This window comes from Streptomyces scopuliridis RB72 (assembly GCF_000718095.1).
Taxonomy (GTDB): domain Bacteria; phylum Actinomycetota; class Actinomycetes; order Streptomycetales; family Streptomycetaceae; genus Streptomyces; species Streptomyces scopuliridis.
On sequence record NZ_JOEI01000037.1, the window covers coordinates 1 to 57,671 of the forward strand.

Here is a 57,671-nt window from a genome sequence, read left to right on the forward strand (position 1 = left end):
GGCGGTCGTGGTGGCCGTCCTCGCTCTGGTGGCGGGAGGCGTCCTCTGGCTGTTCCAGGACGAGTTGTTCCATCCGTTCGGGGACGCCCGAGCCTGCGAGGGCAGCGACACGATGCTGCCGGGGGTGATCTCGGCCGGGGGTGTGCCGATCCCGGCCGACGCCTCGGACATCCACTACGTCACCGAAAACGGCAGCGCCCAAGTCTCCTTCCTGAGTGATCAGATGCCGGACTACCTGCACCGCGCGGGAATCGTCCCGGAGGGAAAGTCCCTGTTCGACAAGACCTACGGCGTCGCGTACGCCCTCGGCGAGGGCGACGGTGAGCTCCCCGAGGGGCTGTGCGGCCCGGCCCTCAAGGGACCCGCGTGGAGCTATGACAGCACGGGCCCGGGCTCGAACGTCAGCATCCTGGTCGAACGTTCCCCCATCGACAACAGCGCCTTCCCCGCCCCGGCCCGCGTCATCGCCTCCTTCCACATCCGCTGAGCGAGAGAGGCCAGGCGGCGCGGCGGGCGACATGCACTTCCGTGCGCCCGGCCCGTAAAGGCGACGACTTCGAGGCAGTCCGAGGCCCTGCCTGTCGGCATATCGCAGCCCGGCTCCGCTGACTTCTCGGCCCCGCCGCGGCCTCTTGGCATCATCTCGACATGGCCCCTGCTCTTCCCCGCACCGTCCGAGCCGTCGACACCAACCTGCTCCTCGACTTGGAACAGGAGGCCGCCACATGCAACTTCAGCCAGCGACTCCCGGTCGACTGGCTCCGGGAACACCTCGCCGCAGACACGGCGTCCAAGAGGGACGACGATGCGGCATGGCAGGCGGTGGTAAGCGGGCGATTGAGGACGATACGCTGGTGTGGGGATCACCCCGCGCCCGCGGGGGTGGCCCTGGTCGTGCGCGCAGAGGGCGCCGCCCCGCTCGTACGCCGCGGCCGCCAGCGGTACCCGCAGCCGCGACCTCTTTCAGATGGGTACCGACCGTACGCCGGGGAAGTGGCAACCTTTCGCTGTCCCCACTGATGGATCCGGGTCAGAGCTGGACGTCGGGCCGGTGCTGCGGGCCGCGGGGGCCGTAGTCGACCTCCGCCATTCCGTGGCCGGAGTCGAGGACGAGCTGCGGGGCGTCGTACTTGTCCATGACCGCCTCGATGAAGATCATGCTGTCGTGCGGGGCAGCCAGCGCCTCCTTCAGTTCGGCCGGCGTCCTCACGACGAACGTCCGGGCGGTCGTCCCCGGGTGCAGGACTTTCGGCAGCTCGGCGTAGGCCCAGTTGGCGATGTCGTTGAAGTGCCCCTGCTTGCCGCAGATGGTGCGCTCGACCGTGTAGCCGCCATTGTTGATGAGGAAGATGACGGGCTTGAGGTCGTGCCGGAGGATCGTCGACACCTCCTGCGCCGTGAGCTGGAAGGCCCCATCGCCCACGAAGAGCAGGTGCCGCCGCTCCGGCGCGGCCAGGAGCGTGCCGAGGACCGATCCCACGCTGTAGCCGATCGAGCCCCAGACGGGCTGGGTGACGATGGAGCACTTCGGCGGCAGCTGCAGCCCCCAGCAGCCCGCCTCGGAGGTGCCGTCCTCGGCGATGAGCACGTCGCCCTCGCGGATGAAGCCCTGGATCATGCTCCAGTACGCCGCCTGGGTGAGCGGGCCGGGCATCACGGCCGCGCTCGGCTCCTGCGGCATCTCGGCCTGTCGAAAGAAACCCGAGGTCCTGGCGGGGGCCCTGTCGACGACCCGGCGGAGCAGTTCCTTCAGGTAGACGGCCTGGTAGTTGTCCGAGCCGATGTCCACGGCGTCACCGCGGGCGTCGATCCGTCCGGCGGGCAGCGCGTCGCTGAAACCACCGGACGTCGTGTCCACCCGCCGTACGCCGATCGCCAGCAGGCAGTCGCTGTTCTCCACCATCTCGCGGATCTCGGACTTGCTGCCCGCTCCCGCGTAGAGGCCGAGGAAGTACGGGCTGGTCTCGTCGATGAGCCCCTTGCCGGTGTTGACGGCGGCGATCGGCAGCCGCATCCTGCCCGCAAGCTCCAAGAGCTCGCCGGTCACATCGAAGCGGTCGGCGTCGATGTCGACAAGGATCACGGGCGAGCGCGCGCTGGTGAGCCGGGCGACGATCGCGTCGGCGCACGTGCTCAGCCGTTCGGGATCGCTCAGTGGCATGGCGAGCTGCAGCGGCTCCGGCGGGACCTCGACATCCAGGTAGGCGATGTCGGAGGGCAGTTCCATGTAGACCGGGAGCTTGCGCCGCCAGGCGGTGAGGATGAGCCGGTCGATCTCCGTCACGGCGTTCTCCGGCGTCAGCCTGGCCTGTGCCGCCGTGATCTGGGTGTAGCCCCGCATGACGTCGTCGTACTCGGTGTCGCCCGAGGTGTGGTGCATCAGCTGCTTCCGGTCCAGCGCCTTCAGCGGAAGCGACCCGCAGACGCAGACGACGGGAACGTGCTCACTGTAGGCGCCGGCGACACCGTTGATGGCGCTCCAGGCGCCGACGCCGTGGGTCACCACGAGCCCCGAGATGCCGTGGAGCCGCGCATACCCGTCGGCCGCGTAGGCGGCGTTCAGCTCGTTGCAGTTGCCGACCCATGTGAACTCGTTGCGGTCCTCCATCTGCAGCAGGAACTCAAGGTTGTAGTCGCCGGCCACTCCGAACAGGTGCGAGATGCCCGCCTCCTGCAGGCGGCGCAGCAGGAAGTCGCCGATGGTCATGGTCGAACGCGCGGTCGTGGTCGTCATGTCATTCCCTGTCTCGTGGCTTCCTGAGCACCTCGTGCCTCTCCCAGGCAAACCCGCTGGGAGGGCCCCCGCGACCGGAGGCAGCCGCCGGAGTGACCAGGTAGGGCGCGCGCCGCCGCCCCGGGTCGGAGACGGTACGTGCGTCAGGCCCGGCCGCCAGGTCCGGTCGGTCGGGCCTGGCGGCCGGGCTGGTAGGCCGGCCTTGTCGGCCGGGCCCCGAACCCCTCATGCGGGGCCGGACAATTCGCCGTACAGGTGATCGGCGAGCGCGTCGGCCGTCGGTTTCTCGAACAGCAGACTCGCCGGGAGGTCGAGCCCGGTGAGCCGGTTGAGCCGGGTACGGACCTCGATCACCGCCAGCGAGTCGAAGCCGAGCTCGACGAACGGCTTGTCGCCGGGAAACCCGGCCGGGTCCGGCCGGCCGAGCACGGCGGAGAGTTCGCCGCGCAGCAGTTCGCGGAGCTCCGGCTTCGACATCCGTGCGGGCCAGCTCTGCCGGGCCGGCGGCAGTTGTTCGCGCACCGGGCCGCCGACGATCGGCGGCGGGGTTGTCGCGTCCGGGTCGAACCGGACCGGCACCAGGACCGGTTCGGCCGAGCCGATCGCGGCGTCGAACAGCGCCAGCCCCTGCTCCGCGTCGAGACCGGCGATGCCGGACATGTGGATGCGGCGCCGGGCGAGGTCGGAGATCTGGTCGCCGAGACCGTTGCCCAGTTCCCACAACCCCCACGCCAGCGACACCGCCGGCAGACCGAGCGCACGGCGATGACACGCCAGGGCGTCCAGGAACCTGTTGGCCGCGCCGTAGTTGGCCTGTCCGGCCTTGCCGAAGAGGCCCGCGACGGAGGAGAAGAGCACGAACGCCGACAGCGGAAGGTGTCCGGTGGCCTCGTGCAGCACCCAGGCCGCATCGGCTTTCGGCCGCAGCACGGTGTCCACGCCGGCCGGCGTCTGGGCGCCGAGCACGCCGTCGTCGAGCACGGCCGCCGTATGCACGACCGCCGTCAACGGCGGGTCGCACGCCGCGATCAACTCCTCCACCACGGTACGGTCGGCCACATCGCCGGCGAGGATGCGCACGGCGGCGCCCAGCTCGGACAGCTCCTTCCGCAAACGCTCCGCGTCCGGCGCGGCCGGGCCGCGCCGGCTCACCAGCAGGAGATGCCGGATGCCGTGCGCGAGGACCAGGTGCCGGGCCGTCAGGGCACCGAGCGCGCCGGTTCCGCCCGTGATCAGTACGGTCCCGGCCGGGTCGATCGGCCGGGTGTCGCTCGGCGCCGCCGGTGTGATCCGCAGCGCGTGCGGTACGCCGTCCCGGATGGCGAGCTGCGGCTCAAGGCTGCCGCCCACGAGTTCCCGTACGCGGCCCACCGGCAGATCGGCGTCCAGGTCGACCAGAGTGATCCGTTCCGGGTGTTCGGCGGCGGCGGCGCTCACCAGGCCGTAGGCGGCCGCCGACGCGAGGTCCGGATCGGGGGTGGTGGCGTTCCTGGTGACGACGACGAGGCGGCCGGAACGGCCCTGCCAGTCGTGCAGAGCGTCCAGCGCACGGGTCGTCAGCGAACGGATCCCGGCGCCCATGTCGCCCGTGCCTTCGTCTCCGTGGTCTCCGTCGTTGACGATCTCGACGAACGTCGTCTCGCCGGTGGCCGTCTCGCGGGCGGCCGGTACCGGAATCCATCGTGGCCGGAACAGCATGGTGTCCTGCGGCGCCATCGGCCTGGTGAACATCGATGCCACCGTCGCGACCGGCTCGCCGGCGTGATCGAAGACGTCGACGCCGATGGTGTCGGACGCGGTGCGCACACACCGGATTCGCGCGGCCCTCCGGCCCGGAGTGTGCAGCTCGACACCGTTCCACACGAAGGGCACCGACGTCCCGCCGGCCGGGCCCTCCGCCAGCGCCGCCGCGTGCACGGCCGCGTCCAGCAATACGGGATGCAGCCCGAACCTGCCGTCAACGCCGTCAGGAAGGCCGACCTCGGCGAACACCTCGTCGCCCCGGCGCCACAGGGCGGTCACCGCGCGGAACGCCGGCCCGTACCCGAAGGTGTCGTAACGGTCCGCCAACTCGATCCGCTCGGCGCCGGCGGGTGGCCACTTGGCGCCGTACCGCTCAGGGGCCGGACCGCGCGCGGCCCGCAGCCGGCCCGACGCGTGCCGTGTCCACGGGTCGGCCGATCGCCGCCTGGCGTAGATGTCGATCCGCTGTCCGTCGACGACCACCTGGAGCTGGACGTCTTCGGCCGTCAGCCGCAGCGGGGCCTCGATCGTCAGCTCATCGACGCCGGCCCCCGCCCCGGCCTGCAACGCGATCTCGACGAACACGGTCGCCGGCACCACGACCGAGTCGCCGACGGCGTGGTCCGCCAGCCACCCATGGGCCCGGACGCCGATCGAGCCGCCGTGCACGATCCGGGGCGAATCGGGTGCGACGAGGGCGGGGCCGAGCAGCGCGTGGTCGGGGCCGCCGCCGGCCGGCCGCGGCGGATCGAGCCAGTAACGCCTGCGCTGGAAGGGATAGGTGGGCAGCGGGAACAGCCGGGCGCCGCTGTCCGCGTACACGGATCGCCAGTCGACGGAGATCCCGGCCGTGTGCAGGGCGCCGACCGCGCTCAGCAGCGTGCTGCCCTCGTCGTGTCCGGCGCGCGTCGCCGGGACCGCGGGAAGCACGGCCGCCGCCGCACGGCTGAGCACGGCGTCGGGACCGACTTCAAGACAGGTGGTCACACCGGACTCGACGAGGGCGGACAGCGCGTCGGCGAACCGTACGGTGTGCCTCGCGTGCCGCACCCAGTACTCGGCTGAGTCCATCTCGTCGGAGGGTCCCCCGGTCAGCCCGGAGACCACCGGAATCGCGGGGCGGTGGTACACCAGGCTCTCGGCGACCGCGCGGAACCTGTCGAGCACCGGTTCCATCAGGGGTGAGTGGAACGCGTGGCTGACGCGCAGCCGGGTGGCGCGGCCGAACCGGCGGCCGATGGCGGTCGTCGCGGCCTCTTCCCCGGACACCACGACGGAATGCGTGCCGTTGACCGCCGCGATCGACACGCGGTCGGCGACTTCGGTCACCAGGGGAGCGACCTCGGCCTCGGTGGCCGCCACCGCGATCATGACGCCACCGGCCGGCAGCTCCGCCATCAGCCGCCCGCGGGCGCCGACGAGCGTCGCGGCGTCCTCCAGCGACAGCACACCGGCGATGTGCGCGGCGGCGATCTCGCCGACCGAGTGCCCGACGACCACGTCCGGCCGTACACCCCAGGACTCCAGCAGCCGGCAGAGCGCGACCTCGAACGCGAACAGGGCCGTCTGCGCGCTGTCGGTGCGATCCAGTGCCGCCCCGGTGAAAGCGGCCTCGCGGACCCGGCCGTCGAGCGCCTGGCACACTCGGTCGAAAGCCTCGGCGAATACGGGAAAACGCTGGGCGAGTTCCCTGCCCATGCCCGCTCGTTGCGCACCCTGACCGCTGAACAGGAACGCGACGCGCGCGTCGGCGGGCGCGGTCGCCCCCTCGCGTTCGCCGCCGGCCAGCGCGCGCAGGGCCGCCCGGTCGCCCGCGGCGACCATGGCCCGGTGGTCGAGGGCCGCCCGGCCCACCGCCAGCGTGTAGCCGACATCGATGTCGTCCGGCACATCCAGCAGCGCGGTCGCGACGGCACGCAGCGCGGCGCCGTCGGCGGCACTGAGCAGCCACGGCACGGCGGGCAACCCGCCCCGTGTGACCGGGTTCCCGGGCGGAGCCTCCTCGATGATCACGTGCGCGTTGGTGCCGCCGATCCCGAACGAGGACACGCCCGCCCGCCGCGGCCGGCCGGTCGCGGGCCATGGCCGGGCCGTCGTGAGGAGCGACACCTCGCCGGCCGACCAGTCGATACGCGGGCTCGGGGTGTCCGCGTACAGCGAGCGCGGCAACCGCCCGTGCCGTATCGACTCGACCATCTTGATCACGCCGGCCAGACCGGCCGCTGCCTGGGTGTGCCCGAGGTTGGACTTCACCGAGCCGAGCCACAGCGGCCGGTCCCGGTCCCGGCCCTGACCGTAGGTCGCGAGCAGGGCCGCCGCCTCGATCGGATCGCCCAGCGGCGTCGCCGTCCCGTGCCCTTCGACCGCGTCGACGTCCCCGGTGGACAGGCCGGCGTCCACGAGCGCCGATGTGATCAGCTCGCGCTGTGCGGGTCCACTGGGTGCGGTGAGCCCGTTGGACGCGCCGTCGGAGTTCACCGCCGAACCCCGCAGTACCGCCAGCACCGGGTGCCCGTGCCGACGGGCGTCACCGAGCCGTTCCAGCAGTACCGTCCCGACCCCCTCCGACCAGGCCGTCCCGTCGGCGTCCGCCGCGTACGACCGGCAGCGGCCGTCCGGCGACAGGCCCCGCTGCCTGCTGAACGCCAGGAACGTCCTCGGCGTCGACATCACCGTCGCGCCACCGGCCAGTGCGAGGTCGCACTCGCCCGTACGCAGTGCCTTCGCCGCCCAGTGCAGGGCGACCAACGACGACGAGCACGCCGTGTCGACCGTAACGGCGGGACCGGTGAGCCCGAACGTGTAGGAGATCCGCCCGGACGCGACGGCGTGCGACGACCCGATGCCCAGACGCCCCTCCAGCTCATGTGTGTCAAACCGGCTCGCGTAGTCCTCGTTCATCACGCCGATGAACACGCCTGTGGCGCTGCCGCGCAGCGTCGTGGCATCGATACCCGCACGTTCGAACAGCTCCCACGACGTCTCCAGCAGCAGCCGCTGCTGCGGGTCGGTGGCGAGCGCCTCGCGCGGCGAAACCCGGAACATCCCGGCGTCGAATTCGGCCGCGTCGTAGAGAAAGCCGCCGCGCCGGGTGGTGGAGCCGCCGATCCGGTCCGGATCGGGGTCGTACATTCCGGTCAGGTCCCAGCCCCGGTCGGCCGGGAAGTCGCCGGTCGCGTCGACACCGTCGGAGACCAGCCGCCAGAGATCCTCCGGCGACCGGACACCGCCCGGATACCGGCACGCCATCGCCACGATGGCGATCGGCTCGGGCGCGGGCCGCCGCGCGGCCGACGGCTCGGGGGCAGACGAGGGTACGGTCGCGGAGACCGCCCCGGTGGCCCTGATCCGCGTCAGTTCGCCGAGCAGGTCGCCGGGAGTGGGGAAGTCGTAGATGAGCGAGTGCGGCAGGGCGATGCCGGTCAGCGCGGCGATCCTGTGCCGTAACTGCACGCCGCCCAGAGACGACAGGCCCAGCTCCGTGAAAGCACGATCACGCCACCGGCCGCCGCTCTCCGCGCCGCCGTCGCTTTCCCCACTGCCGCACAGGGCGGCGGTTTCGGTACGTACCAGCTCTTCCAGCGCCGCCGGGCTCAGCTCGGGCGGCTCCGCGATCCGCTCCGCCATGGCCCTGCGCAGGGGTTTCCCCGAGGACGTACGGGGGATCGCGGCGAGCCGCCGGAATTCCACCGGCACCTTGAACACCGAAAGCTGGCGCAGGCACAGCCGGCGCAGCTCCTCGGGATCGAAGCCATCCGCTTCCGGTACGACGAACGCCACCGGGATCTCGCCGACCAGGTCGTCGGGCCGCCCGACGACCAGTACGTCGCGCACCCCCGGCGCTGCCGCGATCACGGTTTCCACCTCAAGCGGGTGCACATTCTGGCCGCCGCAGACGATCACATCGTCGATACGGCCGGCGATCGTGAGCCGGCCGTCGTCGATCCGGCCCGCGTCGCCTGTCCGGTACCAGCCGTCGTCGACCGAAGTGGCGGGCTGCCCGTGGTAACCCGACATGAGTCCTGGGGTGCGTACCAGGACCTCCCCGTCCGCGATGCGGATCTCGACTCCGTGCACGGGCGTCAGGCCGGTCTCACCCGGCAGTTGGACGGCGATCTTGCCACTGGTCTCGGTGGCTCCGTAGCAGTCCAGCAGCGGAGTGCCGAACAGGTCCATGACCGCGGCGCGCGTCGCCTCGGTGCAGGGCGCGCCCGCCGTGACGCACAGCCGGGGCGGAGCGGCCACGCTCCGCGTTTCGTGTCCGAGCTGAAGATAGGTGGCCGGCACACCGGCGAGGACGCACCCGGGATACTCGGCGAACAACGGGGCCAGGCCGCCGTCGACGATCCGGGTGTGCGCGCCGATCGCCACCGTACCGACGAACGCCAGCGACATCCCATAACAGTGGTGCAGGGGCAACGGCCAGAGGATCGTGTCCCGTTCGGACAGCCCGAGCATCGGGACGTAGCACGCGGCCGCCGACCACAGCATCGCGCGCTGCGTGGTCAGCACTCCCTTTTGCGGACCCGTCGTGCCCGAGGTGTAGAGCAGCCAGGCCGGTTCGTCCAGGCCGAGGTCGTCGGCCGGCGAACCGGGCACCGTGACCGGCCCGTCCTCGACGATCAACACGCGCAGCTGCGGCCGTCCCTCGCACAGCCGTCGCGCCGTCGCCGCGTGCCGGGCTTCGGTGATGAACAACGTCGCGCCGGAGTCGTCGACGTAGTAGGAGAGTTCCGCCTCGGTCGAGCGCACGCTCACCGGCACACCGACCGCGCCCGACCGCAGCACCGCCAAGCAGTATTCGGCAAAGTCGACGCGACTGCCGATATGAATCACCACCCGGTCACCCCGAGCCACCCCGAGCCCCATGGCGAGCGCACCGCTGACGGAGAGCAGATTCCCGTACGTCACGGTGCGGCGACTGTCGGAGAAAGCCGGACGGTCGGTCGCGTGCTCGGACAGCGACACCACCAGCGGCTTGATCAACTCTTCCCGGACGAACGACACCAAAGCATCCTTCCCGTATGCGGGGCACGGTCACCCCATTCTTCGGCACACCGCCGTTCGCGTCGGCATCTCCCCGGGCCCGGATTCGCCTCACATGGCGTTTCACGTCGGGAAAGCGGCGAATTCGAGGACGAGTCGCCCCCGCAGACCGCCCTTCCGCAACCGCTACCGCTACCGGGGCCTGGCGATTCCTGCTCCCTGGGACGCCATGGGATGAGGACAAGCATCACGAGGCCCTCAGGGTCAGCGGCAGAGTTCCATGATGGTGTCATCGAAGTCGGGGAACTCCCGTGTGGCCTGCTCGATCACGGCAGCTGCCGGGGCACGGTGGTCCAGCGCGAACTGTTCCGCGATGGCGGTCAGTTTGGGACTGGTGCGTGGAAGCCAGTCGGGCTCGTAGGAGGTGGCTGCCTCCCACGGTCCGAAGCCGGCGGCCAGCAGCCACAGGAAGGCGCCCAGGTTGCGTGCGATGACACTGGTCTCTCCTTCGGAGCCGAGGAAGACGACAGGCTGCTCGACCAGTGCTCGGCCTGGGCGGACCAGCCAGAACGCGGCGTATCCGCCGGTGCCGTCCTGGCCGAACACGCGGAACTCGTCGCCGTTCAGCTCACCGTTGCCAGTCCATGCTCGGAACCAGTCGGTTGTCTCATCGGCGGACAGGAAGGCCGCGAAGGGTTCGAAGTCGACGCCGTCCTCGCCGCTGCAGTCGAGTCTGACCACCATGGCAGCGGCGAGGGCGGCAGGAAACTGGCGGTCTTCGCTCGACATCATGCGAACAGATTATCGACTGGTCGTCTCTTGGTGGCACTGCGCCGAAGCGGTAGCCGCGCTTCGAGACGCACACACTCGGTTCTGACCTTGAACAAGGATGTATGACATCGCCGGGGGAGACGGCATGAACATCGCCACCACGGCCCCGATGAACACGGGGCACCACACCGAAGGACCACTCGGCATGGTCAACAGCCACGCCCTGGCCAGATATGCCGACCGAACCTCTCGGATCGCCACTGGCAAGGCCACCGCGATATGCCCCGGCGGAGTCCTGACCGCTTCTGCCGCAGTCATCCTCCGGGCCGACCGATGGTGACGCCGAGCCGCGGGTGCCGGTGCTGGGTTCCGCACCTGCACAACGGGCGTGTCTGCCATATCGCCCGGGGTGGCCGGCGCCACGCGTTCAGCTCCGCCCGCGCGATTGTCCGGCAGTCCAACACGTCCTCGGCCACGCCGAGTTCGGCCAGGTCCACGGGTTTCATCGGGATGTCATCGTCCGCCGCTACGGTCGTCCCGTGACCTTGGCCGACCGCGTACCGCATCGGACAGCGGACGCGCAGGCCAACTACATGGGGAGCATTGAATGCGAACAAGAAGGATCGCGGCCGCGTTAGCCGGTCTGTTGCTGACAGTGGGGCTTTCAGCGGCACAGGGGGCCACAGCGCAAGCGGCAGCTCCGTGCGAGGGCACCTACACGATCGTTGTCGGGGGCACGGGCAGCTCGTGGAACAACGACGGCTTCTACGGCAACATCCAGCAGCACGTCGGGTACCCCACCCAAATTCCCAACGGTGCGAGCGCCCGGGCAGGCGTCAATGAGCTGAACCGGCTGGTCCGCGACCAACGTGCCGCGTGCCCGGGCCAGCACGTCAAGATGGGCGGGTACTCCCTGGGTGCTGCGGTGGTGCACATCTGGGTCACCGAGAACTGGCAGACGTTCGACAACGTCAACGCCATTCTCATCGCGGACCCCAAGCGCCAGGGCCCTCCCGGTGCCAATGGCGGAGCCGTGCCGTTCGGTGGCATCGTCGGCGCTCCGCTCGCCGGTGCTGACAGGTTCTTCGGCAACGTGCCCGTCAAGTCGATCTGCCACTGGGACTACGTCTGCGACGAGTCCGCCGGCATTTGGACCTACCCGGACAACCACGTCAAGAACTACCCCGAAGACTTCAACATGGATCACCACAACGACAGCGCCAGCGAGCAGTGGTACAACGGCGTCTGGTATCCCTGGTAAGAACGGAAGTTCGTCGGCTGGGTGCGTAGCCGAATTCCTTCACCGTCTGTCAATGGCCGAGAAAAACCGGCTACTGACAGACGGTGATGTGTTTGTGCCGCTCGGGGACAACGTGAGAGTGCGTCATGGAAGTTTCATCGCTCCTTTCTCACGTGCCCGTGTCCACCCGAGGAGTGGACAGTGGGGGAGCGGAGGAACGCGCGATGGCGCGCGAGCGGAGATCGGGCGAGAGGGCGGCGGTCGGGGCCACGGTGACGGTGGTGGCGTTGACAGCGATGGTGACCGCGGCTCAGGTGTAGACCGCAGCCGCCGACAAGGGCCCGGACAAACTGATGTTCCAGTACACCGAGTATGGCGTTCCATACATCATCGCCTCCGACTGGGAGGGTTCAGAAGGGGCTACGGCTACGCGGCGGCCACGGACAACATCTGCAGGAGAAGGTCGAATCGGGCGAGCTGAAGGTCAAGGACGGGAGCCGCATCGGACGCCTACCCGCCGAGAGGCAACAGAAGGAAGCGGCGGTTGCCCTTAACCGGGTTAAGACCCCGCGTAAAGCGAGGACAGCGCAAGCAGCGGCAGACGATTCCGCAGCTTCGTCCGCTGCTCCGATTCCAGCGCAGGGCATCGAGGCAGCGGTGCGAGACGCGGACGAGGGGAGCTTTAACCCGGTTAAGAGCGAGACCACGGTTGAGTCCCCCGTAGGAGTGCCGGCCCTTCCCTGGGACAACCCTCTCTGGTTCGACCAACAGCTTCGCAAACACATGTCACGCGAAGACCGGGACAAGCTGGTTTGGCTGCTCCAGGCGGATGAAGAGTGAAGGGGAGCACTCACCGTTCTTAACCCGGTTAAGAGCCATTGAGCCCCAAAACGCAAAAGCGGCCCCTGCCCCCGGAGTTCCGGGGGCAGGGGCCGCTTCGTGGTCTGTCCGGCGTGAAGGACGCCGTCAACACGACGATGTTGATCGCGGACGGCGGCTACCGGGCACCGGCCTGGAAAGAGGAACACAACACCTCCCACCGCAAGGCCCGCGCCCGTGTCGAGCACGCCTTCGCCCGCAGCCAGGAGGGAAGCAGGCACTCAGCCACACCGTGCGCGCGTCACGAAAGGTGAGCCGGAACAACAACCTTGTGGATAAAGCCAAGAGGACGATCGTGGGGGCTCCGAATCGCGGCGGCGACTGTCGTGTCTGGCGGTCGTGGTGGCCGTCCTCGCTCTGGTGGCGGGAGGCGTCCTCTGGCTGTTCCAGGACGAGTTGTTCCATCCGTTCGGGGACGCCCGAGCCTGCGAGAGGACGAAGAGGCGGACAATCGCGACCCGAGTGGGCTCGCCTGCTTCGCGCCGGGCATTGATCTGAACCGCCCCGGGTTCGGTAGAGATCTCAGATTGTGATTGTGACCTGGGGCTTCGTGAGTTCTGTGTAGTAGGTGGCTTCGTATTTGACCGGTGGGACGTGGCCTATCTCACCGTGGAGTCTGCGGTGGTTGTACCAATCGACGTATTCAGCGGTGGCGAATCCCGCCGTAAACGAACGGGCCCTCCAGATAACGCTCCAAGGCGAAATAGGGTCGACGAGGTATGCGGACGCGGCGGCCGGCGTAGGAGAAGATCTCAAGACCGTCCTGCAGGGGCCCGAGAACGGTCCCTTGTGCGTGCCCCCGGATCTGCACGTCACGGCCGGGTTTTCCACGCAGTGCGGCCACGACGTTGCGCGCGACCAATGCGGGGCCTCCGTTGCGGGCCGAACCACGCAGGGAATCGCTGGCTGCTACGTCGCCCACGGCCCAGATGCGGTCGTGATCGGGCGTTCGCAGGTCTGCGCCCACGCGGACGTATCCGTGCGGGTCGAGTAGGTCCTCGGGCAGCCATGCGGTGTTCGGGCGGGCCCGGCCGACTGCCCAGAGGACGAGTCCCGCCTCGGCGGGGGGCTGGCCGGTGACGAAGGTAACGGGCCCCGCCGCCGGTGACAGATCGGCCGGCAGCTCTGCACGGTGACCTGGGTACAGATGAACGCGGAGCCGTTCGAGCCGCGCCCTCACCGCGTTCCAGACGTCGGGATGATGGCTGGTGAGGGCACGATCTCCGGGGAAATACAGGTCGATCCGTGCGGCGGGAAACGCCTCGGCGAGCTGCGCGGCGCTGCCCACCGCTGTCGCCCCTCCACCGACGATAGCGATGGAATCAGCGGCGGCGAACCGGGCGTGCATGTCGCGCAGCCCCTTGTCGATCTCACTCTGGTCCTGCAGCTCGGGCTGACGCCAGAACCCATTACTCACGCCTGTGGCGAGCACAAGCGCGTCGTACGGTTCGCGTGTCGTAGTGCCGTCAGCCGACCTCACGGTGACCGTACGGGCGTCCGTATCAAGGCCGGTCAGCGAGCCATGCACCAAGCGCGCGCGGTCCAGGACCCGAAAGCGGTCGTAGGAGATGTTGAACCGAGTCACCCACTCTTCGGGCCGGGCCAGTCGCCACCCCAGACTCTGTCCACTGATCAGGCCCGGCTTGCTGGAGACACCCACCACGTCGACGAGGCGTCGATGCCGGACCAGGTTGATGGCGGCCAAAAGTCCGGCATCGCCCATCCCCGCCACTACGACGCGGGCGCGCGACGCCTGATCCAAGCGCAACATGGCCGAAGACTAGCAAGCCATGGATCATGCCCTCAATCAGGGACGCCAACCCCCGGCACCAAGCGCCGCCACGAAGTCGGGCCGACGGGAGGCGACCCTTGCCGTTAATCTGCCGCGAATATGCCTGTGTCAAAGAGTGACGCACTCCGCGCCCGCCTGAGCGGTGGAAGCTGGTCGAAGCGGAGCGAGGTAGTGCGTGTCCGCGGCGTCCAGGGCCGGACGTCCGGCTCCGGTGACCACGGCGTGCTCGCCGAGCGGCGAAGCCTCCACGCAGGTGGTGTGCGGAGCCAGTTCACCAAGGCGGCAGCGTACCGAGAGGATCAAGCCCTGTCAGCGGCTGCGACACCCCAAGTTAAGGCTCGGTAGTTCAGAGAAGAACTCACCCCGGCCCAGCGGGCCGAGCGCGGCGACTACGTCGGCTGCATCGCGGGCGCGCTCTCCTTCGCCGAATACCGCGACGGGCTGTCGGAGGCCGGATTCACGGACGTTGAGTTCACCCGGACCACGCAGTCGCCGACGGCATGCACTCCGCCATCGTCCGGGCCATGAAGCCCAACACCGCCCAGCCCGGCGCGGTGACCGCAGCCACGCCGACGGCCGGCTGCGACTGCCGGAGCTGACCCACCCCAGACCAGGAACCCGTAAGCCCGCTCCCTCGATTTGGGGTTCTTTCCGGAGGTCGCGGGACTGCCCGCGGCACCGGTCCGCCGGGCACGGGCGGGCCGGTGCGCCACTGTTACTCCTGGAGCTTCTCCCTGATTGCCCTCAGGGCGGCGGACACGTGCTCCTCGGTGCTCGTCTTGTCGAGGCCGAGCCCGCTGAGCACGCCCTCTCCGTCCTCCTGTTCCAGCAGCGCCAGCAACAGGTGCTCCGTGCCGATGTAGTTGTGGCCCAGCCGCAGTGCCTCGCGGAAGGTGAGCTCAAGGGCCTTCTTCGCCCGGGCGTCGAAGGGCACGAGGTCGGGTACGGGCTCACCGGAAGGCTCCGGCAGTGCCTCGGCCACGGCCTCCCCGACCGTCTCCAGCCGTACGCCCTGAGCGACGAGCACCTGTGCGGCCAGCCCCTCCGGGTCGTCGAGCAGGCCGAGCGCGAGATGCCCTGTGCCGATCTGCGTGTGACCACCTTCGCGGGCCTTGTTCTGGGACGCGACGACAGCGCTCCTGGCCCGCGGCGTGAACCTGCCGAAGTCCTGGTTCGCGTCGGGTGCCGGCTCGTCCTTCGTCACGAACCGCTTCTGGGCGGCCTGCCGCGTGACACCCATGGACTTGCCGATCTCGGTCCATGAGGCGCCGGAGCGGCGGGCCTGGTCGACGAAGTGGCCGATGAGGTGGTCGGCCACTTCGCCGAGATGGTCAGCGGCGACGACAGCGCTCTGGAGCTGATCGAGAGCGTCGCCGTGCACCTTCTTGATCGCCTCGATGAGGTCGTCGAGGCGGACGGGATTGTTTACCTGAGTCGGTTCCACCATGAGGCAACCCTAGGTTGACAGTCGATTGGGTGTCAACCCATGGTTGACGATCCTGGTGGGGGTTCGCCGTAGGCGGTCAGGGTGCGCATGAAGGGCCGGCCGGTCTGGTCGTTGTGCCAGATCGCGCTGGTCGGCGTGAGGATGCGCCGCAGGACGCGGACCATGATCCAACCCCGGCGTGCGTCCGCGGTGCGGCCTTCGACCGGTTCGTCTTCGCGGTCACCGCGACTGCGGTTCATCTTCGTCCCCGCCCTGCGGCCCCGGCCACCCGGGAAGTTGCCTTCCGCGCGCGCCCGCCGCATCTCAAGCGTCGACTACCGGAACATCGTGGCGACCACGACCCTGCGCAGCCGGCCGGCGCGAGGGAAGGGGCGCCGCCCTCCGGCGCGTTGCCCAAGGCGCGCTGAGCGCAAGAGGCCATCATGGCGGTCACCAGCCGTAGCGGTAGCCGCGGGCAAGCCTTCCACCCCGTAGGGCCAGGCGAATGGCCCCTTCCGGCGGGGCGCGATCAGAAACCGTCCACGGCGACAACGGCTTCGGCGAAGGCCTCGGGCGCCTCCTGCGGGACGTTGTGGCCGACCTTCAGCGTCCGATGCGCGTATTTTCCCGAGAACTTGTCACGGTAGGACGCGCCGTTTCCGGGGGGCGTAAACGGATCGTATTCACCATCAATGGTGATCGTGGGGACCCCGATGACCGGGGCCTTGGCGAGCCGCTTTTCGAGACCGTCATATTGGGGGTCGCCTTTTGCCAGGCTCAGCCGCCAGCGGTAGTTGTCGATCACGATTGCCGCGTAGTCCGGATTGTCGAAGGCCTGCGCGGTGCGATCGTACGTCGCCTCGTCGAAGTCCCATGTCGGGGAGTTGAACTTCCAGACGAGCCGCCCCAGATCGTGCCGGTATTCATCGAGTCCGAGCACGCCCCTTTCGGTGGCGAAGTAGTACTGATACCACCAGGCCCACTCGTCCTTCGGCGGCAACGGCCGCTTGTTGGCCTCACGGTTGGTGATCAGATAGCCGGTCACGGAGACCAGGGCCTTGCAGCGTTCCGGCCAGAGCGCCGCGATGATGTCGGCCGTCCGTGATCCCCAGTCATAACCGGCGAGGATCGCCTTCTCGATCTTGAGGGCGTCCATCAGATCGAGGATGTCGACGGCGAACACCGACTGCTGGGCGTTCCGGAACGTCGTACGCGAAAGAAAGCGCGTCGTACCGTGGCCGCGCAGGTAGGGGACGACCACCCGGTAGCCCTCCGCCGCAAGCAAAGGTGCGACCTCGACATAACTGTGAATGTCATAGGGCCAGCCGTGCAGAAGGATGACAGCGCGACCACCGACGGGACCCACCTCGACGTATCCGAGATTCAGCACACCGGCATTGATCTGCTTCAGGGGGCCGAAGGATGTGGGTGCCGTCGACGGGACCGGCGGCTCCTTCCCGCCGGAATCGGCGTGCGCGGAACCTGACATGCCGATCTGGGTGGCGGCAACGGCTCCGGCCGCCGCACCAAGGAATTGTCGACGACTGTGGTCGATCCCTTCGGGTATTTCCACGGTGCACCACCTTGATTCGACGGTGGAATCCAGGGTGTCGGGCGGACCGCCGACGGACGAATTCACGGAGCGGCGGGTCCCCCTCACCCAACATCGGGCAGACCGACCGCGCAACAGCGGCCGGGCACGGATTGACCCGGCCGAGTGGGCCCCGCTCGGTCAGGAGGTACGCCGTCCCAGGAACCACGGCTCCACGCCACCGAGACCGCGTACCGGGCGCTGCCACATCGGCTGAAGCGCGAAGCGGTACGGGGGCGGTGTCTCGCCCTCCTTTGATCGGGGCCTGCCGGCCGGGCTGGCGCCTCGGTCCCGCGACGGCGTAGGCCACGATGCCGGCGACCGCGAGCGGCGGCCGACCGGATGCCCGTCGCGGCGTCGGGCGGCAGCATCATCCAGGTCGCCGCCTGCATCGCCTTGCTCGTCGCGGGCGGAGCGAAGTACGCGAACGCGAACCAGCCGGCCGGCAGGGTCCACGCGTACTGCCGTCCGCCCACCACCGGCCCAGGGCCGCGAGCCCCGTCAGCCCGGCGCTGTCCCGGACGATGAACTCCGCGGTAGCCAGGTCAGTTCGCAGTGTCCGCACCCCCAGCAGTGCCGCGGCGATGACCGCGCCTGCGAGCAGGACGTCCCCCGCCCTGCGAGCCGTCCAGCGGATCGCGGCGGTCCGGTCCAGCGCGAGGTCCTGTCAGGCGAGCCCGGACGAGGCCATCATCGCCCCCGCGGTGACGGCCGGCGCGGCCGACCCCGACTTCCCGGGCTCCCCACCGCCGCCCTGGGCCAGTGCCCACACCAGCACCGCGCCGAACAGCACCGCGGTGAGCGAGGCAGGTACCTGCAGGTAACCGATCCGGCGGCGTAGCGCACGGTGCTCGCTCAGACCGGCCATGGACTCACCGAGGAGTTCCAGGGTGCCTTCCGTCGGGCGCCGCACTGTGGCCATCGTCCGGATCAGAGTCGTCTTACCGGCTCCGTTGGGGCCGAGCAGGCCGTGCCCCCCTTGCCGAGCGACAGGTCGAGCCCGTCCACCGCCATGAGGTTCTTGCCAACCTTGACCTTCAACCCGGTTGCCTGAACCTCCCAGACGTAAGGCTGCGGCGCGATCCCCGCCGCGTCTGCAGACGGGCAGGACGTTCGTGTGCGGGGCGAAGCCCACACCGTCCCTGGACAGCGACGGCGCGACGCCCACGGCTTCCCTCTCGATCCGACGGCTGCCGCCGCTCCAGCTTCTCGAACGCGGCACGGTCGCCTCTGGCCGCCGGCCGCACGGGACGCCGCAAGGCCGAACACTTCCTGGCGTTTGCCGCCGTAGCCGCCGCTCTGATCTGCCCCCGCGGCCTGACCGCCTGACCGCCTGACCGCCGGGGCTGGGATGCGCGTCGTTTCTGCCGGGATCGACGTCGCCCAGCGGTCAGAGGCTGGAGAGCAGGCCGTCGAGTGGGGCTGGGACTCGGTCGGGGGCGAGGGCCTCGACGAGGACGCGGCCGTAGCGGATCTTGCGCCCCTTCTTCGTTCCGAGGAAGCGCCTGAACTGCTGCTGTGGGGCGCGGCCCTGCTGTGCGGGCTGGCGCAGGAAGGTCTGCAGGGCACGCAGGTCGCCTTCCGCCCGGACGAGCTCCTCCACCCGTGTCACGCCCAGCACGCGGATGAGCTCGTCTTCCAGATCCGCCGCGCAGACGAAGAAGCCTTGCTGTGCCGCACCGACCCGTTCGAAACCGCGTGCGTAGTAGGGCCGCTCCGCCTCGTCGCACAGTCCCGTGAGGCGGAGGCCCAGACCGGGTGAACCGAGGAGTCGGGCGTAGCGCCCGACGCTCATCGCACCGCCGATCGCCAGGACGCAGACCCCTTCGCCCGCCAGGTCCCGGCCCTGGCTCTCTGCCAGCGCGTTGACCGCCGCGACGTCGCTCGGCCCTTCGAGCAGGACCGCCGCCCGGACGGACAGCCGCGCGGCCAGCTCGTGCGCGGGGTCGCCGGGGCCACCCGCCGCCCACGCGGTGACCGCGTCCCGGAACGCCCCTATGTCAGTCATGAGACGAGTCTCAGCCCGTTCCGGCCACAACGCGAGGGAATTTCCGCGGACGCGCCGATCGGCGGTGAGCGGTCGGGCTCGAAACTGCCGCCCAAACGAGACGAGTTCTTGGGAGCTCTACCTGCCCAAAGCCTGGACGGGGGAACGTGATCGGTACGGGCGGCGAAGATCCCCGAGGGGCGCGGGTTCGCCACCAAGGGCGACGTGGCCAGGACTGGAACTTCCGCCGCCGCCTGGCACAGTACGGCCTGGGCTACGCCGTGGCCGTTCCCAAGTCCCAGCAGATCAAGTCCCTCGCCGGTATCCGGCGTATCGCCCAGCTCATCGACGAGGCACCGGCTAGAAGGCGAGTTCGCCACTTCTGCGGTTGCGGCGGACGAGCACAGATCGCAGGCGGCTTCTGTGACGAGTACCGGGACGCTCGCGAAGTGGTCATCGGCGCGAAGGCGGAGGGGCACGAGCCGACACCGGTCGGGCCGGTGACCCGCGATGACACTTAACAATTGACAGCGAGCCCTGCTGTCGGCGCGAGCGTGAGTCGTACCAAGCGCATGACCGGCTCCCGGAGATCCAGGAGACGTCCCGATTTCCCGGAACGCTAACGGACGAGAGCCTCGGACAGGGCCCACAGCCGGGCCGCGTTCTCCCGGTCCAGGGCGTACGGCGCGACGCCGGCGATGGCACCGGCTCGCTCGGCGACCGGCTCGGCCTGCGCACAGTCCTCGAAATAGCGGCCGGTGGTGCCCTCCACCGTGGGCGAGGCGGCCAACAGCACCGAGGTCGCGGCGCCCTGCCGCACAGTCTTCTGCGGTGGCAGTGCGAGTTCGCCCGAGGCGATGAAGTCGGCCACCTGATGTGGGTTCATGTGCCGGGCCAGGGACGTCTCGCCGACGTTGCCCGGCATCAGAGCGTTGGCGGTGATGCCGTCGTCGGCCCATCGCTCGGCGGCCCCGACGGCGAACAGGGCGTTGGCGGTCTTCGACTGCCCGTAGGAGGTCCATGGGTCGTAGGGGCGGAAGCGATAGTCCAGGTCATCGAAGACGACCGGTGAGAAGAGGTGACCGATGGAACTCACCGAGACGATCCGTGCGCCGTCCGACGCCGCGAGTGCCGGGTGGAGACCGACGGCGAGGGCGAAGTGGCCCAGGTGGTTGACGGCGAACTGCGTTTCCCGGCCGTCAGGTGTGCGGGTGAGTTCCGGCGGGGCCATCACTCCGGCATTGCCGACCAGGATGTGCAACGGGCCGCGCCAGGCGGCCACGAACGCCGCGACCGTCGACCGGTCGGCCAGGTCGAGCCGCCCCACTGTCAACTGTCCAGATTCGGGCGGCAGTTCTGCTTCCAGGCGCGCCGCCACGCGGGCACCCGCGCCGGTGTCCCGCACGGCCAGGGTGACGTCGGCGCCCGCTGCGGCGAGCGCCCGGGCCGTCTCGACCCCGATTCCGGAGCCGGCTCCGGTCACCACGGCTCGGCGGCCGTGCAGATCGACGCCGTCGATGACCTCGGCGGCGGTTGTGCTTGCCCCGAACACGTGGGGTGTCTGAGGTACGGACATGAGGTGCGTCTCCTGACGTGAGAGAACCGAGGGCCGCGAGGTGTGCGGCTCACTTGCCGATCGCGTTCGGCGCCTCGGAGATGGGGGTTGGTCGCAGGGCGCGGCCGGGCCGCACCCGGGACGGCATGTCCGGTCGGGTCTCAGCCGTTGAGCGCCTCCATTAGCTCGGGTGCGTAGCGGTCGCCGGTGACCACGCCGTGCGGGGCGACCGCTTCGATCGCGGCGATGTCGTCGCTGGTCAGCGTCACCTCGGTCGCGGCGACGTTCTCCTCGACGTAGCGGCGCCGCTTGGTGCCGGGGATGGCGACGGCGCCTTGGTGCAGGACCCAGGCGAGCGCCAGCTGGGAGGGCGCGACGTTCTTGTCGGAGGCGATGCGGCGGACCTCGCGGACGACGTCCAGGTTGCGGTCGAAGTTCTCGCCCTGGAACCGGGGATCGGTCCGGCGCCAGTCGTCCTCGGCGAAGTCGTCGGGGCTGGTGATAGCGCCGGACAGGAAGCCGCGCCCCAGCGGGGAATAGGCGACCAGGCCGATCCCCAGCTCCTGCAGCGTGTCGCGCACCCCGTCCTGTTCGATGCCGCGCTCGAAAAGTGAATACTCGGTCTGGACCGCGGTGAGCGGGTGGACGGCGTGGGCACGCCGGATGGTCTGCGCGGAGGCCTCGCAGAGGCCGATGTGGCGGATCTTGCCTTCGGTGACCAGCTCGGCCAGGGCGCCGACGGTTTCCTCGATGGGCGTCTTGGGGTCGATGCGGTGCAGGTAGTACAGGTCGACGTGGTCGGTGCCCAGATGCCGCAGCGAGCGTTCGAGGGCCCGGCGGACGTACTCGGGTCGGCCGTTGAGACCGAGCAACCGGCCGTCGTCGGTGATCTCGATGCCGGTCTTGGTCGCGACCACGGCGGCCTCGCGGCGTCCTGCCAGCGCCTTGCCGAGGAGCTGCTCATTGATGAAGGGGCCGTAGCTCTCGGCGGTGTCCAGCAGGGTGACGCCGAGCTCCAGCGCGCGGTCGATGGTGGCCAGCGACTCGGTCTCGTCGGCGGTGCCGTAGAACGCGCTCATACCCATGCAGCCGAGGCCTTGGGCTCCGACGGTCAGGCCCTGGCCGCCCAGTGTGCGGTGTTCCATAGGGGTTCCCTCATTCAGTAACTAACTGGATAGTTGCATAACGTAGGCCTGTGCGGCACCCGTGTCAATAACTAGATAGTTACTTGCTAGGATGGCAGGCATGCCACGGGACTCCAGCGCCACCAAGGCCCGGCTGCTCGACGCCGCCTTCACCGAATTCGCCGCCCACGGCATCGCCGGTGCCCGAGTGGACCGGATCGCGGAGGCCGCAGGGGCGAACAAGCGGCTGATCTACGTCTACTTCGGCAACAAAGAGCAGCTGTTCGACGCGGTTTTGCAACGGGCGATGACGGCGGGCGCCGAGTCGGTGCCGTTCGACGTCGATGACCTGCCCGGATACGCAGGTGCGATCTTCGACCACCTCGTCGCCCGGCCGGACCTGATGCGCCTGCGCCTATGGAAACTGCTGGAGCGTCCCTCCGCCAGCGGACTCGAACCGGACGCCTTCCGACTCAAGACCGCCGAAGTGGCCGACGCGCAGCAGCGTGGCGAGGTCGCAGGGGAGATGGAGCCTGCCGATCTCCTGACCATGGTTCTCGCGGCGGCCCAGGCGTGGTTCTGGGCCGCCGAGGGCGTCGACCCCAAGGAGGTCAGCCAGTCCTGGTCGCCGCGGCGGCTGGACCTGCATCGCTCGGCAGTTGTCGAGGCCGCCCGACGGATGAGCGAGCCGAAGACCGCCGGCGAGTAGCAGCCTCAGGGGCACGTACGGCGTACGGCGGTTCTGTGCCCCTCAAGACGGGAAGACGGGGTGGGTGCGCGGCCAGGCCGGTTCCGAACACCCGCGTGGGCACGGCACGATGTATGACGGCCTCAACCACGGTCGGATCGATGTGGACCGGCTACGAACATGGCTGGCCGGCCTGTTACCGCCCCGGTTTCCGGACGCACGCCTGGTACTGGCGGTGGACGTCCCGCAGTGGCTGCGGTCGGACGCGCCGTGCTCGCCGGACCGGCTGTTCCGCCACATCTACGGCCGCGCGAAGACGGCCTCGCAGTTCATTCCGGTCCGGCCGTACTCATCGCAGCGGGCCGGTGGCAGCCCGGCGACCCGGACATCGTCATCGTGACCGACGCCGGATACGACGTCGCCCGTCTCGCCTGGGTCCCGCGACACCTTCCCGTCGAGCTGGTCGGGCGGATCCGCGGCGACCGTGTCATGCGGTTACCGAGCCGCCACGGGTCTACGTCCCGAAGGGCGGTCGGCTGCCCGAGCATGGTCCAGAGTTCCGCTTCGCCAAGCCGGAGACATGCGCCCGAACCCGTGGTCACGACCCGAACGGCCACGGCGAACCACGGCAAGGCCGTCACGCAGGCGTGGAACCGGGGTCCACCCGCGGCTGCCCCACCGGCCCGCCCGGCTGGAGCATGAAGCGGGCAGTCTGCCAGGGCACTGTGACAGCTGGTGTGGTCCCCGTCGTAGAGCCGCCACCGTACGACGACCAGCACCAGCACCAGCAGCATGATCAGAGGACGGCGCAGGCGTTGCCGATCGCCTCATCCAGAATCGTCAAGCCGAGTTCGAGCTCGTCCTCGGTGGCCGTCAGCGGCGGTGCGATCCGGAAGACTCCGCCCATGCCGGGGAGTTGGACGATGTTCATGTGCAGGCCGAGTTGTAGACAGCGCCGGGTGATCCGCGCGCCCAGCTCGTCCGAGCTCTGCTTGGTCTCTCGGTCGACGACGAGTTCGAGCCCGGCCAGCAGGCCCCGGCCGCGGATGTCGCCGACGACCTCGTGGCGCCCGGCGATGTCCGACAGACCCTGGCGCAGGAACGCGCCGAGCGATCGCGCCCGCTCATCGAGCCTGTCGCCGGTCAGGACGTCGAGGACGGTGTTGCCGACCGCGGCCACCAGCGGGTCGGCGACGTGCGTGGTGAAGAACAGGAACCCGCGCTCGTACGCCTCCTGCTCGATCTCGGCGCTGGTCACCACGGCCGCGAGGGGAAGTCCCGCACCAAGCGTCTTGGACAGCGTGAGGATGTCGGGGACAACGCCATCGCGCTCGAACGCGTACCAGGTCCCGGTGCGGCACAGTCCGGTCTGGGCCTCGTCGAGGATCAGCAGCATGCCGCGTTCCCGGCACTTGTCCCGCAGAGCCGCGAAATACCCGGCCGGCGGCTCGATGATTCCGCCCGAGCTGAGAATCGGTTCGACGAGGCACGCGGCCAGACTGCCGGTCGACTGGGCGTCGATCAGGTCGAAGGCGAAGTCCAGCTGGCGGCGCCAGTCCAGCGAACCGTCGGCCGCGGTGAAGTCGGGCCGGTACACGTTCGGCACGGGGATGGCGAAGTTGCCTGGCGCGGCCGGGCCGTAACCCTTGCGCCCCGCGCTGTAGGTGGCGGACGCGGCGGCCTGCGTCATCCCGTGCCAGGACCGCGCGAACGAGACGATCTCGTGCCTGCCGGTGACAAGCTTGGCCATCCGGATCGCGGCTTCGTTGGACTCGGCTCCGGTCGTCAGCAGCAGCGCCTTCTCCAGCGGCGCGGGCAACGTGTCGGCAAGCCGCCGGGCAAGGTCGACCACCGGACGGCTGAGCATGCCGCTGTAGAGGTGGTCGAGGGTCGCGACCTGCCGCTGGACGGTCGCGACAATCGCCGGGTGCGAGTGGCCGAGGATCGCGCTCATCTGGCCGGAGGTGAAGTCGAGGATCTTCCGGCCGTCCGCGGTGAACAGGAAACTGCCGGCGGCGCGGTCGATGATCTCCCGGGTGAACTCGCCGCCGTAGCGGACGAGGTGCCTCTCGGCATCGGTCCAGAAGGTTTCGGTGGACGGCGGGGCGGTAGTCGAAGCAGCCATGTCTGTGACGGTAAGTCGCCTTGAGGGACACGTCCATCTCACAATTCCGGCTGTCCTGTTCGGTAAAATCGCACAAGGATGGGGGCATGATGAACCCCTGGAGGCTCCGGCTGCTGAGCCAGCTGGACACACTGGGCACCGTCCGGGCGGTCGCCCAGGCCGCAAACCTGAGCCCGTCGAGTGTGTCCCAGCAGCTCGCCGTGCTTGAGGCCGAGACGCGCACACAGCTTCTTGAGCGAACGGGACGCCGGGTACGGCTGACCTCGGCCGGGCTGATCCTCGCGCGTCGGGCGCGGGCCATCCTCGATCACATGGACAGCGTCGAGACGGAGCTGCGCGGGTTCGGCGACGAACCGGCCGGGCTGGTGCGGCTGGGTGCGTTCCAGAGCGCGATCCACTCCACGGCCGTGCCGGCGGTGACCCGGCTGGTGCGCGAGCATCCGCACCTTGAGATCGAGCTGCTTGAGCTGGAGCCGCACGAGAGCGTGCCCGCGCTGCGGGTCGGCGACGTGGACATCGTCATCACGACCACGGACTTTGACGAACTGCCGTTGGGGCCGGACCTCGACCTCGTACCGCTGGCCAAGGACCCGATCTTGCTGGTGGTTCCGCCCGGGCATCCTGCGGCCGGGCGTGGCGCCGCGGAGCTCGCGGCCTACGCGGACGAGCCGTGGGCGTTCGACATGCCACAGTCGTACATGGCGAATCTCGCCCAACGGCTGTGCCGTCAGTCGGGGTTCGAGCCGCGGGTGGTGTGCCGGTTCAGCAACTACATGATGACCCTGCAGCACGTCGAGGCCGGGCTGTCGATCGCACTGCTGCCCGGCCTGGCGGTCGACCGCCGTTACCGCGTCGCCACCAGGGAACTCGCGACTCCGGTGACACGTACCATCACGGCGGCAATCCGTCGCGGCTCGCCACCCCGCGCGGCGGTGCGCGCCGTGCTGGACGCGCTGCGCCACTTTCCGGACCTACCGCTTCCAGGGCGTGAGTGACAGAGCGAGTCGCTCGCCATAGCGCCGGAGACGTATGGGGTCGCCCGCGCTGGTGAGTCGGAGAAGCCCCTGTCAGGGTTCACTGGTCTGGGGCGTGCGGCATCCACACGCCACTCCGAATGCCTGCGGGGCGCGCTGGCGCGTTCTTCCTGTCCGACAGCCGGTCAGTGGTTCTCCATGGTGAAAGGGCGGCCGCCGAAGGCGAGGCGGGCGAAGCGTTCGCCGATGCGCTGGTGGGTGGCGGGGTCCGGGTGCAGGCCGTCGGGCAGCGGCAGTTCGGCGTGGTCGGCCTCGCCGTAGAGGTCGAGGCCGTGGAGGTAGTGCAGGTTCGGGTCGGTGGCGGCACGCTGCTGGACGATGCGGGCCAGCTCGTCCCGGATCACGGTGAGGGTCAGTTTCCCGGCGGCGCTCTGCGCGGGATCGCCGGTGGCCACGAACCGCAGCCGCCCTTCGCTCATCGCGCTGGGGTCCAGGGCGCTGGGTCCGGGTGTGTTCTCGTGGATGGCGCAGTAGATGGGCGAGACGACCAGCAGCGGGGTGGAGGGGTGGCCGTCGCGGATGGTGTCGAGGAAACCATGGACGGCCGGGCCGAACGCGCGCAGCCGCATCAGATCGGTGTTGACGATGTTGATGCCGATCTTGACGCTGATCATGTCGGCGGGGGTGTCGCGCATGGTGCGGGCGGTGAACGGGTCGAGCAGAGCGCTGCCGCCGAAGCCCATGTTGACCAGCTCCACCTTGCCCAGAGCGGCGGCCAGGGCGGGCCAGATCCCGGTTGGGGTGGCGGCGTTGGAGCCGTGGCTGATCGAACTGCCGTGGTGCAGCCAGACCTTGCGGCCGCTGGGCGGTGGTGTGTGGACGGGGGCGTTGGTGCGCAGGGCGGCCAGCTGGGTGGTCTCGTCGTGCGGCAGCCAGATCTCGACGTCCTTCTCGTCGTCCGGCAGGCCGGTGAAGCGCAGGGTCTCCACCGGCCCGGGCCGGTTTTGTGTGATCCCGGAGGCCATGTCGATGGTGAGCGTGTCGCCCTCGGTCGCGCTGGCCCGGCCCGCGAGCCGCCCGTCGACGAGGAGCTCGTACACCCCGTCGGGGCGTGGCGGCGCTCCGGCGTAGACCCGTTTGGTGGCCACGACGTCCAGTTCGACGGCGGTGGCCCGGGTACGGAAGGCCAGCCGCACTCCGGAGGGCTGTGATTCCGCCATGGCCAGCTGGCCGTCGGGGATCTGCTGCCGGGCGCGCGCGGGCAACCGGTGGGGCAGTACGCCCCGTTCGGTGCGCTCCAGGTCGAGGACGCCGCGCAGGAGGCTGGCGGTGATGGGAGTGGTGGTCCAGTCGTGCTCGGTGTTCATCTCGTCGGTCTCTTCGATCAATAGGGGATCAATAGGGGATCAATAGGGCCGGTTGGCGGAGGCGGCCGGAAGGGTTGGTCAGGAGGTGGTGGGCCAGGTGCGCAGCAGAGTGTCGAGCGCGTTGAGGATCTCGGTCCAGCTCTCCTGCGAGTCGGGGGCGCTGTGGCTGAAGCCGCCGGCGGTCTCCAGGCCGACGTAGCCGCTGAAGACGCTGCCCAGCAGCCGTACCGCGTGCGTCTGGTGCGGTTCGGCCAGGTTGTATCCGCGCAGGATCGCCCGCGTCATCTGGGCGTGCCGGACGCCTGCGCTGGCGGCCGCCGTCTGCGGGTCGAGCCGGAACTGGGCTGCGGCGAAGCGCCCCGGGTGCTTGAGGGCGTAGTCGCGGTAGACGTTCGCGAAGGCGGTGAGGGCGTCTTTGCCGGCCCGTCCGGCCACCGCGGTGGAGACCTGGTCGGCGAGTTCCTCCAGGGCGAGCAGAGCGATCTTGGTCTTGAGGTCGTGGGCGTTCTTCACGTGCGAGTACAGGCTCGCGGTCTTGACACCGAACCGCCGGGCGAGTTCCGCGGGGGTCGCCTGCTCGAAGCCGACCTCGTCGGCCAGCTCCGCCCCCGCCCGGACCAGGCGCTCCGTGGTCAGTCCCACCCGTCCGACCCGCACCATGCTCATCCTCCGAATCGCTTCTCATCCCTGACAGCGATGATTATGCACTTGCCTAACTCGATTAGGCAAATTAGCGTGTCCGTTATGAAGCCACTGGCTGAGCAAGAGATACGTACCGCGTTTGTGAACTGCACCAAGGGCGAGGCCAAGCGCCTGACCGTCCCCCGCGACCTGGCCGAGCAGTGCTGGGACGACCTGGACTTCCTGGGCTGGCGAGATCCCCAGGCCCCCGACCGGGCCTACCTCGTGACCGAACTGGACGGCCGCCCGGTCGGCGTCCAGCTGCGCTCCTCCGGCGTCAGCTCCTGGCAGATGCGGCGCAGCATGTGCTCGGTGTGCGTGACCACCCACACCGGGGGCGTCTCCCTGATGGTCGCGCCGAGGTCCGGGAAGGCCGGGCAGCAGGGCAACTCGGTCGGCGTCTACATGTGCAGCGACCTGGCCTGCTCCCTGTATGTACGCGGGAAGAAGGACGCGGGCATCGGCGCACGCCTCCACGAGTCCCTCACCCTGGAGGAGAAGGTCCAGCGGACCGTGGCGAACCTCGCCGCGTTCATTGCCAAGGTGACCGCGTGACCCGGGCCCGTCTCCAGGAGTGCCGATGCCCCACCGCACGCGTCGAGCGCCGGGATGCGGGTGTCGGCGCGCTCTCAGCCGGGGCGGTGGCAGTGGTCAATGGCTGCTGGCTGTGCCAGGCGTAGAAACCGCCGATGGGGCCCACGCGAGGTGACGGAGGCGGTCACCAGCAGGTGGATCTTGGTTATGGTCGGTTCTCCCGCCGGGCGTGCTCGTCGCCCTCGCGGTAGAGGACCAGGTGCTCGTGGAAGAGGACGCCGTCGCGGACGTCGCCGGTTGCGGTGAAGCCGGTGTCGTCGACGTAGTCGATGTGGTTGCCGGTGACGGTGTAGCTGCCGGTGTAGGCGCTCCGGTGGTCGCCGCGGGCCTCGTCGTAGCGGCTGTCCGGCAGCAGCTCCTGGCGGATGAATCCGTCCGCGGTCACCCACATCCCGACGTACGGGTGAGGGTCGCGGGGCGTGTCGTTGTTGGTCATAGCTCTACGGTCCGCCCGGGAGCCGGTGGCAACCAGGCCGCCGTCTCCCCGGGTGAGTGCTTCCTGGGTATAGCGCACCCATCATCGCAAGTGACGGGGCCCTTCGTGCGGTACGGCAACGGCGCGGGCCGTGCGAGACCGCCCCACGCCCGCTCCTTCGTACGCCGCGGGACGGATCGTGGGTGCCCGACACCTAGGGATACGGCGGCCTGGTTCCGGTTCCGCCGCGCGACGAACCTGGTGGTCAGGCGGCCGCCGTAGCCGTCGAACACTCGCCTCGGACCCGCACCGGCGCTCACTTCCGCAGCGGGCACCCCGATGAGGCGACTCCACTGAGGAGCACGCGATGAGCATCACCGACACCATGAGCTGGCACCCCGAGGCCCTCGACGAGATCGTCTCGAACGACGGGGGACGTCCCGTCCTGTTCACCAACGCCCGCATCCTGACGATGGACCCGCTGATCGGGACCATGACCGGCGCCGACCTCCTGTTCGTCGGCTCCCTGGTGGTGGGGGTCGGTCCCGCCATCGTCACCGCGGCAGGGGACGACAACGCCGTCGTCGTCGACTGCACCGGCCTGACCATCGCCCCCGCCGTCGTGGACGCCGTGGCGCTGGCCGGCGGCCGTGGCCATCGCTCGGAGTACGTCGCGACGCTGACCCCGGGCAACACCCCCGACTTCCTGGTGGTGCCCGACGAACTCGCCTCCGACGTGCCGAGCGCGGTGGCCACCCTCGTGACCCGGCCGGAGCAGGTCCGCGCACTCGTCGCGGCCGGCCAGCCGGTCCTGTGGGCCGGCACCGACGTCCCCGGGCGGGCCACCGCCCCCGAGACGGGCATCCCGACCGCCGCGGACCTGACCGGCAGCCCGCGCGTCGGCGTCTGGATCGACAAGAACGGCTTCCTGCACCAGGAGCTCACCGCCGACGGCCGCTACGACGAGACCCGGGGCGGCCGCCCGCACGCCTACCAGGGTCGGTACTGGATCGACGGCGACCGCATCGACTACCTGGACGACCTCGGCTTCTGGGCCTACGGAGAGTTCCAGGGCGACGAACTCCACCACGCGGGCTACGTCATGAAGCTCGGCTGACCTTCCCTCCGATCGGCGCTCACCGTCCCGATGCCGACACCCCGGCCTCGCAGCCCTCTCCGGCCTACAGCCCATCCTCCCGTCCCTCTCCGCCGTACTGAAAGAAGACTTCTCATGAACGTCAACGACACCACCAGCGCCGCCGTGCTCGACGAGCTCCGGCGCCGTCCCGCCGACCGTCGGCGCCTCCTGTTCACCGGCGCGACCATCGTCACCATGGACCCCGGGCTCGGCGTCATCGACGACGGCGGCCTCCTCGTCGAGGGCGACACGATCACCGCCGTCGGCCGCGACCTCGGCGCGGGCGATGCCGTGGTCGTCGACGCCACCGGCACGATCCTCACCCCCGGCTTCGTCGACACCCACCGGCACGCCTGGGAGGCCCAACTGCGCCGGATCATGCCGGACGTCGACGACCTCGGCGGCTATGTCATGGCCACCCTGGCCGGCTATGCCACGGTCTACCGGCCCCAGGACATGTACGTCGGCACCCGGCTGGCCGCCCTGACCGCGATCGACAGCGGCATCACGACCATGCTCGACTTCTCCCACAACTCCCGCACCCGCGAGCACTCCGACGCCGCGATCGAGGCGCTCGTCGACACCGGTATCCGCGGCGTGCACGCCTCCATGGGCCCGCACTTCGGCGCGTGGGACCGGCAGTGGCCCGGCGACCTGACCCGCCTCAAGGACCGGTACTTCAGCAGCGACGACCAGTTGCTCACGTTGCGCCTGGCGACCCTGGCCACCGAGGAGATCGCCGGACCGGCGCTCGCCTACGGCCACGAACTCTCCCGCGTCGCAAAGGAGTTGGGTATCGGCGTGAGCGTGGACGCCGTCTTCGGCATGTCCTCCTCCGAGGCGGTGCTGCGCTGGGCCAAGGACGGCATCCTCAGCCCCGACGTCACCCTCATCCACTCCACCGGGCTGACCTCCGAGGCGTGGCAGGCGATGGGAGAGAGCGGCACCACCGTGGCCCTCGCCCCCACGTCCGACGCGCAGATCGGCCTGGAGACCGCGATCCCCGCCATCGACGAGGCACTGTCCGTCGGCATCCGCCCCGGACTGAGCATCGACGTCGAAGTCGCCCTGGCCAGCGACATGTTCACCCAGATGCGGGCCCTGCACGCCATCCAGCGGATGCGCGCGGTCAACGCCGCCTACGGCACCGGCCGGCAGCCCTCCCGCATCACCACCCACGACGTCCTCGACTTCGCCACTCTCCAGGGCGCCCGCACCAACGGCCTGGCCGGCGTCACCGGCTCACTCACCCCGGGCAAGAAGGCCGACCTGCTGGTCATCCAGGCCGAGGACCTCAACAACATGCCGCTCAACGACCCGATCGGCACCGTCGTGCTGGGCTCCGACGCCCGCAACATCAGCGCCGTCCTCATCAACGGCGAACCCCGCAAGTGGGACGGCCAGGTCCTCGACGTCGACCTGGCCGCCCTGCGCAGCGAGGTTCACGCCTCACGCGAGTACGTGCTGAACACCCCGGCTGCCTGAGCATCCCGCCGGCTGAGCATTCTCCGCCATCGTCCCCCGGCCGTTGATCCTGCGGACCGGGGGCACTCACTGCATCCCGGTGGATGCCATCGACCGATCGTGCCGCGCGCGAACACGCGGGGCGGCGACCGGACACCCCCCGCGCAGCGCCTGGCAGCCAGCCGTGACAACACCTGTGCCGGACACCCGCGTCTCGGAGGAGTGCCGCCAGTTGTCCCGTCGTCCGTCTCCGTCAACACGTCATGGCGGGGGGGGGGGGGGGGGGGGGGGGGGGGCCCCCCCCCCCCCCCCCGATGTCGTGGATGAGGTCGGCCATCAGCTTGGAGGCGTCGGGGTCGGTGACGTGGTCGGGGAGTTCGGTGTCGACCATGCCGGGTTCGATGGTGGCGACTCGGACCATCTTGGGGCCGAGTTCGACGCGGAGCAGCCGGGTGAGGTGGCTGATGTACGCCTTGGTGCCGGAGTAGATGGAGAACTTCTCCAGGACGCGGGTGGCCGCGATGGACGAGGTGTTGATCAGGTCGGCGGGCTTTCCCTGGGCGGCGGAGTCCGTCAGGTGGGGGAGGAACGCGGCGATGATGTTCATCAGGCCGGTGATGTTGAGGTCGATCTGGCGCTGCCAGTCGTCGACCTTGAGCTCCTCGATGCCGGAGATGAGCTGGACGCCGGCGTTGTTGAACACGAGGTCGGCCTTGCCGAAGCGCGTGGCGACCTGGTCGGCGGCGGTCTGGACGGCGTCGCGGTCGGTGACGTCGACGGCCAGGGCGAGCGCCGTGCCGCCTGCGGCTTCGATGGTCTTGACCAGACTGTCGAGGCGCTCCTTGCGCCGGGCCAGTGCGACCACGGTGGCGCCGAGTTCGGCGAGGCGTTGGGCGGTGAAAGCGCCCATGCCGCTGGAAGCACCGGAGACGACGGCGACACGGCCGGCCAGGGGAGTGCCGGTGAGCAGAGCAGCGGACATCACAAAACCTCAATCTCTTTGATCGAAAGGCTGGGAGGTGGGGAGAGTCGGGCAGGCGCGGTGCCCGGCCGGTCAGGTCCTCCTGCCTGGCCGGGCTGCGTGAGAGGGCTGCGGGGACCCGAAGGCGAGGGCGCCCGCGGTGTGTCAGGCGGCGTCGTCGTGGGCGGTGGCGGCGGACTTCTCGCGCCACGGGGCGAGGTCGTCCTGCACCTGCTGGTACTTGACGTCGAGCCGCTCAAGGGTGTCGCGCCCGAGGTAGAGGTGCGTGGGCAGCTTCTCGGTAGAGGCGACTTCGACGATGAGGGCGGCGCCCTTGACGGGGTCGCCGAGCTGGGCGTGGTTGGCCCGGTCGATCCAGTCCAGCGTCACGTGCGCGGGGGTGTCGTCGTAGTCGGCGATGCGGTTCGAGGCGACCGACAGGGAGCTGGCGTCGAGGAAGTCGGTGCGGAAGACGCCTGGCTCGACGACCATCGACTGGATCCCGAACGGTGCCATCTCGGCGGAGAGTGCCTCGCTGATGCCGGCGACGGCGAATTTCGACGCGCTGTACAGGCTGACGCCGGGCTCGCCCTCGAAGCCCGAGCGGGAGCCGATGTGCACCAGCCTGCCCGAGCCCTGCTTGCGCATGACGGGCAGAACGGCGCGGGTGACGTTGATCAGGCCGAAGACGTTGAGGTCGAACAGTGACCGGGCCTCCGTGTCGGTGATCTCCTCCAGCGCGCCGAGCAGGCCGCGGCCGGCGTTGTTCACCAGGACGTCGATGCCGCCGAACCGGTTCACGGCGGCCTCGACCGCCTGCGGGATGCTGTCGTTGTCCGTGACGTCCAGGGCGACCGCGAAGACCTGGTCGGAGTTCTTCAGATCGGCTGGTACACGCTCGGGGTTTCGTACGGCGACCACGACATTGTTACCGCCCGCCAGGGCGGCGCGGGCGATTTCAGCACCGATTCCGCGGGAGGAGCCGGTGACAAACCACGTAGCCATGGGAAAACCTCTTTCGTCGCTTCCCCTTGTCGGGGATTTCCTGTTGACGTATTTGAGTCTGCCCCTTGGGTACGGCGCTATGAAGGCTGCGCTTTTCCTGGGAGTGTCACACCCAGGAAGACAGCTGGTTTCCGATCCGCTGACACTCGGCGAGGTGCGTCTTTCCGGCGATTCCCGGTCCGGAATTCCGGGTGCCGTCGACAGGAATACGCGGTAACTGTCCGGGGCGTGTCGCGTGCCAGTCCCGCCGGGGCACATGTGTTGTCCGCCGGAGACGGTTTTCCGGCGGTTTGCTGGTTCAGGCGCCGTGTGCGGGATTCTGTTGGTGAGGCATTTCGGGTGCGTTGATGGAGCCCAGCAGGGCCAGTCCGTCGGCGGAGGGGGAGCTCGGCTCGGCCTGCAGGATGATGAGCTGCTGTCCCGGGGCGCTGCGGATGTTCAGGGCCTCGTGCCGCAACTCCAAGTCTCCCACGACGGAGTGGCACACCTGCTTGACGTCGTAGGGCGGGACCCGGGTGTACTCGCGTGCCCACAGGGCGCGGAACTCGCCGCTGCGCACCGACAGTTCGCCGACGAGCTCCAGAATGCGGGGATCCTCGGGGGTGCTTGCGGCGGTCTGCTGAAGGTCGGCGACCGCACGATGCCTGGCCCGCTCCGCGTTCCGGTAGAAGGTCTTCGCCGCGGGGTCCAGGAAGAGCATGCGCAGCACGTTGTCGTGCTGCGCGAAGTCACGGTAGAGAGCATCGGCCAATGCGTTGGTGGCCAGCAGGTCCTGGGCGTGGCCGATGATGAAGGCCGGCGTCCTGGTCCAGCTTTCGATCAGTTGCCGCAGGTGCGGGCGGACACGCTCGACCCGGACCGGGGACTTCGTGCGGCGGGCCCCCGGCCGGGCCAGCCGGAACAGTTCCCGCTTGTCCTCATCCCCGAGTTGCAGTGCGCGGGCCATGGCCTCCAGCACCCGGGGCGAGGGGCTGAGTTCACGGCCCTGCTCCAGTCGGCTGTAGTAGCTCAGGCTGACACCTGCGAGCGCCGCGACCTCGTCACGCCGTAGGCCGGCCACCCTCCGGCGGCCGACGCTGGACAGTCCTGCCGCGGCAGGGCCGAGGCGTTCCCTGCGGGAGCGGAGGAACTGACCCAGCCCTCCCACCGAGTCAGGGTGCGTGTCGTTGTCCATGCTGCCAAGGCTAGGCGGAGAACGCCGGGAAGGGCTCTTCCGACGATGGGTGCATTACACCCAGGAACACGGGTCCCCGAAGGCGAACAGCACGTGACGGACCGCGGGAAGTCTTCACGGGTGCCTCGCGAGCGCGGCCGTTCGAATCGCCAGCGCCCCTCAGCTTCTCCCTGCCGACAGCCCAGCTTCCGCGGCGAGTCACGGAGGCCGGGAAAGCCCATCAAGCAAGGCGGAGAATCACCCTGCGTGAAGAACATGGCACTTAGTGACACATTACGCGACCGGTACTTCTCGTCGGCTGAAAACCATCTAGTCTTGCCGTATGAGCAACGGGACACCCTTGGGTGATTTCCTCCGAGCCCGCCGAGAAGTCTTGAAGCCACACGACGTCGGTCTGCCCGAACACGGGCGACGCCGGGTGCCGGGACTGCGCAGAGAGGAAGTCGCACTGCTCGCCGGAGTCAGCTCCGACTACTACATCAGGCTGGAACAAGGGCGCGAGAACAGCCCGTCTCCGCAGGTCCTCGACGCCGTGGCGCAGGCGCTGAAACTGGACGCGGAAGCCACCGACCATCTCAACCGCCTCTGCCTCACCGCCTCGCAACGCCCCCGCGACTGGGGCGAGACGGGCCCCAGCCGGCAGTTGTTGCAGCTGATGGAGGGATGGGAGCACACTCCGGCCTTCGTCGTCGGCCCGGCCCTCGACATCATGGCGGGCAACTCCCTCGCCACGGCCCTCCACAGTGGGTTCGACCGGTTCGACAACCTCGCCCGCATGGTGTTCGTCGACCCGGCAGGGCGCGAGTTCTACCAGGAATGGGAGCGAGCCGCGCACTCCTGTGTCGCCGAGATCAGGGCCGCCTACGGACACGACCCCGACTCGGCGCGCATCGCCGAAGTCGTGGCGGAACTGTCCGCCCAGAGCAAGGAGTTCGCCGGGATCTGGCAGAGGCACGACGTGAAGGGCAAGTCCCAAGAGGGCAAGCATCTCAAACACCCCCAGGTCGGGGACCTGTACATCAAATTCGCGGCTTTCACGGTCAACGGGGCCCCGCACCAGCAACTGGTGGTCTATCAAGCTGAACCGGCCGGCCCGACGGCGGCCGCGTTCGAGACGCTGAGGGCCCTGGCCACCCAGTCGAAGCAGGCCCGGGCGGCTGTGCCCGTGGCCGACCTCGCCGTCAACGAGCAGTAGCGGCGAGCATGAGCATGTGAGCCCGGGTGAAGGCTGGTCCTGCCGCATCCAGGAACAATGCGGCCTTCATGGCGGTGTGCCCGTCTGCCGACATTCGATGCGACAGACGGCACGCGCCGGCTGGGACACCGACGCGCAGATCGCACCGTCTGATCGAACCCGGCCCCGTCGTCCTGGCCGCCACCCAGCACGTGGCATTCCCAGTGTGATGACCAACGGGTTCAACATGATGGTGCGCCACGTACCACCGCTTCGGTGGCGGCTGATCCCGTACAGGTGACGCGGGTGCGTCCCCTGTCGCCAATCCGGGCGCAGCCCGTACACTCCGGGTCGGGAATTCCAACTCCCTTTCCGATGAGGGGGATTCGTGCCCGACAGCACCTCCGCCGGAGCCGCGCAGGGTGCCGCCGGCGACGCACGGCTGCTCGCGCTGCGTGCCGAAGTCGAGAAGCTCATCACCGAGGCCCGGATCGGTGCGCGGCGGGCGCAGCGCCGCGCCAAGCTCTGGCACGCGACCTATCTCAGCCTGGGTTTCCCCGCGGCGGTCCTCGCCGGCATCTCGGGCGCGGCGGGTCTGGCCTCCGCCGGGGCGCGGGTGCCCGCGGCCATCCTGGCCCTCCTGGCCGCCGGGTTCTCGGCCGGGTCGACCTTCCTGCGGGCGGACGCCCGCCACATGACGAACCTCCGCAGACGCTATGCCTGGCAGATTCTGGAGACGCGCGCCCGGCTCGTCCTGGCCTACGACGCCTACGAGGGCCCCGAGCAGCTGCACACCGCCCTCCTGGGCCTGCACGAACTGCGCATCGCCGTCCCATCCAGCGCCCTGATCCTGGCCGAGCAGCAGGCGCCGACGTATCAGGCGCCGGTGGGCGTCCCGGCGCCGACGATCCCGGCGCCGACGCTTCCGCCGCCTGCGGTCCAGCCGCCGACGGTCACAGCACCGACGGTTCAGCCGCTAACCGTCCCGGCCCCGACAGCACAGCCGCCCGCGATCCCCCCGCCCTCGCCCTCGCCCGGCCCGTCGCCGGAGCCGCCCGACCCGGTCGGCTGACGCGCATCCGCCCCGGCCCCGAAACCCGTGCCGATCCGACGGACCGTATCCCGTGTGTCGCTTCAATGTTGGGGCGGGCGGTTCACGGAATCAGGGCGAGCGCCTGGAGGGCCAGAGCGAGTGTGGTGCCGATGTCTCAACGGCGCGCCGCCCTCATGTGTGGGCGGCGAGCGGTAAGCGCAGCACAGCGTGACCCGGCCGATCAGCCCACAGCCCCCACTACGCCATCAGCGGCATGCCGCACACCGTCAGTCATGGTGGATCTGAGTCTCGTTGCCGAAGCGGCGGCTCACGTTCTCGCTGCCCGCCGGCTCTACTTCACCCTGCCGTGGCGGGAGCTATTCCTCCCGAGGTCGGTAGCGGCGGCGCGCAGCGCGGACCACTGCAGGACGGCGAAACCGGCGACGGTCAGCGCCTGCACGGGGATCCAGACGGCGCCGGCCGTGGTCGGTTCGAACCAGAGTGTAAGCGCGGCGATGCTGAGGACGGCCCACAGCAGATTCGCCTCGACGACGACCTTCACGGGCAGCCGCGGCGGCTGCCGCCGGGTGGCGAGATAACCGACTCCGGCTCCGAACAGAGCGAGAAATACGCCCAGCCCGACCAGGAGGGTGTCGTCGATCCCGAGCAGCCGGCCGAGCGGTCCGGACGCCGTGACGTACACCAGTCCGTTGACGCCGGTGGTGAGGGCGTCGAGAGCGAGGAACCGACGCAGCATCGTCTGCGGCTCAGTGGTGCGGGAGATGCCGGCGAGCAGAGTTGCGGACATGGCGAATCAGCCTCCATCGAGGTCATACGGGCTGGTCGAGGAACCTGAACTCGGACGGAGTGCGTCGCCCGAGTTCCGGTACCGCAAGGGTGCCGGGCGAAACGGGGGGCGTCGATTACGTGCGAGGTAATGGAGACAGGGGTTCACCGTCCAGGCCACAGACCCGACCCCGGAAGCAGCTCGGCGGCGGGCCGGTCCCGCCTGACTGTTACGGACGTATGGTCTGGTCTTACGCGGTCTTGGCGTCCACCGTCTTGGTCGCTGTGCGGTCCAGCGGGTCGTAGTCGTACGTGGTCGTGTCGCTCTTGACGGTCCGGGAGGTTCAGTCGGCGGCACGGCCTGCCTGCCGCCGCATGTGTCGTCCGGTGGGGGTGCAGCAGCTTTCCCGAGGGGTATCCGCGGGCCCGTGGCCGGTATTCTTCCGGGGTGACGCAGCGCCCTGTACCGGACGAGCAGCGGCCCGTGAACCACGGGCCCAGGGCTGCTGCCCGCAATCGGGCCGCTCTGGTCACCGCTGCCCGGGAGATTTACGCGCAGTACGGTCTGGACGCTCCGCTGTCCGCGATTGCGCGTCGGGCCGGGGTCGGGCAGGGCGTTCTGTACCGGCATTTTCCCGACCGGGCCGCCGTGGCGACCGCGGTTCTGGAGGAGAATGTGCGGCAGGTCGAGAAGGCGGCCGCGACCGAGGACCTGACCTTCGCCGGAGTCCTCGGTGTGCTGACCTGGCATCTGACGGAGTCGGCAGCGTTCATCGGCCTCTTGCACGCTGACGGGGCTGGTCGCTCGGGCATCCGCGCGTATGCCCTGGCCCTGTCCGAGCGGGTCGAACGCGCCCTGCGGGGACACCTGCCGGACGGTCATCGGCTGGGGGCGGCGGACGACCTCATGCTGGCCGTTGCCATGGTCTCCGGCGCCGTCACCGGCCCCACTCGCGAGGAGCGGGAACGCCGGGCGCTGGCGGCTTGGCGGCTGCTCGTCGTCGAGGTGGGACCAGTGCGGCCCTTCGAGGGATGAGTGGCGGAGCGGTGTCAGCCGCCGTTGGACTGCCGGATGCCTTCCGCCAGCGCGTCGAAGGTGTACAGGTACCCTCCGGCGGGCCCGCTGACGGTCATGTACGCCGTGGTCCCGCCGGGAGTGATCGCCACGTTCGTCGCCGACTCGAACCCTTCGGCGCGGGCGGGAATTTCGACCGTCGCCAGGCGCTCACCGTGCTGGTTGTACACGACCATCGCGGGCCGGCCGTGCAGCGCCTGGTAGAGGTTGCCGTCCGCGTCCACGGCGATCGAGTCGGTCTGGGCGATCCCGCCGTCGACGCGGATGGCGGTGTGCTGGGAAGCCACCTCTCCCTTCGCGCCGAGGCGAAGGTAGGAGATCCGGTTCTGTGTGAGTTCGCTGATCCACAGCCCGCGGTAGTCCACGTCGAACGAGATGCCGTTCGTCGAGGCCAGTTCCTCGGCCAGGACGGTGGCCTTCTTGCCGTCACGGTCGATCCGTGCCACGCGGCCGTGCGCCTCGCCCTCGGACAGGCCGCGTGAGTCGCTGACGTACAGGTTGCCCTCCTTGTCGAAGGCGATGTCGTCGGGGTTCATCTGCGCTCCGTCGACCTTGCCGGAGAAGAAGGTCCGCGGGTCGCTGCCGTCCGGGGCCAGGCTCACGATCTCGCCGTGGGCGTAGTCGGTCAGGTAGAGCCGTCCGTCGTACGGGCTGAACTGTGCCGAGGTGTAGGCCCCTCGGCCGTCGGTGTGGACCGCCCGCGACGTCTTCTTCTCGACGTTGACGCGTATCACCTTCGGTTCACCCGCGGGTGCGGTGACGTCGACGACGAACAGGTCACCGTTCTCGTCGAAGGTCGGACCCTCCAGCAGGGTCATCCCGGTCTCTTCGTGCACCTGCGTCAGCTGCATGACCTTCTGTGCGTGGATGGTCCTGCCCGTGCCTGTGGAGGCCGCCGTATCGCTGGGGTCACCTGTGTCCGTACCGCATCCGGTGAGCGTCAGCATGCTGACCGTGGCGAGCACGGCAAGGGATCGGATCGGGAGTCGTCGCATGGGGGTTCACTCTTCCTGTCCGCTGTGTGCGAGTGCCGTCGGCAGCGAGGTTCGCGGGCGCCCGCCCGGGGGCGCGGACGTGCTCTTCCCGAGTGCCACGGTGCACCTACCGTCCAACCGGACACTGTTGTCCGGTAGTTGCTACCGTAGCGGACGGCCGCCCGTCCGGGGCGGCCCGCACGACAGCAGGCCAACAGGAATTGAGGCCCCCACATGACGATCCCTCAAGCGCCGACGCCCACCCCCGACGAACTCGCCGCGCTGAGGCAGCGTTACCGTCTCGAACGTGAGCGGCGCGTACGGCCCGACGGCGCCCGCCAGTACCGGGCCACCGAAGCCGAGTTCGGCTACTACGCCGCCGATCCGTACGTGAGGGACGTACCCGAGCGCGAGCCGATGCACGACACCGTCGACGTCGCCGTGGTCGGTGGCGGATTCGGCGGCATCCTCGCCGGGGCCCGGATGCGGCAGCAGGGCCTGGAGCGCGTCCGGATCGTCGAGAAGGGCGGCGACTTCGGGGGCACCTGGTACTGGAACCGGTACCCGGGCATCCACTGCGACATCGAGTCGCACGTATACCTGCCGATGCTCGACGAGACCGGCTACGTGCCGGAGTGGAAGTACGCTCCCGGCGAGGAGATCCGCCGCCACGCGGTGCGGGTCGCGCAGAAGTTCAACCTCGGCTCGGACGCCCTGTTCTCCACCGCCGTCACCTCGCTGACCTGGGACGAAGCATCCGGCACCTGGATCGTGGCCACCGACCGCGGCGACGCGTTCCGTGCCACGTACGTCGTCACCGCCACCGGCACCCTGTCCGAACCGAAGCTCCCCGGGATACCCGGCATCGAGGACTTCAAGGGCCACACTTTCCACACGTCGCGGTGGGACTACGCCTACACCGGCGGCACCCCGGACGGCGGTCTGACCGGCCTCTCGCACAAGCGGGTGGGCATCGTCGGCACCGGCGCCACCGGCATCCAGGTCATTCCGATGCTGGCCGAGGACGCCGGACACGTCTACGTCTTCCAGCGCACCCCCTCCACCGTGGACGTACGCGCCAACCGCCGCACCACCGCTCGCGACGTCGGCGCCGACCACGACGGCTGGGCGCGCGAACGCCGCGAGAACTATCTCCGTATCGTCTCCGGTGAGACAGCCGAACAGGATCTCGTGGCGGACCGGTGGACCACGTCCGCCGGCCTCCTGGAGAAGCTTCTGCCGAGCTTCCGCCGTCAAGGCGACCGGAAAGCCTTCGAAGCCGCCTACGAAGCCGCCGACGCCGCCAAGATGAACGAACTCCGCGCCCGCGTCGAGCAGACCGTCACCGACCCGGACACGGCGCGGAAGCTCAAACCCTGGTACCGGTACGCCTGCAAGCGGCCCGCCTTCTCCGACAAGTACTACCCGGCGTTCAACCGCGGCAACGTCACCCTGGTCGACACCGCCGACACCCACGGCATCGAGCGCGTCACCGAACACGGCGTCGTGGTCGGTGACACCACATACGAACTCGACTGCCTGATCTTCGCCACAGGATTCTCCGTCGGGACCTCCGGCATCCACTCCGGCAAGCTCCCCGTCCACGGCCGAGGCGGCACCCAACTGCTGCACGCCTGGGCGCGACAGGGCCCGCGCACTCTGCACGGCTTCACCAGCAACGGCTTCCCGAACCTGATCCAGATGGGATCCCTGCAGAACGCCAGCAGCGTCAACTTCACGCACATCCTGGACGAGCAGGCCGTCCATGCCGCGGCCCTCGTCGCGGCCGCCGAAGCCGAAGGCGCCCTCATCGAACCGGCCCGCGAAGCCGAGGACGACTGGATCGCCGCCTTGGCCAAGGACGCGCCCGACCACGAGTGGTTCCACGCCGAATGCACCCCCGGCTACTACAACCGCGAAGGACGAGGCCGGCCGAACGGCCCGACCGCCTACCCCCACGGTGCGTTCGCCTTCCACGAACTCCTGAAGCGATGGCGTGAGGAGTCCATGGGCGAGATCCTCCAGACCAGGTCTTCCGCTCAGTCCTCGTAGAACTCCGTCAGGTCCGTCTCGATCTCGGTGTCCTGCCGGGCGGGGGCGGTGACAGGTGGTGCAGGCACCGGTCCCGCACGGGGATGAACCGCGGGCTGTCCGCGGCCTGCCCGGCGGTCACCGGCGTTCCGCCGGACCCGAAAGCCGGGGGCGCCTTCTCAGGACGTAACCCCCGGAGATTGAGGGGGACTTGGGTACGCTCCGAAGCGCCCGGGTGAACAATCGCGTTCCGCCGTTGAACATTCATTGACCAGGGCTTTGCGTAGGGTCCGCCGGTCCCGATCATGGGGAGTCGCCACCCCCGACTTCCCTACCGGAGGACCGCCGTGCCCCGTTGGAGATCCGCCCTGGCCACCCTGTCGGCCGCGTTCGTGGGCGCCACCACGCTGCTCTTCGCCCCGCCCGCGCAGGCCGCCCCCAGCGACGCCGACCTCGCCTACCGCTGGGCGCCCGTGCATTACCAGGACACCTCATCGAAGTATTACACCGCCGACTACCTGGCGCCGGTGAACTACGACGGCGACTGGAACACCCTCAACAACTGGGAGAACCTCGACGCCAACACCTCACGGCTGACCGGCACCGCGTACTACTCGGTGGTCGAGACCGGGACGCACTGGTACATCACCTACGCGTTCTTCCACCCCCGGGACTGGAAGGACTACCCGCTGAACCTCTTCTCGCACGAGAACGACATGGAGGGCCAACTGGAGGTCGTCCGCAAGGACGGCAGTGAGTACGGCGTCCTTCAGGCGGTCGTGACGCTCGCACATGACAACTTCTACTCGTACACCCCGCCCGGCAGCCCTTTCACCGACGGCCGCGAAAGCATCGACGGCACCGTGATCATGCAGGCCCACGACGGTGCGGCGCACCCGACGAGCTTCCAGGAAGCGCGCGGTCACGGTGCCTACGCCTGGAACGGTGCCGACTTCCCCGGTGGCGACGGAATCGTCTACAAGCCGAGCCGCGGTGCGGGCTCGGTCCCGGCCGGTGGCAACGACCGCGACGCGCGGTACGGACTCACAGACCTCACCGCCTCCGACAGCCTCTGGGGCCGTCGCAACAACAGTGAGACGTACGCCGAGTGGGGCGCGTTCCGCGGCGACAACGGCACGGACAACGCGGCGCACGCTCCCTGGACTTGGGACGACACGAACGACGGCAGCGACCTTCAGGCGGGCGTGATCGCGACGGATCCCGCGTACCTGGTCTCCCGGTACTTCGGCAACACGGGCGATCTGAGCCTGACCTATCTGCGCAACCCTTACCGCGTCTGAGAGTTCTGAGAGCGGCCGTTCCGGGCGGCCGGGCCCGACGGCCGCCCGGAACGCAGGCGCGTACCGACTGCGGGCAACAGCAGGGGTCGCGGGCGGGACGGGACTGACTGGCAGGCGACGGAAGCGGCCCGACACCGGCCGGCGCCTGCGGCCGGCGGTGAGGTGGCGACCGGGCGTGAAGATCCGCGACGTCGCGGTCGCCAACCGGCCCGTCTACGTGGCGTTGGCCGTCGCGGCCGAGGGCCGGCGGAAGTATGAAGAGGTGGCAGCCCGGCAGCGCCCCTGCTTGAGAATGTCACTGGGGATCCTCAGCGGTCCTCGGCTATCACGGCAACTTCGCCCGCTGGAAGGGTGATCGCGCCGGGCGAGCGGATGCCGGACACGAGGTCGACTCCTGTCGCGGCCACCTGCACGGGGTGCAGGGTGTGGTTGACGGCGAAGAGCCAACTCCCACCCCTGGGCGCGCTTCGCCGGACGACCTCCACACCATGGCCGGCTCCCTGAACCGGAGTTGTACAGCCGGCCCGTGCGGCCCACAGGGGAAGAAGGCGCAGGAGAGAGGGGACATCGGGGCGGGTGGCGAGGTAGCGGGTGTTACCGCGGCGGAGGATGGCTGGGCCGCCCGCCGCCGGACCCTCGGTGAATCGGCTCTCCACCTCGGTGCCTGCGTCGGGTACGACACGCTCGGCCCATATGCGGCCGGTCGAGCCGTCGTCCAGGCCGGCAATTCCCCCGGCAGTGAGCGGAAGATACTCGTCCACCCGTAGGCCGAGCAGGTCACGCAGCGCCCCGGGATACGGGCCGGGGTGGACCCGGTCGTCCGGGTCGACCAACCCGCTGAACGGGCCGACGACCAGATGGCCACCGCGTGCGGTGTAGTCCTCCAGCGCGCGGGCCGTGTCGGTGGACAACGCGTAGAGCGAGGGGACCAGCAGGAGGCGCTGCTCGCCGGGGGCGGGGACCAGATCGCAGAGCAGGCCGAGGGTCCACAGGGCACGGTGCCAGTCACGAAGAACGCCGGAGTACGTCAGATCGGTGCTGGGACGGTGGGGCAGTTCCAGGGCCCACATGGCTTCGTAGTCCAGCAGCAGGGCTATCTCGGCCGGCGGGCAGGTGCTGCCGGCAACGTCGGCGAGACCGGCCACCGCGTTGCCGAGAGCTTTGGTCTCCTGCCAGATGCGGGTGTCCTCGCCGCCATGGGGGACCATCGCCGAGTGCCACTTCTCCGGGCCGTAGGCGGACTGGCGCCACTGGAAGAACAAAGCGCCGTCGGCGCCGCGGGCAAGGTGGGTCAGAGTGTTGCGGGCCATTTCTCCGGGGACTTTGGCCACGTTGCGGGGCTGCCATTGCACCGCGGAGGTGGAGTGCTCCATGAGTATCCAGGGACGTCCGTCGGCCAGGCCGCGGGTGAGGTCGGCGGCGAAGGCGAGATCGGCGCTGCGGTTCGGGTCCTCAGACATGAGGTAGTGGTCATTGGAGACGATGTCGACCTCGCGTGCCCAGCGCCAGTAGTCGGACCAGCTGAGCGCGCTTGCCATGAAGTTGGTGGTGACGGGGCGGCCGGGAGAGTGGGCGCGCAGGATGTCGCGTTCGGCGCGGAAGCAGGCCAGGTGTTCGGCGTCGCTGAAGCGGTAGAAATCCATCCACAGACCGGGCGAAAGACTGCTGATGCTGGTGCGTGGCGGAATCACCTGTTCCCAGTCGCTGTAGCGCATCCCCCACAAGACCGTGCCCCAGCGGTCGTTGAGGGCGTCCAGATCGTTGCCGTACACGGTGCGCAGCCAGCTGCGGAACGCAGCGGCGGAGGTGTCGCACCAGCAGTGGGCGTTGGCGTTGGCGTACTCGTTGTTGACGTGCCACATCACCACGGCCGGGTGGTCGCCGTAGCGTTCGGCGAGGCGGCGGGTGATCAGCGCGGCACGGTCCCGGTAGGCCGGCGAGGACGGGCAGTACGCCTGACGGGACCCGGGTGCGAGCGTTCGTCCGTCGGCCGTCACGGGCAGCGACTCGGGGTGGGCGTGGGAGAACCACAGCGGCGGCGCGGCGGTTGGCGTGGACAGATCAACGGCGATGCCTGCTTCGTGCAGCAGGGTGATGACCTCGTCGAGACCGGAGAAGTCGAAGACGTCCGGCCTGGGTTCGATCCAGGACCAGGCGAAGATGCCGAGTGACACCAGGTTGACCCCGGCCTCGCGCATCAGGCGGACATCGTCTTTCCATATCGCCTTGTCCCACTGCTCGGGGTTGTAGTCAGCGCCGAAGGCGGGGCGTGGAATACGCCCCCATGTGAGGTGCGGCTGGTCGGGGCGCGGCATGGGCATGCTCCTGAGTCCCTGAGGTTCGAAGTGTCGGTTTATGGAGGGAAAGCTTCCCGTGTGGATGGGCGCGTGGGGCCGATCGACGCACCGTCGGATGGAGCCCCGTTCGGGTCATGGATGTCCAAGGGTGGGCAGTGCGGCGTCACCGCAAGAACGCGCGGGATGTGAAGGCCAGACATCTACTGGCGGGAGGGGCGCGCACGAGTGGGGTCGTGGCGGGCAATGCCGGGCCGGTGGCGCAAGCGGACGATACGCATCGATAGACGCGCACAACCTAGGCATGTCACGGCAGGGTGTCAATGCGTGGTCCGCCAACCGCAGCGGCACACGAGCCGCGCCCCGCGGCCCGGGCGTCCGGGGACTGTCTGGCTCGGCCGCGGAGCTGACAGGCTCCGCGCCCGACAGACCTGCCGCGTTCATCGTTGATCTCAAGTAGGGCCGTGAGCAGCGGGTTTCACCAGCCCAAAGCACAAGTCACCCATGCTGCTGCCCCCGTTGGGCACGTCATCGGGCACTGATGGCCGGAAAACCTTCCTTTCACACTCTTGACGCACCTCCGCAGCGTCCGTACGTTCCCGGGTCATACGTAGAAGCAACGGCCCATGCACTTCTCGCGCAGATGCTCATACGTATGAGCATCGCGCTTGCGCCCCGCACCGCCATCACGAGGAGCCAGGAGTCAGCCATGCCCACGAGAAGAGCCTTCCTAGTGCGCGCCGCCGTGACGGCCGTCGCCATCCCGCTCGGAGCGAGCGCCTGCACGGTGGGGACGGGCGCCGATGGAACCGGGGCGGAGGGCGGTAAGGACGCGGACGCGCTCGTGTTCGGCAAGACCGACGGCGGGACGACGTTCGTCCGCAACTACAACATGTTCGGCCCTGCCACCCAGAAGTCCCCCAACAGCGAGTTGATCTACGAGCCGCTGGTGCGGATCGACTACAGCGACGGCGGAAAGGTCAAGCCCTGGCTGGCCAAGAGCCTGGAGTTCGACGAGTCCGGAACCACCCTTACCGTGAAGCTGCGCGACGACGTGAAGTTCTCGGACGGCAAGCCCATGACCGCCGACGACGTGGTCTTCTCGCTGAGCATCCCGCTGACAGACCCCGCTTTCAACACCGGCGGCACCACCTACGACCGCGTCGCCAAGAAGGATGCCGCCACCGTCGCCGTGCACTGGCCCCGCCCGGCCTTCAGCGAATTGGGGCAGCTGGCCTCCCCTCAACTCCCGGTCGTGCCCAGGCACATCTGGGCGGGCAAGGACCTCAAGCGCTGGACCAACCCCGACCCGGTGGGCACCGGCCCCTTCACCCTGGAGCGGTTCGCGCCCCAGCAGGTCACCCTCGGCGCCCGTACCGACTACTGGGGCGGCCGGTTCCCCTTGAAACACTTCAAGATCATCCCGACCAGCGGCGACGCCGTGAGGGCGCAACTGCTGCGTGGTGATGTGGACTGGGCCCTCGTGGCCTGGAATGGCGCGGAGCAGGAGTACGTCGCGAAGAACCCGAAGCACCACCTGTACCAGAAGTACGCCACCGGCGGCGCGTACTCCCTCTTCTTCAACACCGCCGAGGCCCCCTTCGACAACGTCCACGTGCGCAGAGCGCTGGCGATGACGATTCCGCGCAAGGACATCGTCACCACGCTCCAGCGTCCTGGTACGGAGGCCGGCCCTACGGGACTGGTCGACGAGATCTACGCGGATGTGATCCTTCCCGAGTACCGGGGCAAGGTGCAGCAGGTCGACGCGGAGGGGGCGAGGAAGGAGCTGGCGCTCAGTGGCTTCGAGGTCCGGGGCGGCAAGCTGGTGAAGGACGGCAAGTCCTACGCCCCGAAGCTGTCGTTCAACCAGGACTTCGGCTGGGACCCCTACGCCAACATGATGGTCCGCAGCTGGGAGCAGCATCTCGGTATCAAGGTGAAGTCGGTGGGCGCCCCTGGAGCCAACCTGTTCGACCAGCAGCAGTCCGGCGACTTCGACCTCACTATCACCACCACGGGCGGGGCCGGCGTCGCCGGTGTCTACAGCGCCCTGAGCAGCCGGGCCTACCGCCCGTTGGGTGAGAAGGCCGCCACCAACTTCGGCCGGTGGAAGGACAAGTCCACCGACGCCGCGATCGACAAGTTGCTTTCCGCGGACGATCCCACCGTGACGACGAGCGCCGGGCACGAGTTGCAGAAGATCGTTGCCGAGCAGGTGCCGTACAGCGCGATCTACAACAGCTACTGGTTCATAGCGATCAACGCCGAGCACTGGTCCGGCTGGCCCACCCCCGAACACTTCTCCTACGTGCCGTTCCCCGGTCTCGGCCCTGACACCACGCTCGCTCTCCTGAAGCTGAAGCAGGCCGTCAAGTGACCGCAGTGACCGCCTCAGCCGCACCCGCTGTGCGCAGTGCCAGGGCTCCCCGCCGCTGGGGGTTCCTGGCACGTCGACTGGGCTTCTACCTGGCCGCCGCCTGGTCGGCGATCACTCTGAACTTCTTTCTGCCCCGGCTGATGCCGGGCGACCCGTCCGCCGCGATCGTCGACAAGCTCCAGCGCGTCAGCGGTCAGCAACTGACGCCGAGCGCCCTGGAGTCGATCCAGAAGGTCTTCGGCAATCCGGACGCCAATCTCGGCCGTCAATATCTCGACTACCTGGGCCAGTTGGCACACTTCGATCTCGGCATCTCGATCAGCAATTTCCCCACCCCCGTGAGCGACCTGCTGTGGCAGGGCCTGCCCTGGACCCTGCTGCTGGTCGGCACGACCACGGTGATCGCGTTCGTGCTGGGCACCGGCATCGGTGCCGTGGCCGGCTGGAAGGCGGGAGGCCGCTTCGACACCGTGGTCAGCCCGCTCACCACCTTCGTCTCGGCGATCCCGTACTTCTGGATGGCGCTGCTGGGGCTCTGGCTCTTCGGCTTCCTGCTGGGCTGGTTCCCGCTGTCCGGCGGATACGACGCCGACCTGCCGATCGGCCTCTCTCCGTCGTTTCTCCTGAGCGTGCTGCATTACGGGGTGCTGCCCGCGGCCACCATCGTCTTCTCGGCCTTCGGCGGCTGGCTGCTCGGCATGCGCAACATGACGGTGACCACCGTGAGTGAGGACTACGTCCTGCTCGCCCAGGCCAAGGGCCTGTCCGGCCGCAGGGTGATGCTCCGCTACGCGGCCCGCAACGCCGTCCTGCCGAACTTCACGGGCTTCGCTCTCGCACTCGGCCACGTCGTCGGCGGTGCCCTGCTCACCGAGGTCGTCTTCAACTACCCGGGCATCGGCTACCTGCTCTACTCCTCGCTCCAGCAGCGCGACTACCCGGTGATGCAAGGGGTCTTCTTCCTCATCATGCTGACCGTCCTGCTGGCCAACCTGCTGGCCGACTCGGTGTATGCCCTGCTCGACCCGCGCATCAGAGAAGGAGGGTGACGGGCGTTGAGTACCGCATTCCTCACCAGTTGGAAGGTCCGCATCGGCCTCGGCATTCTGGCCCTGTTCTGCCTGCTGGCCGTGCTCGGCCCCTGGCTGGCACACAGCCTGCTGGGTCTCGACCCGCGCGCCAACGACACCAGCGTCATCGCCCGGCCACCCAGCGGTGAACACCTTCTGGGAACCAACCAGTTCGGACAGGACGTCCTCGCCCAGGTCATCGCCGGTGCCCGGGGCTCGATGTACGTCGGGCTGCTCGGCGCGGTGGTCGGCACCGCGATGGCGATCCTGGTCGGCGTATCGGCCGGATACTACGGCGGCCGGACGGACGCCGCCCTGAACTTCCTGACGAACCTGTTCCTCGTGCTGCCCGCGCTGCCGCTCATCTTGATCGTGACCGGCTACCTTCAGGGCACCGGGCTCACCACCATCGCCCTGATCATCGGCTTCTTCGGCTGGTCCGGCGGGGCACGCACACTGCGCGCCCAGGCGCTCAGCATCGCGAACCGTGATTTCGTACGGGCCATGCGGATGCTCGGCGAACGTGGCCGCCGGCTGGTCTTCGCCGAAGTGCTGCCCCATCTGACCGGCCTCATCGCCTCGATGTTCCTGCACGCGATGATCGGCGCGGTGATGGCCGAGGCGGGACTCGCGTTCCTCGGAATCTCCGACTCCTCGGCGATCAGCTGGGGAACGATGATCCAGTCGGCGCAGCAGCAGAGCGCCGTGCTGCGCGGCCTGTGGTGGTGGTTCGTACCGCCCGGTCTGTGCATCGCCCTGATCGGTACGGCGGCGGCACTGGTCAACTTCGGCGTCGACGAACTCGCCAATCCCAAGCTGAGGGTCGCCCGCCCCGCGTCTGTGCGCAGGACCAAGCGGCCGGCGCGAGCGGGAGGCGGGGCTTGATGACCGGGTATCCCATGCCTCTCCGTTCAGTGACCGTTCAGCCCGGAGGTGGATCCTGATGACCGTACAGGCCGAGTACCAACGCTCTTCCACAGCCCCCGTCGGACAGGCCGTCCTGGAGGTCCGCGGCCTGACCGTCGAGTACGCCACCGGCAGCGTGCCCGTGCGCGCCTGCTCCGACGTCTCCTTCACCCTGCACCGGGGTGAGATCCTCGGCGTCGCGGGAGAGTCGGGCTCCGGGAAGTCCACGCTGATCACCGCCCTGACCCGGCTGCAGCGTCCGCCCGCCGTCACCACCGGGGGAGAGATCCTCTTCCATGGCCGGGACGGCGCTCCCCCCGTCGACCTCGTCGCGCTCGGCAGCAAGCAGTTGCGTCGATATCGGTGGACGGCGTTGTCCATCGTGCTGCAGTCCGCGATGGACGCGCTGAATCCGGTGATGCGGATCGGCGCCCAGTTCACCGACGTCTTGCGTGCCCGCGACCGCTCGCTGAACAAGCGGGACGCCTGGACGCGTGCGGCGGAACTGCTCGCCCTGGTCGGCATCTCCGCGGACCGGGTCCGCGACTACCCGCACCAGCTCTCCGGCGGGATGCGCCAGCGCGCTGCCATCGCCCTGGCCCTGGCCTGCGGTCCCGAGCTGGTGGTGATGGACGAGCCGACGACGGCCGTCGACGTGGTGATGCAACGGCAGATCCTCGCCCAAGTCCTGCGCCTGCGCCGGGAGCTGGGCTTCGCGGTCATCTTTGTCACCCACGACCTGTCATTGCTGCTCGAACTGGCTGACCGCATCGCCATCATGTACGCCGGCCGCATCGTCGAGGTGGGCGAGGCGGCGGCGCTCTACAGCGCCCCGAAACACCCGTACACCCAGGGCCTGCGGGACTCCTTCCCTCCGTTGCGCGCCCCGCTGCGCACCCTGAACGGCATCCCCGGAACCCCGCCCGACCTGCGCCGTCCACCGACCGGCTGCGCGTTCCACCCGCGCTGCGCACGGCGGACGGAGGGCTGCGACGAACGACTCCCTGTGCTCCTGCCGGTGGGTCCGGAACCCGGGCACGAGGCGGCGTGCCTGCTCAACGAGACTGACGGCGAGATGGAAGGCAGGATCGGATGACCGAGTCAGTACCCGAAGTCGCGTCTGCTCCGGATCGGCAGGCGGCTCAGGCGCCCGAGCAGACGGACGCACCGACGTACGTCCTGGAAGCGCGCGACGTCTCCAAGCACTTCACCGTCCGCGGTCCGCTCGGCCGTACCTCCGTCGTACGCGCGGTCGAGGACGCGACCGTCCGCCTGAGGCCCGGCCAGATCCTGGCGCTGGTGGGGGAGAGCGGCAGCGGGAAGACCACCCTCGCCCGGATGCTGGCCCGCTTCCACGAACCGACACAGGGCGAGATCCTGCTGCGCGGTGAGCCCGTGACCGGCAGCCGACGGGCACAGCGCGCCTATCACTCCGAGGTCCAGCTGATCTTCCAGGACCCCTTCGGGGCGCTGAACCCGTTGCACCGCGTCCGTTACAACCTCGACCGGGCGCTGCGCCTGCATCAGCCGCACCTGACCGCCGCCGGGCGCGAGCAGCGGATGACGGAGCTTCTGGAGCGGGTCAGCCTTACCCCGGCCGCGGAGTTCGCGGCGAAGTTCCCGCACGAACTCTCCGGCGGGCAGCGCCAGCGTGTGGTGATCGCCCGTGCGCTCGCCGTGGAGCCCAAGGTCCTGCTCGGGGACGAGCCGATCTCCATGCTGGACGTGTCGATCCGGCTGGAGATGCTCAACCTGCTGCAGCGGCTGCGCACCGAGGACGGGCTGGCGCTGCTGTACATCACGCACGACATCGCCGGCGCCCGTTACCTCTGTGACGAGATCGCCGTGATGTACGCCGGGCAGATGGTGGAGTCCGGTCCCAAGGAGGAGGTCATCTCGTCTCCGCAGCATCCGTACACCAAACTGCTCATAGAGTCCTCCCCGGACCCCGAGCGCGGCGTAGGGGACCGCGATGAACTCTTCGCCGGAGCCGACGAGTTGGGCGAGCCACCCAGTCTGATCGACCCGCCGACGGGCTGCCGGTTCCATCCCCGCTGCCCGTTCGCGATGCCGGAGTGCGCCACCGAGGCTCCGCCGCGCACGGAGCTGGGCGACGGGCACTGGGCAACCTGCTGGCTGCACGTCAAGGGCCGGGCCGGGGAACTCGCCGAGACGACACATGCCGCGGCGACCGGCGCCCGGCGGGGCACGCTCCAGGAGGCATCATGACAGCGCGACGGCGCGGCAAGGCACCCAGCCAGGCGGACGTGGCACGGCTGGCCGGGGTGTCCCAGTCAGCGGTGTCCCGGGTGATCAGCGGGAACGCGGCGACCGCGCGGATCCCGGAAGAGACCCGGCAGCGGGTCTTCGAGGCGGTGCGAAAGCTGGGTTACGTCGCCAATCCGGCCGCTCGGGCGATGCGCAATCAGCGCAACAACCTGCTGGGTGTGCACACCTTCGAGCGTGTCTTCCCGCGTGCGTGTGAGGACTTCTACTTCGAGTTCCTGCTCGGGATCGAGGAGCGGGCCGAGGAGACCGGCTTCGACCTGGTGCTGTTCACCTCGACCGGGTCCGGCGGCGACGGCGAGCGCAAGATCTACCGGAACGGCACCAACCGGCTCAACCTGGCCGACGGCAGCATCCTGCTCGGCGTCTCCACCGACCGCGGCGAACTGGCCCGGCTCTGGTACGAGGGATACCCCTTCGTCCACATCGGCCGCCGTGAGGTGCCCGGCGCGGAGATCCCGCAGATCATCCCCGATTACCGGTCGGCGAGCGCGCAGATCGTGGAACGGCTCGCCGAACACGGTCACCGGCGGCTCGGCTATGTGCGCGAGTGGATGGAGATGGAGCCGTACGAGGACCGCCGCTCCGGCTATGCGGAGACCGTCGGGCAGCTGGGGCTGACCGACACCTCCCCGGGGTTTCTCGGCACGCATGGCATCGGGGAAGACTGGCTGGACGAGGTGGCGCGCGGCGCGGTGACCGCGATCGTGGTGGAGAGCCAGTCCCTCGCGGAGTCCCTGCGCGAGGGACTGGCCGCTCGTGGGCGGAAGATCCCCGAAGACGTGTCCGTTGCCGTTCTGGAGGCGGCGCCGGCGGACCTCGCCGGACAGTGGGACTCCCTGGTGATCCCCCGCATCGAGATCGGCCGCATCGCCGTGGACCGGCTGCACGCCATGCTCGACGACCCCGAGAAGCGGACCGGGAACCTGCTGGTGCCGTGTCCGCTGGTTCCCGGCACCACCATCGCGACCGTGAGCGAGCAGGCCTGATCACCCGGCAATCCCGGACCCGCTGCGAGACAAGGAGCGCCGTCCGCCGGCCCCGGCTGCCCGGAAACGGACGAACGGCGGGCCAGAGCCGCCCGCACGCCGTTTCCATGGCTGCCCGAACACCCTTCACCACCACTGTGAACGCCCGCCACTCCGGAACAGCCGTGCCCCCTGAACCGACCACTCCGACCGGTAGAACCGGCAGAAGGAGCCCCTGGGCCATGACAGAAATGCGAACCGAGATCCTCGTCGTCGGCGGCGGACTGGGCGGTGTGGCGGCGGCGCTCACCGCCGCCCGGCTCGGCCGGACGGTGGTGCTCACCGAGGCCACCGACTGGCTCGGCGGGCAGCTCACCGCCCAGGCCGTGCCGCCCGACGAGCATCCCTGGATCGAGGGCTCCGCCTGCCCGCCCGGCTACGCCGAGTTGCGCCGGCGGGTGCGCGACTACTACCGCCGCAACTACCCCCTCAGACCCGACGCCGCGCAGGACCCGCTCCTCGACCCGGGGCTCGGCGTCGTGAGCCGGATGTGCCACGAGCCGCGAGTGGCCGTCGCCGTCATCGAGGAGATGCTTGCTCCGTGGCGGTCCTCCGGTGCGATCACCGTCCTTACAGGCTATGAACCCGTAGCCGCGCACACCGACGGGGACCGCATCGAGGCGGTCACGCTGGCCGACCGGCACAACGGACGCGAGGTCACCGTCCATGCCGTGTACGTCGCCGACGCCACCGAGCTCGGCGACCTGCTGGAGCTGGCCGGCGTGGAGCACGTCATCGGCGCGGAAGGCCGCGACGAGACCGGGGAGCCGCACGCGCCCGAGACCGCTGACCCCCTCGACCAGCAGGCCGTGTCCTGGTGCTTCGCCCTGGACTACCGGCCCGGCGAGGAGCATGTGATCGAACGGCCCGCCTCCTACGACCACTGGCGCACCACCGTCGCCCCATTCTGGCCCGGCCCGCAACTCTCCTTCACCGACGTCGTCCCGATCACCCTTCAGCAGCGCACCTGGCCGCTGATGGGAGCCGACCGGGACGCCGGCGAGCACTTCGACCTGTGGCAGTTCCGTCGCATCCTGGCCCGTGAGAAGTTCGCGACCGGAGCCTTCGCCTCCGACCTCACCGTCGCCAACTGGCCGCAGATCGACTACTGGGAGGCGCCGCTGCTCGGCGTCGACACCGCGGCCCGGCAGGCGGCGCTCGTGGCCAGCCGGGAGTTGTCGCTGTCCTTCCTGCACTGGCTGCAGACCGAAGCCCCCCGCCCCGACGGCGGCACCGGCTGGCCGGGCCTGCGGCTGCGCCCCGACATCACCGGTACCGCGGACGGCCTGGCCAAGACTCCGTACATCCGCGAATCACGCCGTATCAAGGCCGAGTTCACCGTTCTCGAACAGCATGTGGGCGTCGAGGCCCGCCCGCCGGGTTCCGGGAGTGAGGTGTTCCACGACAGTGTGGGTCTCGGCAGCTACCGCATCGACCTGCACCCCAGCACCGGTGGCCGCACCTATATCGACATCGAGTCCTACCCCTTCCAGATCCCGCTGGGCGCCCTGATCCCCGTACGCGTCGACAACCTCCTGCCGGCCAACAAGAACATCGGCACCACGCACATCACCAACGGCTGTTACCGCCTGCATCCCGCGGAGTGGGCCATCGGCGAAGCCGTCGGGGCCCTCGCCGGCTTCTGCCTCGACAGAGCCCTGCCGCCCCGCAAGGTCCGTTCCGACCAGGCCCAACTGACCGACTATCAGCAATTGCTCAGCGACACCCTCGGCATCCGCCTGGCCTGGCCGGAGGAGATCCGCTCCCGACCGCACCACTACTGAGACCGCGCCGTTGCCGAGCACAGCTCCCGCGCTCCTGGACCCCTGACGGCCGGGGGCGCGGGCCCCATCCACACCCGAGAGGACCCCGCCATGAGCGGCCATGACCACGAGTCCCGAATCAAGGAACTCCTCGGCCGGATGACCGTCGACGAGAAACTCGGCCAGCTGCAACAGCTCGCCTGGGCCTGGGACACCGGCCCGGGCGGTGCCGACACCGAGGCGGCTGAGGCCGCCGCCCGCAAGGGCCTGCTCGGCTCGGTGCTCAACGTCGTCGGCGCCGAGGCCGGCAACGCCCTGCAGCGCATCGCCGTGGAGGAGTCACGCCTGGGCATCCCGCTGGTCTTCGGCCTGGACGTGATCCACGGATACCACACCACGTTCCCGATCCCCCTCGCCCAAGCCGCGGCTTTCGACCCGGCCGTGACGGAGACGGATGGCGAGGTTTCCGCACGCGAGGCCCGTTCCAACGGCATCCACTGGACGTTCTCCCCGATGATGGACGTCACCCACGAGCCGCGCTGGGGCCGGATCGCCGAGAGCATCGGCGAGGACCCGTATCTGACCACGTGCTACGCGGTGGCCAAGGTGCGCGGCTACCAGGGAGCCGACCTGACCGCGCCGGACCGGATCGCCGCCTGCGCCAAGCACTTCGTGGCCTACGGCGGTGCGGAAGGCGGCCGCGACTACAACACCGTCGACGTGTCCGAGCAGCGGCTGCGTAACCTCTATCTGCCCCCGTTCCGGGCCGCCGTCGACGCCGGCGCCGCAACCGTGATGGCCGCCTTCAACACCATCAACGGTGTCCCGGCACACGCCAACCCGCACACCCTGACCGGCATCCTCAAGGAGGCATGGGGCTTCGACGGCGTCGTGGTCAGCGACTGGACCGGCGTACAGGAGCTGATCGCGCACGGCAACGCGGCCGATGAGGCCGAGGCGGCGCGGCGGGCACTGACCGCCGGAGTGGACATGGAGATGGTGTCCACCACCTTCGTCGACCACGGCAGGGCGCTGCTCGCCTCCGGGGCGCTGAGCGCGGAGCGACTCGACGACGCCGTGGCCCGGGTGCTGCGTCTGAAGCTGCGGCTCGGCCTGTTCGAGCGGCCGTACGTCGAGGAGTCCGCGGCCCTCACCGCCCCGACCGCCGAGGCGCGGGCCGCGGCGCGCGAGGTCGCCGGGCGCTGCATGGTGCTGCTGAAGAACGACGACGGCGTCCTGCCCCTCGACGCGCCGACGCTCCGCTCGCTCGCGGTCGTCGGTCCCTTCGCCGACTCCGGTGACCTGCTGGGGACATGGGCCCTGCCCGGCGCCTGTGAGGCGGTCCCTGTCCTCCGCAGCCTGCGTGAGGCACTGCCGGACACCGACATCACCCACGCCCTCGGCGTGTCCCCGGAGGTTTCCGACACCTCCGGCGTCCCGGAGGCCGTGGCGGCTGCCGAGGCGGCCGACGCCGTCGTTGTGGTGGTGGGCGAACCGCCCGCGATCAGCGGGGAGGCCGCCGTGCGCAGCGAACTGGGCCTGCCCGGCGCCCAGGAGCAGCTGATCGGCGCGGTCGCCGCGACCGGCAAGCCCTGCGTGGTGGTGCTCGTCGGCGGACGCCCGCTCACGATCGGCGGCTGGGCGAACCAGGTGTCGGCGATCCTGATGGCCTGGCACCCGGGCATCGAGGCCGGCCCCGCCATCGCGGACGTTCTGACCGGGGCCGTTGTCCCGGGCGGCAAGCTGCCCGTGACTTTCCCACGGGCCGTCGGCCAGGTCCCGCTCTACTACAACCACGAGCGGACCGGCCGCCCGTACAACCCGGCCACACCCGACGTGAAATATGTATCGAAGTATCTCGACCTCGACCACGGCCCGGAGTTCGCCTTCGGCCACGGCCTGAGCTACACCACCTTCACGTTCGGTGACCCCCTGCTGAGCCGCGAGCGGATCGGGGCGCGGGAGCTGCGCGCGGGCGCGACGGTGGAGGTGACCGTCCGTGTCCGCAACACCGGCGACCGTGAGGGCGACGAAGTGGTCCAGCTCTACATCCAGGACCCCGCCGCGAGCATCACCCAGCCGGTCCGCCGACTGCGCGGCTTTCGCCGGATCCGGCTGGCGGCGGAGGAGGAGAGGGAGGTCCGCTTCACTCTGGGGGCCGACGACATCGGCTACTGGACCAACGACCCGGCCGGAGTGTTCACCGTGGAGCCGGGCGAGATCCACGTCCACACGGGCAACAGCTCGCAGACGCAGGCCCGTCGTACGCTCCTGATCACCTGACCACCGGCGCGGCGGCACGACGTGGGCCGGAACTCGGGAAGTCCACGGTCGGGATGCCGCGGTGTCCGGCCGGAAGGAGAACAGGCAGGCCGGCACCGGATCGATCGTCTCACCGCCGGACGGCGCAGCCGTCCGGCCGAAGGGAGTGATGCGCCCAGGAGATGTCCGCAGTTGCTCTTCGATACATGTCGCCTGACACCACGTCGGCTGCGCCGAGCGTGGTCCGTCGAGGCGTGCCTCGTCCACGAGTCGTCGACTGCGTGACCGTGCGTCGTCATCGCCACGCAGTGGGGAGAAGCATGAGAGCACGAATATTTGCGGCCGTAGTGGCCCAGGGAATGCTGGGTCTGTTGCTGGCGGGCGCCACCACGGGCACCGCGCACGCCGCCACCACCACGTACTACGTATCGCCGTTCGGCAATGACAGCAACAGCGGTCTGTCGCCGGATCAGGCGTGGAAGTCGATCGGGAAGGTCAACGGTTTCACGTTCCCGCAGGGGAGCGCCGTCTCGTTCCAGGGCCAGGAGTGGTTCTCCGGCTGCCTGCTCTTCGACGCCGACAATGTGCCCGCCTCGTCGGCGTCGACACCGTTCAAGGTGACCTCGTACGGCACCGGGCAGGCCACCATCCAGTCCAACTGCACGGGCAACTCCTCGGCGGCGGTCACCGCCGACAATGTGAGCGGCTTCCAGCTGAACAACATGAAGCTGGTCAACGGCGGAACGACCGCGGCCGGTGTGCTGCTGCAGAACCAGAAGTCGTCGACGGCGACGAAGGGCCTGGTGGTCGCCGACTCGGACATCTCCGGGTTCGCGACACCGAGCGGCAGCAGCAGCACCTTCGGCGGGCAGATCATGGTGCTCGGGTACGCGG

44 protein-coding genes and 4 pseudogenes (1 of these 48 running past the window's edge) are annotated in these 57,671 nt (G+C 69.4%); 25 read left to right on the top strand and 23 right to left on the bottom strand.

Annotated elements, in window-relative coordinates; all coding sequences use genetic code 11:
- Positions 1–487: hypothetical protein (locus IF11_RS0133610; RefSeq protein ID WP_037729232.1), on the top strand; the 487-nt coding region annotated here is incomplete at its 5' end.
- A 543-nt stretch (positions 488–1,030) separates the two neighbouring features.
- Here IF11_RS0133610 and IF11_RS0133615 read toward each other — a convergent pair.
- The 3 genes from IF11_RS0133615 to IF11_RS0133625 form a co-directional block, all read right to left on the bottom strand.
- Positions 1,031–2,734, bottom strand: coding sequence for an alpha-keto acid decarboxylase family protein (locus tag IF11_RS0133615; RefSeq protein WP_051746431.1), 1,704 nt, complete (start codon positions 2,732–2,734; stop codon positions 1,031–1,033).
- A 225-nt stretch (positions 2,735–2,959) separates the two neighbouring features.
- Positions 2,960–9,484, bottom strand: coding sequence for a type I polyketide synthase (locus IF11_RS0133620; protein ID WP_030355592.1), 6,525 nt, complete (start codon positions 9,482–9,484; stop codon positions 2,960–2,962).
- A 243-nt stretch (positions 9,485–9,727) separates the two neighbouring features.
- On the bottom strand, positions 9,728–10,255 hold the full coding sequence (locus IF11_RS0133625) for a hypothetical protein (RefSeq protein ID WP_030355593.1): 528 nt from the start codon (positions 10,253–10,255) through the stop codon (positions 9,728–9,730).
- Between the two features lie 586 nt (positions 10,256–10,841).
- Here IF11_RS0133625 and IF11_RS0133630 point away from each other — a divergent pair.
- Positions 10,842–11,495, top strand: a complete 654-nt coding sequence (locus IF11_RS0133630; protein ID WP_030355594.1) for a cutinase family protein — start codon at positions 10,842–10,844, stop codon at positions 11,493–11,495.
- A gap of 1,380 nt (positions 11,496–12,875) precedes the next feature.
- Here IF11_RS0133630 and IF11_RS42515 read toward each other — a convergent pair.
- Together IF11_RS42515 and IF11_RS0133645 are read right to left on the bottom strand one after the other, a co-directional pair.
- Positions 12,876–13,010, bottom strand: a pseudogene (locus IF11_RS42515) (IS3 family transposase); the annotation flags it as partial.
- Entirely contained in the window at positions 12,997–14,124 is a 1,128-nt protein-coding gene (locus tag IF11_RS0133645; protein ID WP_030355596.1) for an FAD-dependent oxidoreductase, read from the bottom strand. The pseudogene IF11_RS42515 and the gene IF11_RS0133645, both read right to left, overlap by 14 nt.
- Before the next feature lie 372 nt (positions 14,125–14,496).
- Between IF11_RS0133645 and IF11_RS42520 the strand changes: the two are divergent.
- Positions 14,497–14,744, top strand: a pseudogene (locus tag IF11_RS42520) (arsenite S-adenosylmethyltransferase); the annotation flags it as partial.
- A 116-nt stretch (positions 14,745–14,860) separates the two neighbouring features.
- On the opposite strand, the gene IF11_RS0133655 reads toward IF11_RS42520, so the two are convergent.
- The 6 genes and pseudogenes from IF11_RS0133655 to IF11_RS0133675 form a co-directional block, all read right to left on the bottom strand.
- On the bottom strand, positions 14,861–15,592 hold the full coding sequence (locus IF11_RS0133655) for a Clp protease N-terminal domain-containing protein (protein WP_030355597.1): 732 nt from the start codon (positions 15,590–15,592) through the stop codon (positions 14,861–14,863).
- Between the two features lie 32 nt (positions 15,593–15,624).
- Positions 15,625–15,831: a hypothetical protein gene (locus tag IF11_RS0133660; RefSeq protein WP_116640972.1), complete on the bottom strand. Its 207-nt coding sequence runs from the start codon at positions 15,829–15,831 to the stop codon at positions 15,625–15,627.
- A gap of 269 nt (positions 15,832–16,100) precedes the next feature.
- Entirely contained in the window at positions 16,101–17,144 is a 1,044-nt protein-coding gene (locus IF11_RS0133665) for an alpha/beta fold hydrolase (protein WP_030355599.1), read from the bottom strand.
- Between the two features lie 159 nt (positions 17,145–17,303).
- Positions 17,304–17,420: pseudogene (locus IF11_RS42525) on the bottom strand (adenylate/guanylate cyclase domain-containing protein); the annotation flags it as partial.
- A gap of 559 nt (positions 17,421–17,979) precedes the next feature.
- Positions 17,980–18,299 (bottom strand): annotated as a pseudogene (locus IF11_RS42535) (ATP-binding cassette domain-containing protein); the annotation flags it as partial.
- 253 nt (positions 18,300–18,552) lie between these two features.
- Entirely contained in the window at positions 18,553–19,170 is a 618-nt protein-coding gene (locus IF11_RS0133675; protein WP_030355600.1) for a TOPRIM nucleotidyl transferase/hydrolase domain-containing protein, read from the bottom strand.
- Positions 19,171–19,316: 146 nt separating this feature from the next.
- On the opposite strand from IF11_RS0133675, the gene IF11_RS41115 reads away from it, so the two are divergent.
- Positions 19,317–19,670 (top strand): hypothetical protein, encoded by a 354-nt coding sequence (locus IF11_RS41115; RefSeq protein WP_133243172.1) that lies wholly within the window; start codon positions 19,317–19,319, stop codon positions 19,668–19,670.
- A 98-nt stretch (positions 19,671–19,768) separates the two neighbouring features.
- Here the strand turns inward: IF11_RS41115 and IF11_RS0133680 are convergent, their stop codons facing one another.
- On the bottom strand, positions 19,769–20,725 hold the full coding sequence (locus IF11_RS0133680; RefSeq protein ID WP_030355601.1) for an SDR family NAD(P)-dependent oxidoreductase: 957 nt from the start codon (positions 20,723–20,725) through the stop codon (positions 19,769–19,771).
- A 140-nt stretch (positions 20,726–20,865) separates the two neighbouring features.
- The gene (locus tag IF11_RS0133685) at positions 20,866–21,849 is read right to left on the bottom strand and encodes an aldo/keto reductase (RefSeq protein WP_030355602.1); all 984 of its coding nucleotides are present in this window, start codon (positions 21,847–21,849) and stop codon (positions 20,866–20,868) included.
- Between the two features lie 100 nt (positions 21,850–21,949).
- On the opposite strand from IF11_RS0133685, the gene IF11_RS0133690 reads away from it, so the two are divergent.
- From IF11_RS0133690 to IF11_RS43330, 3 genes are all read left to right on the top strand, one after another.
- Positions 21,950–22,537: a TetR/AcrR family transcriptional regulator gene (locus IF11_RS0133690; protein WP_078491047.1), complete on the top strand. Its 588-nt coding sequence runs from the start codon at positions 21,950–21,952 to the stop codon at positions 22,535–22,537.
- 64 nt (positions 22,538–22,601) lie between these two features.
- Positions 22,602–22,916 (top strand): transposase, encoded by a 315-nt coding sequence (locus IF11_RS43325; RefSeq protein ID WP_051746432.1) that lies wholly within the window; start codon positions 22,602–22,604, stop codon positions 22,914–22,916.
- On the top strand, positions 22,913–23,218 hold the full coding sequence (locus tag IF11_RS43330) for a transposase (RefSeq protein ID WP_420894551.1): 306 nt from the start codon (positions 22,913–22,915) through the stop codon (positions 23,216–23,218). Before IF11_RS43325 ends, IF11_RS43330 begins: the two co-directional genes overlap by 4 nt.
- A gap of 94 nt (positions 23,219–23,312) precedes the next feature.
- On the opposite strand, the gene IF11_RS0133700 is transcribed toward IF11_RS43330, so the two are convergent.
- Positions 23,313–24,641, bottom strand: coding sequence for an aspartate aminotransferase family protein (locus tag IF11_RS0133700; RefSeq protein WP_030355604.1), 1,329 nt, complete (start codon positions 24,639–24,641; stop codon positions 23,313–23,315).
- A gap of 86 nt (positions 24,642–24,727) precedes the next feature.
- Here IF11_RS0133700 and IF11_RS0133705 point away from each other — a divergent pair, with 86 nt between their 5' ends.
- The gene (locus tag IF11_RS0133705) at positions 24,728–25,636 is read left to right on the top strand and encodes a LysR family transcriptional regulator (RefSeq protein WP_030355605.1); all 909 of its coding nucleotides are present in this window, start codon (positions 24,728–24,730) and stop codon (positions 25,634–25,636) included.
- Positions 25,637–25,800: 164 nt separating this feature from the next.
- Here IF11_RS0133705 and IF11_RS0133710 read toward each other — a convergent pair whose 3' ends face one another.
- Entirely contained in the window at positions 25,801–26,982 is a 1,182-nt protein-coding gene (locus IF11_RS0133710; RefSeq protein WP_030355606.1) for an SGNH/GDSL hydrolase family protein, read from the bottom strand.
- Between the two features lie 78 nt (positions 26,983–27,060).
- Positions 27,061–27,642 carry a TetR/AcrR family transcriptional regulator gene (locus IF11_RS0133715; protein ID WP_030355607.1) on the bottom strand — a complete coding sequence of 194 codons (582 nt, stop codon included), beginning with the start codon at positions 27,640–27,642 and terminating at the stop codon, positions 27,061–27,063.
- 84 nt (positions 27,643–27,726) lie between these two features.
- Between IF11_RS0133715 and IF11_RS0133720 the strand changes: the two genes are divergently transcribed.
- Entirely contained in the window at positions 27,727–28,218 is a 492-nt protein-coding gene (locus IF11_RS0133720) for an FBP domain-containing protein (protein ID WP_030355608.1), read from the top strand.
- Positions 28,219–28,402: 184 nt separating this feature from the next.
- On the opposite strand, the gene IF11_RS0133725 is transcribed toward IF11_RS0133720, so the two are convergent.
- Positions 28,403–28,693, bottom strand: a complete 291-nt coding sequence (locus IF11_RS0133725) for an Atu4866 domain-containing protein (RefSeq protein ID WP_030355609.1) — start codon at positions 28,691–28,693, stop codon at positions 28,403–28,405.
- Between the two features lie 346 nt (positions 28,694–29,039).
- Here IF11_RS0133725 and IF11_RS0133730 point away from each other — a divergent pair, with 346 nt between their 5' ends.
- Together IF11_RS0133730 and IF11_RS0133735 are read left to right on the top strand one after the other, a co-directional pair.
- On the top strand, positions 29,040–29,789 hold the full coding sequence (locus tag IF11_RS0133730; protein WP_030355610.1) for an Atu4866 domain-containing protein: 750 nt from the start codon (positions 29,040–29,042) through the stop codon (positions 29,787–29,789).
- A 114-nt stretch (positions 29,790–29,903) separates the two neighbouring features.
- The gene (locus IF11_RS0133735; protein WP_030355611.1) at positions 29,904–31,295 is read left to right on the top strand and encodes an amidohydrolase family protein; all 1,392 of its coding nucleotides are present in this window, start codon (positions 29,904–29,906) and stop codon (positions 31,293–31,295) included.
- Between the two features lie 232 nt (positions 31,296–31,527).
- Here the strand turns inward: IF11_RS0133735 and IF11_RS0133740 are convergent, their stop codons facing one another.
- From IF11_RS0133740 to IF11_RS0133750, 3 genes are all read right to left on the bottom strand, one after another.
- The gene (locus IF11_RS0133740) at positions 31,528–32,259 is read right to left on the bottom strand and encodes an SDR family oxidoreductase (RefSeq protein ID WP_078491048.1); all 732 of its coding nucleotides are present in this window, start codon (positions 32,257–32,259) and stop codon (positions 31,528–31,530) included.
- A 141-nt stretch (positions 32,260–32,400) separates the two neighbouring features.
- Positions 32,401–33,240, bottom strand: a complete 840-nt coding sequence (locus IF11_RS0133745) for an SDR family NAD(P)-dependent oxidoreductase (protein WP_030355613.1) — start codon at positions 33,238–33,240, stop codon at positions 32,401–32,403.
- 298 nt (positions 33,241–33,538) lie between these two features.
- The gene (locus IF11_RS0133750) at positions 33,539–34,414 is read right to left on the bottom strand and encodes a helix-turn-helix transcriptional regulator (RefSeq protein WP_030355614.1); all 876 of its coding nucleotides are present in this window, start codon (positions 34,412–34,414) and stop codon (positions 33,539–33,541) included.
- A 322-nt stretch (positions 34,415–34,736) separates the two neighbouring features.
- Between IF11_RS0133750 and IF11_RS0133755 the strand changes: the two genes are divergently transcribed.
- Both IF11_RS0133755 and IF11_RS38020 read left to right on the top strand, forming a co-directional pair.
- Entirely contained in the window at positions 34,737–35,609 is an 873-nt protein-coding gene (locus tag IF11_RS0133755; RefSeq protein ID WP_030355615.1) for a helix-turn-helix transcriptional regulator, read from the top strand.
- A 367-nt stretch (positions 35,610–35,976) separates the two neighbouring features.
- On the top strand, positions 35,977–36,660 hold the full coding sequence (locus tag IF11_RS38020) for a hypothetical protein (RefSeq protein ID WP_051746434.1): 684 nt from the start codon (positions 35,977–35,979) through the stop codon (positions 36,658–36,660).
- A 313-nt stretch (positions 36,661–36,973) separates the two neighbouring features.
- Here IF11_RS38020 and IF11_RS0133765 read toward each other — a convergent pair whose 3' ends face one another.
- Positions 36,974–37,429 carry a hypothetical protein gene (locus IF11_RS0133765; protein WP_030355617.1) on the bottom strand — a complete coding sequence of 152 codons (456 nt, stop codon included), beginning with the start codon at positions 37,427–37,429 and terminating at the stop codon, positions 36,974–36,976.
- Positions 37,430–37,855: 426 nt separating this feature from the next.
- On the opposite strand from IF11_RS0133765, the gene IF11_RS0133770 reads away from it, so the two are divergent.
- The gene (locus IF11_RS0133770) at positions 37,856–38,443 is read left to right on the top strand and encodes a TetR/AcrR family transcriptional regulator (RefSeq protein WP_030355618.1); all 588 of its coding nucleotides are present in this window, start codon (positions 37,856–37,858) and stop codon (positions 38,441–38,443) included.
- Positions 38,444–38,457: 14 nt separating this feature from the next.
- On the opposite strand, the gene IF11_RS0133775 is transcribed toward IF11_RS0133770, so the two are convergent.
- On the bottom strand, positions 38,458–39,477 hold the full coding sequence (locus tag IF11_RS0133775; protein WP_030355619.1) for an SMP-30/gluconolactonase/LRE family protein: 1,020 nt from the start codon (positions 39,475–39,477) through the stop codon (positions 38,458–38,460).
- Between the two features lie 213 nt (positions 39,478–39,690).
- On the opposite strand from IF11_RS0133775, the gene IF11_RS0133780 reads away from it, so the two are divergent.
- Positions 39,691–41,508 carry a flavin-containing monooxygenase gene (locus IF11_RS0133780; RefSeq protein WP_030355620.1) on the top strand — a complete coding sequence of 606 codons (1,818 nt, stop codon included), beginning with the start codon at positions 39,691–39,693 and terminating at the stop codon, positions 41,506–41,508.
- 326 nt (positions 41,509–41,834) lie between these two features.
- Positions 41,835–42,788 (top strand): hypothetical protein, encoded by a 954-nt coding sequence (locus IF11_RS0133785; protein WP_030355621.1) that lies wholly within the window; start codon positions 41,835–41,837, stop codon positions 42,786–42,788.
- 308 nt (positions 42,789–43,096) lie between these two features.
- On the opposite strand, the gene IF11_RS0133790 is transcribed toward IF11_RS0133785, so the two are convergent.
- Positions 43,097–45,103, bottom strand: coding sequence for a beta-galactosidase (locus IF11_RS0133790; RefSeq protein ID WP_051746436.1), 2,007 nt, complete (start codon positions 45,101–45,103; stop codon positions 43,097–43,099).
- Positions 45,104–45,791: 688 nt separating this feature from the next.
- On the opposite strand from IF11_RS0133790, the gene IF11_RS0133795 reads away from it, so the two are divergent.
- From IF11_RS0133795 to IF11_RS0133835, 9 genes are all read left to right on the top strand, one after another.
- Positions 45,792–47,462 carry an ABC transporter substrate-binding protein gene (locus tag IF11_RS0133795; protein WP_030355623.1) on the top strand — a complete coding sequence of 557 codons (1,671 nt, stop codon included), beginning with the start codon at positions 45,792–45,794 and terminating at the stop codon, positions 47,460–47,462.
- Between the two features lie 5 nt (positions 47,463–47,467).
- Positions 47,468–48,511, top strand: a complete 1,044-nt coding sequence (locus IF11_RS0133800) for an ABC transporter permease (protein ID WP_078491055.1) — start codon at positions 47,468–47,470, stop codon at positions 48,509–48,511.
- 6 nt (positions 48,512–48,517) lie between these two features.
- On the top strand, positions 48,518–49,417 hold the full coding sequence (locus IF11_RS0133805; RefSeq protein ID WP_030355625.1) for an ABC transporter permease: 900 nt from the start codon (positions 48,518–48,520) through the stop codon (positions 49,415–49,417).
- A gap of 58 nt (positions 49,418–49,475) precedes the next feature.
- Positions 49,476–50,534, top strand: a complete 1,059-nt coding sequence (locus tag IF11_RS0133810) for an ABC transporter ATP-binding protein (RefSeq protein WP_030355626.1) — start codon at positions 49,476–49,478, stop codon at positions 50,532–50,534.
- Complete coding sequence (locus IF11_RS0133815; protein WP_030355627.1) at positions 50,531–51,667, top strand: ABC transporter ATP-binding protein; 1,137 nt, start codon at positions 50,531–50,533, stop codon at positions 51,665–51,667. The genes IF11_RS0133810 and IF11_RS0133815 overlap by 4 nt, the downstream gene beginning before the upstream one ends.
- Positions 51,664–52,713 (top strand): LacI family DNA-binding transcriptional regulator, encoded by a 1,050-nt coding sequence (locus tag IF11_RS0133820; protein WP_030355628.1) that lies wholly within the window; start codon positions 51,664–51,666, stop codon positions 52,711–52,713. The genes IF11_RS0133815 and IF11_RS0133820 overlap by 4 nt, the downstream gene beginning before the upstream one ends.
- Positions 52,714–52,943: 230 nt before the next feature.
- A complete protein-coding gene (locus tag IF11_RS0133825) occupies positions 52,944–54,536 on the top strand; it encodes an FAD-dependent oxidoreductase (RefSeq protein ID WP_037729240.1) in 1,593 nt (530 codons plus the stop codon).
- Positions 54,537–54,626: 90 nt separating this feature from the next.
- Positions 54,627–56,798 (top strand): glycoside hydrolase family 3 N-terminal domain-containing protein, encoded by a 2,172-nt coding sequence (locus IF11_RS0133830; protein ID WP_030355630.1) that lies wholly within the window; start codon positions 54,627–54,629, stop codon positions 56,796–56,798.
- 299 nt (positions 56,799–57,097) lie between these two features.
- Positions 57,098–57,671 carry the beginning of a right-handed parallel beta-helix repeat-containing protein gene (locus IF11_RS0133835; protein WP_030355631.1) on the top strand. The gene runs 1,130 nt beyond the window's last position, so 574 of the gene's 1,704 nt are visible here — the first part of the coding sequence; its start codon is at positions 57,098–57,100; its stop codon lies beyond the right edge, outside the window.

Bases quoted from the DNA above. Each gene is read 5' to 3' on its own strand.
- IF11_RS0133795 (WP_030355623.1), top strand. From the start codon at position 45,792: ATGCCCACGAGAAGAGCCTTCCTAGTGCGCGCCGCCGTGACGGCCGTC.
- IF11_RS0133625 (WP_030355593.1), bottom strand. From the start codon at position 10,255: ATGATGTCGAGCGAAGACCGCCAGTTTCCTGCCGCCCTCGCCGCTGCC.
- IF11_RS0133810 (WP_030355626.1), top strand. From the start codon at position 49,476: ATGACCGTACAGGCCGAGTACCAACGCTCTTCCACAGCCCCCGTCGGA.
- IF11_RS0133730 (WP_030355610.1), top strand. From the start codon at position 29,040: ATGAGCATCACCGACACCATGAGCTGGCACCCCGAGGCCCTCGACGAG.
- IF11_RS0133815 (WP_030355627.1), top strand. From the start codon at position 50,531: ATGACCGAGTCAGTACCCGAAGTCGCGTCTGCTCCGGATCGGCAGGCG.
- IF11_RS0133765 (WP_030355617.1), bottom strand. From the start codon at position 37,429: ATGTCCGCAACTCTGCTCGCCGGCATCTCCCGCACCACTGAGCCGCAG.
- IF11_RS0133755 (WP_030355615.1), top strand. From the start codon at position 34,737: ATGAGCAACGGGACACCCTTGGGTGATTTCCTCCGAGCCCGCCGAGAA.
- IF11_RS0133790 (WP_051746436.1), bottom strand. From the start codon at position 45,103: ATGCCGCGCCCCGACCAGCCGCACCTCACATGGGGGCGTATTCCACGC.
- IF11_RS0133725 (WP_030355609.1), bottom strand. From the start codon at position 28,693: ATGACCAACAACGACACGCCCCGCGACCCTCACCCGTACGTCGGGATG.
- IF11_RS0133700 (WP_030355604.1), bottom strand. From the start codon at position 24,641: ATGGCTGCTTCGACTACCGCCCCGCCGTCCACCGAAACCTTCTGGACC.
- IF11_RS0133630 (WP_030355594.1), top strand. From the start codon at position 10,842: ATGCGAACAAGAAGGATCGCGGCCGCGTTAGCCGGTCTGTTGCTGACA.
- IF11_RS0133680 (WP_030355601.1), bottom strand. From the start codon at position 20,725: ATGTCCGTACCTCAGACACCCCACGTGTTCGGGGCAAGCACAACCGCC.
- IF11_RS0133655 (WP_030355597.1), bottom strand. From the start codon at position 15,592: ATGGTGGAACCGACTCAGGTAAACAATCCCGTCCGCCTCGACGACCTC.
- IF11_RS0133705 (WP_030355605.1), top strand. From the start codon at position 24,728: ATGATGAACCCCTGGAGGCTCCGGCTGCTGAGCCAGCTGGACACACTG.
- IF11_RS0133825 (WP_037729240.1), top strand. From the start codon at position 52,944: ATGCGAACCGAGATCCTCGTCGTCGGCGGCGGACTGGGCGGTGTGGCG.
- IF11_RS0133645 (WP_030355596.1), bottom strand. From the start codon at position 14,124: ATGTTGCGCTTGGATCAGGCGTCGCGCGCCCGCGTCGTAGTGGCGGGG.
- IF11_RS0133780 (WP_030355620.1), top strand. From the start codon at position 39,691: ATGACGATCCCTCAAGCGCCGACGCCCACCCCCGACGAACTCGCCGCG.
- IF11_RS0133615 (WP_051746431.1), bottom strand. From the start codon at position 2,734: ATGACGACCACGACCGCGCGTTCGACCATGACCATCGGCGACTTCCTG.
- IF11_RS0133710 (WP_030355606.1), bottom strand. From the start codon at position 26,982: ATGAACACCGAGCACGACTGGACCACCACTCCCATCACCGCCAGCCTC.
- IF11_RS0133735 (WP_030355611.1), top strand. From the start codon at position 29,904: ATGAACGTCAACGACACCACCAGCGCCGCCGTGCTCGACGAGCTCCGG.
- IF11_RS0133775 (WP_030355619.1), bottom strand. From the start codon at position 39,477: ATGCGACGACTCCCGATCCGATCCCTTGCCGTGCTCGCCACGGTCAGC.
- IF11_RS0133720 (WP_030355608.1), top strand. From the start codon at position 27,727: ATGAAGCCACTGGCTGAGCAAGAGATACGTACCGCGTTTGTGAACTGC.
- IF11_RS0133690 (WP_078491047.1), top strand. From the start codon at position 21,950: ATGCCACGGGACTCCAGCGCCACCAAGGCCCGGCTGCTCGACGCCGCC.
- IF11_RS0133750 (WP_030355614.1), bottom strand. From the start codon at position 34,414: ATGGACAACGACACGCACCCTGACTCGGTGGGAGGGCTGGGTCAGTTC.
- IF11_RS0133745 (WP_030355613.1), bottom strand. From the start codon at position 33,240: ATGGCTACGTGGTTTGTCACCGGCTCCTCCCGCGGAATCGGTGCTGAA.
- IF11_RS0133660 (WP_116640972.1), bottom strand. From the start codon at position 15,831: ATGAACCGCAGTCGCGGTGACCGCGAAGACGAACCGGTCGAAGGCCGC.
- IF11_RS0133820 (WP_030355628.1), top strand. From the start codon at position 51,664: ATGACAGCGCGACGGCGCGGCAAGGCACCCAGCCAGGCGGACGTGGCA.
- IF11_RS0133715 (WP_030355607.1), bottom strand. From the start codon at position 27,642: ATGGTGCGGGTCGGACGGGTGGGACTGACCACGGAGCGCCTGGTCCGG.
- IF11_RS0133675 (WP_030355600.1), bottom strand. From the start codon at position 19,170: ATGACTGACATAGGGGCGTTCCGGGACGCGGTCACCGCGTGGGCGGCG.
- IF11_RS0133830 (WP_030355630.1), top strand. From the start codon at position 54,627: ATGAGCGGCCATGACCACGAGTCCCGAATCAAGGAACTCCTCGGCCGG.
- IF11_RS0133685 (WP_030355602.1), bottom strand. From the start codon at position 21,849: ATGGAACACCGCACACTGGGCGGCCAGGGCCTGACCGTCGGAGCCCAA.